This window comes from Salinimicrobium gaetbulicola (assembly GCF_042676025.1).
GTDB classification, from domain to species: Bacteria; Bacteroidota; Bacteroidia; order Flavobacteriales; family Flavobacteriaceae; genus Salinimicrobium; species Salinimicrobium gaetbulicola.
In genome coordinates, this window is sequence record NZ_JBHTJP010000035.1 from 688,241 (window position 1) to 745,911 (window position 57,671).

General features: G+C 41.1%; 47 protein-coding genes, 1 tRNA gene and 1 pseudogene (2 of these 49 running past the window's edge). 25 read left to right on the forward strand and 24 right to left on the reverse strand.

Features of this window, described 5'->3' with window-relative positions:
• Positions 1-401 carry the 5' portion of an SDR family oxidoreductase gene (locus ACFQ1G_RS12510; protein WP_380740048.1) on the reverse strand. The gene continues 454 nt to the left of window position 1, outside the view, so 401 of the gene's 855 nt are visible here — the first part of the coding sequence; it begins with the start codon at positions 399-401; its stop codon lies off the left edge, out of view.
• Between the two features lie 161 nt (positions 402-562).
• Between ACFQ1G_RS12510 and ACFQ1G_RS12515 the strand changes: the two genes are divergently transcribed.
• The 8 genes from ACFQ1G_RS12515 to ACFQ1G_RS12550 all read left to right on the forward strand — a co-directional run bounded on the left by ACFQ1G_RS12515 (position 563) and on the right by ACFQ1G_RS12550 (position 9,459).
• Positions 563-1,786 carry a BaiN/RdsA family NAD(P)/FAD-dependent oxidoreductase gene (locus ACFQ1G_RS12515; RefSeq protein ID WP_380740050.1) on the forward strand — a complete coding sequence of 408 codons (1,224 nt, stop codon included), beginning with the start codon at positions 563-565 and terminating at the stop codon, positions 1,784-1,786.
• 33 nt (positions 1,787-1,819) lie between these two features.
• A complete protein-coding gene (locus ACFQ1G_RS12520) occupies positions 1,820-2,902 on the forward strand; it encodes a diphosphomevalonate/mevalonate 3,5-bisphosphate decarboxylase family protein (RefSeq protein ID WP_380740051.1) in 1,083 nt (360 codons plus the stop codon).
• A gap of 109 nt (positions 2,903-3,011) precedes the next feature.
• On the forward strand, positions 3,012-3,950 hold the full coding sequence (locus ACFQ1G_RS12525) for a mevalonate kinase family protein (RefSeq protein WP_380740053.1): 939 nt from the start codon (positions 3,012-3,014) through the stop codon (positions 3,948-3,950).
• Positions 3,951-3,957: 7 nt separating this feature from the next.
• Positions 3,958-4,863, forward strand: a complete 906-nt coding sequence (locus tag ACFQ1G_RS12530) for a geranylgeranylglycerol-phosphate geranylgeranyltransferase (RefSeq protein WP_380740055.1) — start codon at positions 3,958-3,960, stop codon at positions 4,861-4,863.
• Between the two features lie 93 nt (positions 4,864-4,956).
• On the forward strand, positions 4,957-5,832 hold the full coding sequence (locus tag ACFQ1G_RS12535; RefSeq protein WP_380740057.1) for a pseudouridine synthase: 876 nt from the start codon (positions 4,957-4,959) through the stop codon (positions 5,830-5,832).
• A 319-nt stretch (positions 5,833-6,151) separates the two neighbouring features.
• Positions 6,152-7,546: an arginine decarboxylase gene (locus tag ACFQ1G_RS12540; RefSeq protein WP_380740059.1), complete on the forward strand. Its 1,395-nt coding sequence runs from the start codon at positions 6,152-6,154 to the stop codon at positions 7,544-7,546.
• A gap of 70 nt (positions 7,547-7,616) precedes the next feature.
• On the forward strand, positions 7,617-8,495 hold the full coding sequence (speB, locus tag ACFQ1G_RS12545) for an agmatinase (protein WP_380740061.1): 879 nt from the start codon (positions 7,617-7,619) through the stop codon (positions 8,493-8,495).
• A complete protein-coding gene (locus ACFQ1G_RS12550) occupies positions 8,488-9,459 on the forward strand; it encodes a deoxyhypusine synthase family protein (RefSeq protein WP_380740063.1) in 972 nt (323 codons plus the stop codon). Before speB ends, ACFQ1G_RS12550 begins: the two co-directional genes overlap by 8 nt.
• A 60-nt stretch (positions 9,460-9,519) precedes the next feature.
• Here the strand turns inward: ACFQ1G_RS12550 and mptB are convergent, their stop codons facing one another.
• The 12 genes from mptB to ACFQ1G_RS12610 all read right to left on the reverse strand — a co-directional run bounded on the left by mptB (position 9,520) and on the right by ACFQ1G_RS12610 (position 22,103).
• Positions 9,520-10,896, reverse strand: a complete 1,377-nt coding sequence (gene mptB, locus ACFQ1G_RS12555) for a polyprenol phosphomannose-dependent alpha 1,6 mannosyltransferase MptB (protein ID WP_380740065.1) — start codon at positions 10,894-10,896, stop codon at positions 9,520-9,522.
• Positions 10,893-12,401: a cellulose synthase family protein gene (locus ACFQ1G_RS12560; RefSeq protein WP_380740067.1), complete on the reverse strand. Its 1,509-nt coding sequence runs from the start codon at positions 12,399-12,401 to the stop codon at positions 10,893-10,895. Before ACFQ1G_RS12560 ends, mptB begins: the two co-directional genes overlap by 4 nt.
• On the reverse strand, positions 12,401-13,090 hold the full coding sequence (locus ACFQ1G_RS12565) for a glycosyltransferase family 2 protein (protein ID WP_380740069.1): 690 nt from the start codon (positions 13,088-13,090) through the stop codon (positions 12,401-12,403). The genes ACFQ1G_RS12560 and ACFQ1G_RS12565 overlap by 1 nt, the downstream gene beginning before the upstream one ends.
• Before the next feature lie 41 nt (positions 13,091-13,131).
• The gene (locus tag ACFQ1G_RS12570; RefSeq protein WP_380740071.1) at positions 13,132-14,709 is read right to left on the reverse strand and encodes a 4Fe-4S binding protein; all 1,578 of its coding nucleotides are present in this window, start codon (positions 14,707-14,709) and stop codon (positions 13,132-13,134) included.
• Between the two features lie 3 nt (positions 14,710-14,712).
• A complete protein-coding gene (locus ACFQ1G_RS12575; protein ID WP_380740073.1) occupies positions 14,713-15,999 on the reverse strand; it encodes an NAD(P)/FAD-dependent oxidoreductase in 1,287 nt (428 codons plus the stop codon).
• The gene (locus tag ACFQ1G_RS12580) at positions 15,999-16,829 is read right to left on the reverse strand and encodes a purine-nucleoside phosphorylase (RefSeq protein ID WP_380740075.1); all 831 of its coding nucleotides are present in this window, start codon (positions 16,827-16,829) and stop codon (positions 15,999-16,001) included. The genes ACFQ1G_RS12575 and ACFQ1G_RS12580 overlap by 1 nt, the downstream gene beginning before the upstream one ends.
• Positions 16,826-17,440, reverse strand: coding sequence for a TIGR04282 family arsenosugar biosynthesis glycosyltransferase (locus ACFQ1G_RS12585; protein WP_380740077.1), 615 nt, complete (start codon positions 17,438-17,440; stop codon positions 16,826-16,828). Before ACFQ1G_RS12585 ends, ACFQ1G_RS12580 begins: the two co-directional genes overlap by 4 nt.
• Before the next feature lie 10 nt (positions 17,441-17,450).
• Positions 17,451-18,506: an arsenosugar biosynthesis radical SAM (seleno)protein ArsS gene (arsS, locus tag ACFQ1G_RS12590; RefSeq protein WP_380740079.1), complete on the reverse strand. Its 1,056-nt coding sequence runs from the start codon at positions 18,504-18,506 to the stop codon at positions 17,451-17,453.
• Positions 18,507-18,654: 148 nt separating this feature from the next.
• A complete protein-coding gene (locus ACFQ1G_RS12595) occupies positions 18,655-18,990 on the reverse strand; it encodes an arsenosugar biosynthesis-associated peroxidase-like protein (RefSeq protein WP_380740082.1) in 336 nt (111 codons plus the stop codon).
• A gap of 90 nt (positions 18,991-19,080) precedes the next feature.
• Complete coding sequence (locus tag ACFQ1G_RS12600; RefSeq protein ID WP_380740084.1) at positions 19,081-20,181, reverse strand: histidine kinase; 1,101 nt, start codon at positions 20,179-20,181, stop codon at positions 19,081-19,083.
• 1 nt (position 20,182) lies between these two features.
• Positions 20,183-20,950 (reverse strand): LytR/AlgR family response regulator transcription factor, encoded by a 768-nt coding sequence (locus ACFQ1G_RS12605; protein ID WP_380740086.1) that lies wholly within the window; start codon positions 20,948-20,950, stop codon positions 20,183-20,185.
• On the reverse strand, positions 20,931-22,103 hold the full coding sequence (locus ACFQ1G_RS12610; RefSeq protein ID WP_380740088.1) for a sensor histidine kinase: 1,173 nt from the start codon (positions 22,101-22,103) through the stop codon (positions 20,931-20,933). The genes ACFQ1G_RS12605 and ACFQ1G_RS12610 overlap by 20 nt, the downstream gene beginning before the upstream one ends.
• 232 nt (positions 22,104-22,335) lie before the next feature.
• Here ACFQ1G_RS12610 and ACFQ1G_RS12615 point away from each other — a divergent pair, with 232 nt between their 5' ends.
• The 3 genes from ACFQ1G_RS12615 (at position 22,336) to ACFQ1G_RS12625 (ending at position 28,501) form a co-directional block, all read left to right on the forward strand.
• Positions 22,336-24,720 (forward strand): TonB-dependent receptor domain-containing protein, encoded by a 2,385-nt coding sequence (locus ACFQ1G_RS12615; RefSeq protein WP_380740090.1) that lies wholly within the window; start codon positions 22,336-22,338, stop codon positions 24,718-24,720.
• Positions 24,721-24,945: 225 nt separating this feature from the next.
• A complete protein-coding gene (locus ACFQ1G_RS12620; protein WP_380740092.1) occupies positions 24,946-27,366 on the forward strand; it encodes a TonB-dependent receptor domain-containing protein in 2,421 nt (806 codons plus the stop codon).
• A gap of 136 nt (positions 27,367-27,502) precedes the next feature.
• Positions 27,503-28,501, forward strand: coding sequence for an endonuclease/exonuclease/phosphatase family protein (locus ACFQ1G_RS12625; RefSeq protein ID WP_380740094.1), 999 nt, complete (start codon positions 27,503-27,505; stop codon positions 28,499-28,501).
• A gap of 2 nt (positions 28,502-28,503) precedes the next feature.
• On the opposite strand, the gene ACFQ1G_RS12630 is transcribed toward ACFQ1G_RS12625, so the two are convergent.
• Entirely contained in the window at positions 28,504-31,485 is a 2,982-nt protein-coding gene (locus ACFQ1G_RS12630; RefSeq protein ID WP_380740096.1) for a DNA polymerase III subunit alpha, read from the reverse strand.
• A gap of 36 nt (positions 31,486-31,521) precedes the next feature.
• Positions 31,522-32,739 carry a DNA polymerase IV gene (dinB, locus tag ACFQ1G_RS12635; protein WP_380740807.1) on the reverse strand — a complete coding sequence of 406 codons (1,218 nt, stop codon included), beginning with the start codon at positions 32,737-32,739 and terminating at the stop codon, positions 31,522-31,524.
• Between the two features lie 128 nt (positions 32,740-32,867).
• On the opposite strand from dinB, the pseudogene ACFQ1G_RS12640 reads away from it, so the two are divergent.
• A pseudogene (locus tag ACFQ1G_RS12640) lies at positions 32,868-33,147 on the forward strand (hypothetical protein); the annotation flags it as partial.
• Positions 33,148-33,289: 142 nt separating this feature from the next.
• Here ACFQ1G_RS12640 and ACFQ1G_RS12645 read toward each other — a convergent pair.
• On the reverse strand, positions 33,290-35,134 hold the full coding sequence (locus ACFQ1G_RS12645) for a cystathionine beta-synthase (RefSeq protein ID WP_380740098.1): 1,845 nt from the start codon (positions 35,132-35,134) through the stop codon (positions 33,290-33,292).
• 158 nt (positions 35,135-35,292) lie between these two features.
• Positions 35,293-35,368: transfer RNA gene (locus tag ACFQ1G_RS12650), tRNA-Phe, on the reverse strand.
• Positions 35,369-35,491: 123 nt separating this feature from the next.
• Between ACFQ1G_RS12650 and ACFQ1G_RS12655 the strand changes: the two genes are divergently transcribed.
• The 8 genes from ACFQ1G_RS12655 to ACFQ1G_RS12690 all read left to right on the forward strand — a co-directional run bounded on the left by ACFQ1G_RS12655 (position 35,492) and on the right by ACFQ1G_RS12690 (position 43,132).
• Positions 35,492-36,223, forward strand: a complete 732-nt coding sequence (locus ACFQ1G_RS12655) for a type III pantothenate kinase (protein ID WP_380740100.1) — start codon at positions 35,492-35,494, stop codon at positions 36,221-36,223.
• Positions 36,220-37,467: a hypothetical protein gene (locus ACFQ1G_RS12660; protein WP_380740102.1), complete on the forward strand. Its 1,248-nt coding sequence runs from the start codon at positions 36,220-36,222 to the stop codon at positions 37,465-37,467. The genes ACFQ1G_RS12655 and ACFQ1G_RS12660 overlap by 4 nt, the downstream gene beginning before the upstream one ends.
• Positions 37,468-37,496: 29 nt before the next feature.
• A complete protein-coding gene (locus tag ACFQ1G_RS12665; protein WP_380740104.1) occupies positions 37,497-38,453 on the forward strand; it encodes a hypothetical protein in 957 nt (318 codons plus the stop codon).
• A 9-nt stretch (positions 38,454-38,462) separates the two neighbouring features.
• A complete protein-coding gene (locus tag ACFQ1G_RS12670) occupies positions 38,463-38,867 on the forward strand; it encodes a tetratricopeptide repeat protein (RefSeq protein WP_380740106.1) in 405 nt (134 codons plus the stop codon).
• 1 nt (position 38,868) lies between these two features.
• Positions 38,869-39,435, forward strand: a complete 567-nt coding sequence (gene lptC / locus ACFQ1G_RS12675) for an LPS export ABC transporter periplasmic protein LptC (RefSeq protein WP_380740108.1) — start codon at positions 38,869-38,871, stop codon at positions 39,433-39,435.
• Positions 39,435-39,623, forward strand: coding sequence for a hypothetical protein (locus ACFQ1G_RS12680; protein WP_380740110.1), 189 nt, complete (start codon positions 39,435-39,437; stop codon positions 39,621-39,623). Before lptC ends, ACFQ1G_RS12680 begins: the two co-directional genes overlap by 1 nt.
• Before the next feature lie 3 nt (positions 39,624-39,626).
• Positions 39,627-40,913 (forward strand): hemolysin family protein, encoded by a 1,287-nt coding sequence (locus ACFQ1G_RS12685; protein ID WP_380740112.1) that lies wholly within the window; start codon positions 39,627-39,629, stop codon positions 40,911-40,913.
• 98 nt (positions 40,914-41,011) lie between these two features.
• Positions 41,012-43,132 (forward strand): peptidylprolyl isomerase, encoded by a 2,121-nt coding sequence (locus ACFQ1G_RS12690; RefSeq protein WP_380740114.1) that lies wholly within the window; start codon positions 41,012-41,014, stop codon positions 43,130-43,132.
• A gap of 72 nt (positions 43,133-43,204) precedes the next feature.
• On the opposite strand, the gene ACFQ1G_RS12695 is transcribed toward ACFQ1G_RS12690, so the two are convergent.
• Entirely contained in the window at positions 43,205-44,122 is a 918-nt protein-coding gene (locus ACFQ1G_RS12695) for a GYDIA family GHMP kinase (protein WP_380740115.1), read from the reverse strand.
• On the reverse strand, positions 44,122-45,435 hold the full coding sequence (locus ACFQ1G_RS12700; protein WP_380740117.1) for a hydroxymethylglutaryl-CoA reductase, degradative: 1,314 nt from the start codon (positions 45,433-45,435) through the stop codon (positions 44,122-44,124). Before ACFQ1G_RS12700 ends, ACFQ1G_RS12695 begins: the two co-directional genes overlap by 1 nt.
• Before the next feature lie 221 nt (positions 45,436-45,656).
• Between ACFQ1G_RS12700 and ACFQ1G_RS12705 the strand changes: the two genes are divergently transcribed.
• The 4 genes from ACFQ1G_RS12705 (at position 45,657) to ACFQ1G_RS12720 (ending at position 51,884) form a co-directional block, all read left to right on the forward strand.
• Positions 45,657-47,858, forward strand: coding sequence for a S9 family peptidase (locus ACFQ1G_RS12705; protein WP_380740809.1), 2,202 nt, complete (start codon positions 45,657-45,659; stop codon positions 47,856-47,858).
• Complete coding sequence (locus ACFQ1G_RS12710) at positions 47,858-49,456, forward strand: peptide MFS transporter (protein WP_380740119.1); 1,599 nt, start codon at positions 47,858-47,860, stop codon at positions 49,454-49,456. Before ACFQ1G_RS12705 ends, ACFQ1G_RS12710 begins: the two co-directional genes overlap by 1 nt.
• On the forward strand, positions 49,456-51,246 hold the full coding sequence (locus ACFQ1G_RS12715) for a peptide MFS transporter (protein ID WP_380740121.1): 1,791 nt from the start codon (positions 49,456-49,458) through the stop codon (positions 51,244-51,246). Before ACFQ1G_RS12710 ends, ACFQ1G_RS12715 begins: the two co-directional genes overlap by 1 nt.
• Positions 51,247-51,332: 86 nt before the next feature.
• On the forward strand, positions 51,333-51,884 hold the full coding sequence (locus tag ACFQ1G_RS12720) for a thioredoxin family protein (protein WP_380740123.1): 552 nt from the start codon (positions 51,333-51,335) through the stop codon (positions 51,882-51,884).
• Positions 51,885-51,892: 8 nt separating this feature from the next.
• Here ACFQ1G_RS12720 and ACFQ1G_RS12725 read toward each other — a convergent pair whose 3' ends face one another.
• The 5 genes from ACFQ1G_RS12725 to surE are packed head-to-tail and all read right to left on the reverse strand — an operon-like array spanning position 51,893 to position 56,693.
• Entirely contained in the window at positions 51,893-53,917 is a 2,025-nt protein-coding gene (locus ACFQ1G_RS12725; RefSeq protein WP_380740125.1) for a ComEC/Rec2 family competence protein, read from the reverse strand.
• A 29-nt stretch (positions 53,918-53,946) separates the two neighbouring features.
• Positions 53,947-54,510 (reverse strand): C40 family peptidase, encoded by a 564-nt coding sequence (locus ACFQ1G_RS12730; protein WP_380740127.1) that lies wholly within the window; start codon positions 54,508-54,510, stop codon positions 53,947-53,949.
• Positions 54,511-54,514: 4 nt separating this feature from the next.
• On the reverse strand, positions 54,515-55,636 hold the full coding sequence (lpxB, locus tag ACFQ1G_RS12735) for a lipid-A-disaccharide synthase (RefSeq protein WP_380740129.1): 1,122 nt from the start codon (positions 55,634-55,636) through the stop codon (positions 54,515-54,517).
• Complete coding sequence (locus tag ACFQ1G_RS12740) at positions 55,637-55,918, reverse strand: hypothetical protein (RefSeq protein WP_380740131.1); 282 nt, start codon at positions 55,916-55,918, stop codon at positions 55,637-55,639.
• A complete protein-coding gene (surE, locus tag ACFQ1G_RS12745; protein WP_380740133.1) occupies positions 55,911-56,693 on the reverse strand; it encodes a 5'/3'-nucleotidase SurE in 783 nt (260 codons plus the stop codon). Before surE ends, ACFQ1G_RS12740 begins: the two co-directional genes overlap by 8 nt.
• Before the next feature lie 144 nt (positions 56,694-56,837).
• Between surE and ACFQ1G_RS12750 the strand changes: the two genes are divergently transcribed.
• Positions 56,838-57,671: the beginning of a carboxy terminal-processing peptidase gene (locus ACFQ1G_RS12750; protein ID WP_380740135.1), read on the forward strand. 1,299 nt of this gene lie beyond the right edge of the window; only the first 834 of its 2,133 coding nucleotides appear in the window; its start codon is at positions 56,838-56,840; its stop codon lies beyond the right edge, outside the window.

Consider the following 57,671-nt stretch of genomic DNA (forward strand, 5'->3'; position numbering starts at 1 on the left):
TCTTCCTGTGGGAATTGTATGGCCGCATTGTTCACAAGGATGTTGAGTTTGCCAAATTTCTGAACGGTCTTCTGAATGGCCTCTACACAGAATTCTTCCTCCTTCAGGTCTCCTTCAATGATCAGGCACTCAGAGCCTGCTGCCTCGACCATTTTTTTGGTGTCCAGCGCATCTTTGTCTTCAGACAGGTAGACGATCGCGACCCGGGCTCCTTCTTTTGCGAAGTGAACGGCAATACTTCGGCCTATACCACTGTCTCCGCCGGTGATCAACGCGACCTTATCTTTCAATTTTTCACATCCTTTATAACTCTTTTTAATGATCTCAGGCTCCGGCTGCATTTTAAATTCTTTTCCGGGTTGGCTTTGCTGTTGCTTCGGAAAATCTTTTATCTCTTTCATGGCTCAACTTTTTTCAAAATTTAAAGTTATAGAAGAGGACGCGTCTGAAAATGCTGTTTAAGAGTAATTTAGCCTCGTGTTTACAAAAGATTAAGTAGATGAACACCTAAATGGTCGATAGGAAATTAAATACCTTTGCAGCTTAACTTAAAATTTGCCTTTTGGAGGACCAAAAAATCATTGATCAGGATATTATTATTGTTGGGGGAGGAGCCGCCGGATTTTTTACGGCTATCAATGCCGCGGAAATGGATCCCAATGCCAGGATCACTATCCTCGAAAGAGGCAAAGAGGTGCTGACCAAAGTAAGGATCTCGGGCGGCGGAAGGTGTAACGTTACCCACGCCGAATTTCTTCCGAAGGAGTTGACCCGAAATTATCCGAGGGGTGAGAAAGAACTTAGAGGTCCCTTTCATTCATTTATGACGGGTGATACCATCGAGTGGTTCGAAAGTCGGGGGGTGCCGCTAAAGATCGAGGAGGACGGGAGAATGTTCCCGGAATCTGATTCTTCTGAAAGTATCATAAATCTTTTTTTACAGGAAACCCGCAGGTTGGGCATCCAGGTTTTGACCAAAAGAGCGGTCCAGGATATTGAGCAAAAGGATGGAAGCTGGGAGATTATAACGTCTCAGGAAAAGTTCACGTCGAAAAAACTGCTGGTGGCCACAGGAAGCAATCCGAAAGTGTGGAATCTTCTTGAAAAACTGGGGCACAGTGTGGTTCCGGGGGTTCCATCGCTTTTCACTTTTAATATCACCGACAAACGAATTAAAGACCTGCCCGGGATTGCCACTTTTGCGACCGTAAAACTTCGGAAGGATAAACTCGAGACTGAAGGCCCGCTGCTTATCACTCACTGGGGCATGAGCGGCCCTGCCATCCTGAAACTTTCGGCCTGGGGTGCACGGGAATTGAGCACCAAAAAGAATTTTGAGATCGAAGTGAACTGGGTTCCGGGGAATACTTCCGATGATATCCTGGAAAAATTGAAAGAACTGAAGCATGAAAATGCCCGTCAGCATCCCATGAAGTATGCGCAGTTCAACCTTCCGAAGCGATTATGGCAAAGCCTGGTCGCTGCCGCGAATATTTCCGAAGGGGACAAATGGGCAGATCTTAACAAGAAACAGCTGGAAGACCTGAGTGAACAATTGACCCGCGGAATTTTCCAGGTGCATGGAAAAAGCACTTTTAAAGAAGAGTTCGTGACGGCAGGGGGAGTGGAGCTAAAAGAGGTAAATTTCAAGACCTTTGAAAGTAAGGTGTGTAAAAACCTGTATTTGGCAGGGGAAGTGCTGAATATTGATGCCATTACCGGCGGATTTAATTTTCAAAATGCCTGGACCGGTGGATATCTCGCCGCCAAAGCTATGACCCATTAAAAAGTAACATTTATCTTTGCTGAAATTTCAAGAATGACCGAACAAGATTTTATTCCGAAATCCTATACAAAAGAGGTGGGATCGGGGAAAGTGACCTGGCAGAGTCCCAGTAATATCGCATTGGTAAAATATTGGGGGAAAAGGGAGAACCAGATCCCGGCGAATCCTTCTATCAGTTTTACGCTTGATACCTGCAGGACCACGACCAGCCTGGATTTTCAAAAAAAGGAAAAAGGAACCGATTTTGATTTCGAGTTGTTCTTTGAAAATGAGAAAAAGGAGTCTTTTAAACCGAAGATCATTAAGTTTTTTGAAAGAGTTGAAGAGTATTTGCCTTTTTTGAAGGAATACAAGTTTACCATTCAAACTTCCAATTCCTTTCCTCACAGCAGCGGGATCGCATCATCGGCCAGCGGGATGAGTGCCCTGGCACTTTGTCTCATGAACCTTGAAAAGCAGTTGAATCCCGGAATGAGCGAGGAATATTTTAACCGGAAAGCTTCATTTTTGGCGAGGCTTGGTTCAGGAAGCGCTTGCAGGAGTATTAAAGGAAATTTGGTAGCCTGGGGAGAGCATAAAAATATAGCTGAAAGCAGCGATCTTTATGGTGTGGAGTTTCAGCATCCCGTACACGAGAATTTCAGAAACTACCAGGATACCATTCTGTTGGTTGATAAAGGAGAAAAGCAGGTGAGTAGTACCCTTGGTCATGACCTGATGAATGGTCATCCCTATGCGGAGAGACGTTTTCAACAGGCTCACGAAAATTTAGATCTTTTAAAAGGAATTTTTGAGAAGGGAGATCTTTCCGCATTCACAAAAGTAGTGGAAAGCGAGGCCCTGACCCTTCACGCAATGATGATGACGAGTCAGCCGTATTTTCTTCTTATGAAACCGAATACTTTGGAGATCATCAACAAAGTGTTTGATTTTAGGGAGAGAACGGGGCTTCACCTTTGCTTTACGCTTGACGCCGGTGCAAATGTGCATTTGCTTTATCCTGAAACTGAAAAAGAAGAGACTCTGGAGTTTATCAAGGCTAACCTGCTGCAATACTGCCAAAATGAGCAATACATAACAGATAGGGTAGGAAAAGGTGCCAAAAAACTGGCTTAAAAATTGAATTTATTACCTCTGACCGTTAGGAAGTTGTATATTTGCGATTCGATGTCAAACTAAGGGTGAGGGAAATTTATTACCTTTACTATGCCTAATGCAGATCGCTATGAAAGGACCTTTATTTTATTCTAAGATTTTACTCTTTGGAGAGTACGGGATCATCAAAGATTCCAAAGGTTTGTCCATTCCTTATAACTTTTATAACGGGGCTTTGAAGGTGGATGAAAATCCTTCTGAAGAAGCCATCGAATCGAACCGTCGTCTAAGGTTGTTTGCAGATTATTTGCAGACACTTCAAATAGAGAAGCCTTCTTTGGTGCAATTCGATATGGAAGATCTGTACAAGGACATCGACAGGGGTATGTATTTTGACTCCAGTATTCCGCAAGGGTATGGAGTAGGTAGCAGCGGGGCTTTGGTCGCGGCTATTTATGATGAATATGCTGTTGAAAAGATCACTGTTTTAGAAAATCTTACCCGTGAAAAACTGTTGAAGCTGAAGTCTATCTTTGGTGAAATGGAATCTTTCTTCCACGGAAAGTCTTCAGGATTGGATCCTTTAAATTCTTATTTGAGTATTCCGATCCTTATCAATTCAAAAGATAATATCGAGCCTGCCGGAATTCCTTCCCAGACGCAAAATGGAAAAGGTGCTGTTTTCTTACTGGACAGCGGATCTGTTGGAGAAACTGCTCCAATGGTAAATATTTTCATGGAGAACATGAAACAGGAACCTTTCAGAAAGATGCTGAAAGATCAATTTGTGAAGCATACAGATGCCTGTGTGGATGACTTTTTACAAGGTGATGTAAAATCCCTTTTCGGAAATATTAAAAAGTTATCTCACGTGGTACTTGATAATTTCAAACCTATGATCCCTGCGCAATTCCACAAATTGTGGCAAAAGGGTATCGAGACCAACGAATACTACCTTAAGCTTTGCGGCTCAGGTGGAGGTGGTTACATTTTAGGATTTACAGAAGATATTGATAAGGCAAGGAAATCGTTGAAGGATTATCGTCTGGAAGTGGTCTACAACTTCTAAGAACGCGATGGTTTCCATATCAAAAAAGCGTCTTTTACTCAAGATTGTAAGTTTCTTTTCGGTTATTAGAGGATATAACCTCTTAGTGCTGGTTATTGCCCAATACCTTACCTCCATGTTCATTCTCCAGCCTGAACATCGTTTAGGAAAGGTGCTTTTTGATCCTAATCTATTCTTCTTAGTGCTTTCTACGGCTACAGTCATTGCCGCAGGGTATATTATCAATAATTTTTACGACAGCGAAAAGGACCTTATAAACAGGCCTCAAAAGACCATGTTAGACAGGTTTGTAAGTCAGCGCACAAAACTGTCGGTCTACTTTATTCTCAATCTGGCAGGGATTTTCTTCGCCAGTTATGTTTCCTTCCGGGCGGTGGTGTTCTTTTCTATTTACATTTTCGTGATCTGGTTCTATTCACACAGGTTGAAAAAGATCTTGTTTTTAAACAACCTTGTAGCTTCAGTACTAACTATTACCCCATTTTTCGCTGTCTTTGTCTATTATAAGAATTTAGAAACCGTCATTTTTGTCCATGCCACATTTCTGTATTTAATGATCGTGATGAGGGAATTAGTGAAGGACCTTGAAAATATGAAAGGCGACCTGATTCAGGGGTACAGGACCATTCCAATCGTTTATGGAGAAAGGCTTAGTAAAGCCCTTTTATCGGGACTTTCGGTGATCTCATTTATTCCGGCTTATCTTCTGATTAATTATTTCGAGATCGGGAAAATGGATATCTTTTTTTACAGCGTTTTCGGGTTATTGATAATCTTTCTGCTTATTTTATATTTCAGCAAAGCCAAGTGGCAATACCTTCTTTTGCATAATTTGTTGAAGTTCATAATTGTATCAGGGGTATTCAGTATTCTTCTTATCGATATTGAAGCCTTGCTAAGCAGGGTGTTTTAACCTTTTTCCTTCGGAATTTTTCCGTTTTTAACTTACCTATTTTAAAAATTGTATTGTAATACAAACTCTTATCTTTGCACAAAATAATTTACTATGAGTAGAAATGAAAGGTCATCGGGTAAAAAGTACGGTGGAAGACAGGGCGGAGAGCGCAAAAAGTCGCATGCCCGCGGAAACGCACCGGTGAACCAAAATGAAAAGGATCCAAAAACCATGTCCAGAGGCAACGCTCCCGTAAAGAAAAAGCAGGGAGAAAAGTCTGATGGCATGCGTCTTAATAAATATGTTGCCAATTCTGGAATTTGTTCCAGAAGAGATGCAGATATCTACATTGCTGCAGGGAATGTTTCGGTGAATGGAGAAGTGATCACTGAAATGGGTTATAAAGTGAAACTTACCGATGAGGTTAAGTTTGACGGTCGAAAGATCAATCCAGAAAAACCGGAATACATTTTACTAAATAAGCCTAAAGGTTTTTACGTGACAGGAAGTCTTGAGAAAAAGAACCGTACGGTTATGGATCTTATTGCTAATGCATCAAAGGCTAAACTTGATCCCGTTGGGAAACTTGACACGCAGGCTACAGGATTGTTGCTTTTCACTAATGACGGTACCATGGCTAAGAAACTTGCCAATCCTAAAAATGGGATCAGGCAGATCTATCACCTGGAACTGGATAAAGAGCTTTCTTACGATGACCTTCAAAAGATCAAGGAAGGTGTGAATCTGGAAGACGGCACCGTAAAGGTAACAGAGATAAGCTATGTAGAGAATCGTCCAAAACGTGAGGTAGGACTGGAAATTAGAAGCACTAAAAGCCATATTGTACAGCGAATTTTTAAGAGTCTTAATTACGAGATCGTGAAACTTGACCGCGTGGTTTTCGGTGGATTGACCAAAAAAGACCTGCCAAGAGGACACTGGAGAGTATTGACAAAACAGGAGCTCATCAATCTTGGAAATATTTAAAGAATTCCTCCAAAAATATAGCGGGCTAAGTATTTGACCTGCAGGCACTGAGTCCGTGAAACGGGCTTCGAAATTATAGAGCCGAAAAATTGCAGTTTGATTAAAAAAAAACCGCAACGTTTCGGCTTTTTAAATACATTTGCTTTTGCTAAGCTAAAACAATGAAATATTACAAGAAGGCCTCAAACCTTCGATTATTGTCTTTCTTACTTTCCGGCACTGCTTTCCGCAGGAGCCTTAACAAAGTTTTATCACCTTATTTTTTTAGCATTGGCTGATAATTTCTACTTTTTGATTTTTAATTTTTACAACTTTTCAATTGAATACTAAATACAGCGATTTAATCGACCAGACCTACTATTTTCCTCAGGAGGAATTTAAGGTTGAAGGCAGTGAATTGCAGTTCCATGGAATCGACCTCATGGGGTTGGTGAAAGAATATGGAGCTCCCTTAAAGTTCACATACCTGCCAAAGATCTCAGAGAATATTAACAAAGCCAAGACCTGGTTTGCAGAGGCTCTCGAAAAGAACAATTACAAAGGGAGTTATAATTACTGCTATTGTACCAAAAGTTCACATTTTGAACACGTCCTGAACGAGGCTCTAAAGAATGATATTCATATCGAAACCTCTTCGGCGGTTGATATCAATATAGTGGAAGCCTTAAAAGAGAAGGGAAAGATCACAGATGACACGTATGTGATCTGTAACGGATTCAAGCGGGATCAATATATCTCGAACATTGCCCGTTTGATCAATGAAGGTCATAATAACTGTATCCCCATCATAGATAATTATGAGGAGATCGATCTTTTATCAAATTCTATAGACGGGAAGTATAAGATCGGGATCAGGATCGCTTCGGAAGAAGAGCCGAAATTCGAATTTTATACCTCCAGATTAGGGATAGGTTATAAGAACATCGTGCCTTTCTTCAATAAGCAGATTAAAGAAAACGAGCAGGTAGAGCTGAAGATGCTGCACTTCTTCATCAATACCGGGATTCGCGATACTGCTTATTACTGGAACGAATTGCTGAAATGTCTAAAGGTGTATATCAACCTGAAGCGGGTATGTCCTACGCTGGACAGCCTGAATATTGGAGGAGGTTTCCCGGTGAAAAATTCCCTGGCTTTTGATTATGACTATAAATACATGATCGACGAGATCGTGAACCAGATCAAACTTGCCTGTGACGAAGCAGAAGTAGAGGTGCCAAATATCTTTACTGAATTCGGATCTTTTACAGTAGGTGAAAGTGGAGGAGCCATTTATGAGATCCTTTATCAGAAGCAACAGAACGATCGTGAAAAATGGAATATGATAAACTCGTCATTCATTACCACGCTTCCTGATACCTGGGCTATCAGTAAAAAATTCGTGATGCTGGCAGTTAACAGGTGGAATGATGAATATGAGCGTGTGCTTTTAGGCGGATTGACCTGCGATAGCGATGATTATTACAACAGTGAACAACACACCAACGCCATCTATCTTCCGAAATATAAAAAGGAGAAGCCTTTATATATAGGATTTTTCAATACCGGGGCATATCAGGATACCATTGGTGGATTTGGTGGTTTGCAGCATTGTTTGATCCCGCAGCCAAAGCAATTGTTGATCAACAGGGATGAAAATGGGAATTTAGAAACAACCTTATACAGTGAACAGCAGGAGCCGAAAGACTTCCTGAAAATTCTGGGTTATAAATAATTAGGTGAATTTTTTTGTTATTTTTAAATAGTGAAGCAATTAATTTTAAAAGCAATAATTACTGCCAACCATGAGTAAAAAGAATTACGCCGGCATTCCGGACAAGTATGCACGCTTAGATGACGCGAAAGTAGTTTTAATCCCGGTACCCTATGATGGGACAAGTACCTGGCAAAAAGGAGCCGATAAAGGTCCTGATGCTTTCCTGGATGCGTCAGAAAACATGGAACTTTTTGACATAGAAACCCGAACTGAGGTTTATAAAAAGGGAGTTTACCTTGCTCCTCCGGTAACCGAAGATTCTTCTCCTGAGAAAATGGTGGAGGCAGTATACAAGACCACGAAAAATTACCTGAAACAGGAGAAATTCGTGACTTTATTCGGTGGGGAACACTCTATTTCTATTGGAACTATAAGAGCTTTCAATGAGACTTTTGAGGATCTTACCGTAGTGCAGCTTGATGCGCATGCCGATCTTAGACCCGAATATGAAGGTTCAACTTGCAACCATGCCTGTGCTGTTCACGAAGCGAGCAAGAATACAAACCTTATCCAGGTAGGTATTCGTTCTATGGACGTTTCCGAACTGGATCATATGGATGAGAACCAGGTTTATTTTGCTCACAACCTTTATGAGGACTGGATGGATGACGCGATAGGGCAAATGACTCCGAATGTTTTCATTACCATCGACCTTGATGTGTTTGATCCTTCGATCGCACCATCAACAGGTACACCTGAACCGGGTGGAATGTTCTGGTATGAAACCCTGGAGTTCATAAAAATGATGTTCAAGAAAAAGAATGTGGTTGGTTTTGATATCGTGGAACTTAATCCTAACGAAAAAGAAAAATCAACCGACTTTTTAGCGGCAAAACTGTATTACAAGATGCTTAGCTACAAATTCAAATATTTAAATTATAACGAAGAAGACGAAGAAGATGAGTAAAGGAGCGATTACAGAATTCCTGGAAAAATATTATAAGCACTTTAATGCGGCCGCTCTTGTAGATGCCTCTAAAGGCTATCAGGATCAGCTTGCGAGCGGTTCTAAAATGTTGGTTTCCCTTGCGGGAGCAATGAGTACTGCCGAACTAGGGAAGATCTTCGCCGAAGTGATCCGTCAGGATAAGGTGCACATCATTTCATGTACCGGTGCCAACCTTGAGGAGGATGTCATGAACCTGGTGGCTCATTCACATTACGAAAGAGTACCTCATTATCGTGACCTTACCGCGCAGGATGAGTGGGATCTTTTAGAAAGAGGTCTTAACAGAGTGACCGATACCTGTATTCCGGAAGAAGAGGCTTTCCGAAGAATTCAGAAGCATATCGTAAAGATCTGGAAAGATGCCGAAGCTAATGGAGAACGTTATTTTCCGCATGAATTCATGTACAAGCTTTTGCTTTCGGGAGCTTTGGAAGAGTATTACGAGATCGACCTGAAGGATTCGTGGATGTATGCTGCAGCTGAAAAGAACCTGCCGATGGTAGTTCCGGGATGGGAAGACAGTACCATGGGGAACATTTTTGCATCATATGTACTGAAAGGAGAACTGAAGGCCAGCACCGTGAAATCAGGAATCGAGTATATGACCTTCCTTGCCGACTGGTACACTGAGAATTCTAAGAACGGGATCGGTTTCTTCCAGATCGGAGGAGGTATTGCCGGCGATTTTCCAATTTGCGTAGTGCCTATGCTTTACCAGGATATGGAACGTACAGATACTCCTTTCTGGAGCTATTTCTGCCAGATCTCTGATTCTACCACCAGCTACGGAAGTTATTCCGGGGCGGTACCTAATGAAAAGATCACCTGGGGGAAACTGGACATTAATACTCCTAAATATATTATAGAAAGTGACGCTACGATCGTAGCGCCATTGGTTTTCGCTTATTTACTGGAAATGTAAAAGCGACTTTTTGAAATTTTAAAAACTCCGAAAGCTGAAAAGTTTTCGGAGTTTTTTGTTTTAAACCGAAGTGTATTCTTCCTTAGGTTTTATCCGGGTTCCTTTTAAGAGTCCTTTTTTTGAAAATTCCCATGCCATAAACCCAAAGACCAACAGATATTCCAAGCCTACTACCCAAAGGTTTTCATTAAAATCAGGATGAGAGTAGGCAAAATAGCTTAAGATCACTGTAAAGCTCCAAACCAACATATACCTGTAGGGCGTAAAAATGGAGAGGATCAAAGGAGTCGCGAGGTACCACGGGTGGACCGTGGTCGCCAGGAACAGGTACAGGCTCATCGCAAAAAGCATGGAAGTGCTGAGGTTTTTCAGATCTGTATTTTTTCTGGAAAAAGCTAATATTAGGACCCCACAGAAAACCAGAAATCCAAGTAGAGGTCCGGCTATTTGAATGATGTTATAGCCTTCCATCAGGAATCCAATTTCACGAACCAGGTAGTAGATACTGGCGTTGAATTCAAATTTTTGGAACCACAGGTTGATACTCGCGAAGTAGTTTTCGAAAAACCGTGACGAAATAAATGGTAGAAAAAAGAGGAGAATCAAAAATGCCACTACCAGGTAGTATTGGAATGCCTTTTTAGATCCAAGTCGTTTAAAGAAAAGAGGCAGGAAAAGCAGGGGTATCAATTTGACAGAAACTGAGCAGGCAAGAAATACCGCGCTCCATACCCATTTCTTCTGCGTGAGGAAATAAAGTGCCGCGAGTAGGAAAAAGATCATTACTCCTTCAAAATGGAGGTTTCCGGTTAGTTCGATAATTACAAAAGGATTCAATAAAAACCAGAAAATGCGGTTTTCGGGAAGATTTATTGATCGAAGCAGCTTTCTTCCGAAATACAGAATTCCTATGTCTGCCGCAATAATGATAGTTCTTAGCGTCACTACAGATACTAAAATGCTTTTTCCACCGATAAAAGCTGACAGGGCAAATAATACCTGGTTCAAAGGCGGATAATTAGTGGGATTTCCGGCACTTAAACTACCCATTCCTGTGATCAGTTCATTTGCGCCTGGGAATGGAAGGTCACCCGTGGGAAGGTATTCTGCCGGGATGCTGAGATAAGGATTCAAGCCCTGCAAAAAAATCTTTCCATCCCATAGAAACCGGTAAAAATCCTGTGACAGGTTTGGGATGGAAAAAAGGAAGACCAACCTGAATAATATCGTGGCAGCCACCAGGAAATTAAAGTTGAGTCTTTCCATCTGGAAGAACTTCCAGCTCGCGAAAAAGAGGGCGGCATAGAGAGAAAACAGCTTAATGAAATCTGTCCGGTCCAGATCATATCCGAAAGACCAGTAAAATCCGCAGATAGATATAAAAAAGAGTAAAGGAAACTTATGAAGGCTTAACTGTTCTTTCAAATTCGAGATCATAAACGGTCACTATTTAGGTCTGTCCGGGGTTTTCTCCATCTCGTAAATCCTGCCGGAAAAAGAGAAGTTAAAACCACGTATGCGAATCCGAAGAACAACATGAAGTGGAACAGGATCAATCTGTAATTCTCGATCTTAAAAGCCGAATAGATCGCAAAGGCGAACAGGCATATCAGAAGAATCTCTAGAATTAGCTGTCCGGTAATTTGTATTCTTCCAACTTCTTTAAAATTACTTTTTCCGGCGATATTGAATTTTGGTGTCCGGATGAAAGCGCTCTTTTTTCCGAAATGTCCTTCAAGAACCGCTCTGGAATTATGCAGGGAGAAGCCCATTGCTATGGAGAAAAATGTAAAGAACATCCAGCAGTATTTGAAAAAGCTTCGCAGGCCGCTCCCTTCAGTTTTAGAAAAAGATACCCAGTAGGATAAAAAGAAGATCAGGGTACTAATGCTGAAAAAGGTAAGTATCCCTCCAAAAATACTGTCCAGTGATCCTTGTGTAGTGAATAAAAGTGGTACACTGATCAATGAGAGCACGAATACCAGAAGAAAAAGACTGCTGTTCAAAAGATGAAAGAAGCTATGGATCTTGGTGCCCAAAGGTATGCCTGACTTCCGGAGCATTTTGCTGAAGTTCTTTTGAAAATTTTCGGCAGCGCCTTTGTTCCAGCGAAACTGTTGTGATTTTGCAGCATTTATGGTGATGGGCAGTTCGGCGGGAGTCTCAACTTCTTCCAGATATTTGAATTTCCAGCCTTTCAACTGCGCGCGGTAACTGAGGTCAAGATCTTCTGTAAGGGTATCTCCCGACCAATTTCCTGCGTCCATGATACAGGATTTTCTCCAGATCCCGGCGGTACCATTAAAATTTATAAAATGATGGCCGGCGTTACGGCCGTTCTGTTCCAGGATGAAATGGAAATCCAGTAGAAATGCCTGTAACTTTGTTAATAAGGAATAATTTCTGTTCAGATGACCCCAGCGGGTTTGGACCACTCCAATTTTGTCATTTTTGAAATAAGGAAGCGTCTTTTTTAACCAGTCAGGCTTCGGAAGGAAATCGGAATCAAAGATGGCTATGAATTCCCCTTTTGCTGATTTGAGACCTTCTTTTAAGGCTCCTGCTTTGAATCCCGTGCGTTTGGTACGGTGAAGGAGCCGCATATCAATTCCGGTGGATTGGATTTCCCTGACGAGCCTCCGGGTTATTTCCAGGGAGTCATCAGTTGAGTCATCAAGCACCTGGATCTCCAGTTTATTCTTTGGGTAATCGATTCGGGCAATATTCTTCAGCAGCCTTTCCACAACAGGCTTTTCATTGTAAAGCGGGAGCTGAATTGTTACATTCGGAAACCGGGAAATATCTTTAAAATCCCATTTTTCAGCATCTGGTTTATTCTTGAGATTTTTGCGATAATTCAGCAGTAAATTAAGCTGGACGAGACTGTACAGGAAGATGATGAACAAGAGAAAAGTAAAGATCGCCAGGATTGCTGTTTCCATCACTTAAAGCTGTATTTAAAGATCCAACCCAGGATTTTTACACCTGCCATGACCGCGCCTTTCACCGTTCCCGACACTTTTGATTCTCCTATGCGGTTCCTGTAATGTACAGGCACTTCTTCATAAGAATAATCTTTTTTGAGCGCCTTCAACTGCATTTCTACGGTCCAGCCATAGGTCTTGTCTTCCATGTTCAGGGCCAAAAGTTTATCATACTTGACCGCCCTGAAAGGTCCCAGATCTGTAAATCTCGCATTAAAGAACAATTTCATAAGATTCGTGGCAAGCCAGTTTCCGAAGATCTGAGGACCGGTCATAGCTCCTTTTTCACGAAGATCTTTTCTTCTTGCTCCAATGACAAGATCCATATTTCTTTCAGTAATAGGAGATATGATCTTATCCATTTCTTCGGGATAATCACTGTAATCGCCATCTAAAAATACGATAATTTCGGGTTTATCCGGTTGTGAGGCAATATGTTCCATTCCCTTTAAACATGCGTGGCCATATCCTTTTCGGGTTTCGGAAAGAACAGTTGCCCCTGCCTTACGGGCGTTTTCCTCGGTGGCATCGGTTGAATTATTGCTCACCACGATCACCTCATCCACATATTCCGGAATATCATTGACCACCAGGCCTATGGAAGCTGCTTCATTATAGGCCGGAATAATAACTTTTATAATTGGCATATTACAAAGAAAAGCATTGCAGGAAAAAGCTCCTTAAAAAATCAATTTTTTCGGGCGTCGTGTTTCTGTTGTTTGATAAGGTCCAGTAGATCCACATCATTGCCCAATAATACCGCATCTCCGTTTATTCTTCCTTCTTTAGAACCATTTTCAAGTTTAAGCACCCCGCGCGGACACACAGCTGCACAAATTCCGCAACCCACACAACTGGAACGCACAATATTTTCCCCTTTCTGAGCATAAGCCCGTACATCAATTCCCATTTCGCAGTAGGTAGAACAATTTCCGCAGGAGATACACTGACCTCCATTGGTAGTTATCCTGAATTTGGAAAACAAACGCTGTTGCATTCCCAGAATGGCGGCCATGGGGCAACCATAACGACACCAAACCCGGTTTCCGAAAATGGGGTAAAAACCTACACCTATCACTCCTGAAAAAGCGGCTCCTATCAAGAATCCGTACCACTCCCTAAGTTTATGTCCATAGCTGATCCCGGTGGAATAATACAAAGCGATAATTAACAGCAGAATCACAAAGAAGCCTACCGCACCATATTTGGCGTCTTTAGCCAGTTCTTTCCTTTTAAAGAGCATAATGCCTGAGAAAAGAACGGTGAAAAATATACCACAACTAATAAGGAAGGTGTCTTTTGATAACCAAAACCGTCCCTGGTTCTCATTTAAAAAAGTGTACACCACCGCTATGGTCATTATTACTACGAAGACCAGTACCGTATGGATCAGCCAGCGCTCAAAGATCCAGTTGCTTCGGCTTTTATCTGATAAATGACGAAAAGGATCTCCGGCTGTTTCCGCCATTCCTCCACACCCGCAAACCCAGGAACAATACCATCTTTTCCCGTAGAAATAGGTGAGGATAGGAGTTATTACAAATATGGAAGCTACCCCGAAGCCCAGCATGATCAATCCCACATTTCCGGCAGAAAAGAACTTGTCTAAATTATAGCCCGCGAACAGATCATAATTCAGGGGCCAGATCACATTCGGGTTGAAATATGGCTGATTGAGGCGAATTAGTATTTCAGGAATGATAAATGCGAAACCTAACTGGAAGAACATGACCGAAATGGTTCGTAGGATTTCATATTTGTTATGTCGATATTTAAGAATGAACTTATAGCCGAAGGTCAGGATCGCGATAGTATAAAGAACGCCATAGACGAACCATTGACTGGCTGCATGCCCGTTTATCAATCTGCTCAAAGGATCAAAAAAACCAATGACGCCGGTGTTCTCTCCCTCCGGATTAAAACCCAGATATTCCGGGTACCAATAAAGAATGATATAGAACCAGGTTAGCAGGAGCCCTGCGCCCCAGGCGAGCGATCCCCTGGAAGTTAAGTTTTTGAACCAGACCCCATCGTTTTTAATGCCTGCGGGCTTTCCGAGGTATTGATCGTTCGCATATAATACAACTCCCGTAACTATTAGGCCCAGGGCGATCCAGACAAAATAAAACGGAAGGTCAACATTAAAAATGCTCAGCGTCAATATAAACAGCCCCGTCCATCCCAGTCCGGTAGCGATCTTTTGTACCGTGGAAAGGTGTTTAGGTGGTTCTCCGGTAAGGGACATGTTATGATGGACGGTTGACATAGGTTATAATGTTGTTGTAAGGTTTTGTTTAAATGTTTTGAAAATCTCGCGTTCGTACCTGTCGTAAAATTCAGGATCGAAATTAGCGGCGCGCAAATGACCTAATACAAATTCGACCGATCTTTTTTCATTTAGCCACTTGTCAAAGACCTCGTGACGCATCCTGATCCCAAAGGTGTTGATGCCCAGGAATTCACCATTTTCAAGATCGTATGCTATCGTAATTGACTTTTTTCCATTCTGATGTTCCCAGTGGAAATGTTGTTCGTTGGTTTCCGGATTTGCAGCTACCTGGCCATAGGTCTGGTATTCTATCTCAAAAAATTTGGCGCTGTTGAACCAGTTTCCGGGCTGGTACTTGAACTCATTTCCACAAATGGTCTGGGCTACAGTTTCGCCCATCATTCTGGCAGTGTACCACACGGCCTCAATAGGTTTTCTGCCTTCTGCGGGTTCCTTGTGCTGCGCACAGTCTCCTATGGCATAAACGTTATCAACATTGGTTTTGAAGTAAGGATCTACCAGTATTCCCTGGTCGGTCTCAATGCCCGAATCTTTTAAAAACGAAACATTTGGTTGCACACCAACAGTAAGCCCTACGAGATCTGTTTGGATCTCTTGATTGTCTCGGGTCTTAACTGCCTGCACTCTTTGATCTCCTTTTATATATTCCAGTTCGGTCTGGAAGCGAAGGTCGATCCCATGGCTCGCAATATGTCTTGAAATGAATTCGGCATCCTGTTGCGGCAAAACATTGGCCCAAAAGGCTTTTTCCCTGATGAGCATGGTGACCGGAATATTTCGGGTATGCAGCATTTCTGCCAGTTCCACCCCAATTAATCCACCTCCTACAATTACAGCCTGTCGGCAGTTTTTCGTGTTTTCTTCCAGCAGCATGAGGTCCTGTTTGGTGACTAGTCCCTGCACCCCTTTGAGATCCTGACCTTCCCAGCCTAATTTCCTTGGAAGGGAACCGGTGGCAAGGATAAGTTTGTCATAATGTATTTTTTCGCCATGTGCCAAAAACAAGCTTTTGGAAACGGGTTCTATCTTTTCAACATGATCTTCTATCAGATCTATTCGGTTCTTTTCCCAGAACCATGGCTCATAAGGCTCCAGGTTTTCCCATTTCATGTGGCCCATGTAAACATACATAAGTGCAGTCCTGGAGAAGAAATACTTATTTTCCGAAGAGATGACCGTGATCTTTTTATCGGAAATACGACGGATGTGCCTCGCGGCAGTAATACCGGCGATACCATTTCCTATGATGACCACATGTTCCTGCATTAGGCTATAGATTTTAGTTTTATTCGTTTGATAAGTTCCCGGAATAAAGTGATCATTTGTGGTTCAGCCTGACCGGCTGCTTCAATGATATCCTGGATGTCCACCGGCTGTAAATTATCAGGGTCGCCTTCATCTGTCAATACAGAAACAGCTGCGATAGGAATACCCAGGTGATTGGCAACGATCACTTCGGGTACCGTGCTCATTCCAACGGCATCTGCCCCAATGATCCTTAAATAACGATATTCGGCGCGGGTTTCTAGCTGAGGGCCCGTAACCGCCACATAAACTCCTTTTCTAAGATTGATATTATTTTCTTTAGCGATCTCCTGTAATATCCTTCCACTTTCCTGGTCATAAGGTGCACTCATATCTGTAAACCTGGTGCCAAGATGCTCTACTCCTTTAAAGGCAAGAGGGGAACCTCCCTGTAAATTGATATGATCGTCTATAAGCATGATCTCACCCTTTTTGAATTCCGGATTTATAGATCCGGCCGCATTGGAGATCAGTAATTTTTTAATTCCCAGTCTCTTCATTACCCGTACCGGATAGGTTACATCCCAAAGGGAATAACCTTCGTAAATATGAAAACGGCCCTGCATGACCACCACTTTTTTTCCGTCTAACTTCCCAAAAATCAGCTTCCCTTTATGAAATTCAACGGTTGCCGTTGGGAACCCCGGAATGTGATTATAACTGACTTCGGAAATTATTTCTAACTCGTCTATTAATTTCCCCAGGCCGGTGCCCAGGATTATCCCGATTTCGGGTTTATCAAATCCACGTGCTTCTAAAAATTCGGTAGTTTCCTCTAATGCTTTGATCATTTGTTTTTAATGAAATGCTGCAGTTCAGGATGGGCCTCAAGATCTTTTAAGGTATCAATGTCATTCCTTTCTTCCAGCAAAATTATATGTTCGTTAGTTAAATCTTTTAAGGTTTCCTGAAGTACAGAATCACTGCCCCAGGTCTTGTTTTTAAATAATGTTGAATTTAAGGATTTCTTGCCAATTAGATAATATCCCCCGTCCTGAGCCGGTCCTATCACATACTCATGCTGCTCCAGTTCCAAAAAGGCCTTTTCAAGTTCCTCTTTTTGAAGGTCGTACAGATCGCTTCCAATTATTACAATGTTCGAATACCCTTTTTGAAATCCGTCAATAAAAGCATTTTTCATACGTTCTCCCAAATCAGTTCCCTTCTGGATCGCTTTACTGTAAGTAGATTTGTCCCAAATGTCGCCGGTTTGGATTGCTTCTGAATAATAAACGACCTTATCTACCAGAAGATCGCTGGTCACCTGAAATGTATGTTCCAGAAGAAAATTATACAGCTCTAATGCAGCTTTATCACCAATATCAGCGGCCAGTCTTTTTTTTACCTTCCCTAGCTCAGGGTTCCTGGTGAAGATCATTAACAGGTTTTTATTTTTGGGCATCTTTTTATAATTAAGTTACACTTCCCTGGCAACTGCTGCCTGCACCGGCGGTGCAGCCGTAGCAATGTTGAGAAACAATAATGTCCCGGTCCTGTAATTTTTCCTTCTGGAAATCTTTAATGTGCTTTACTTCTGAATTTACTTTCAGCTCCAGCATCTGGTTAAAGTCACAGTCGTAGAGCCACCCGTCCCAACTAACAGACAGCGTATTGGTGCACATCACATTTTTCACTGCGGAAGGATTAAAAGCTTCCACAAGGGCGTACATGTAATCTTCGTAGTTTTCTGAAGCGATCAAATATTCCAGGAAACGACTTATAGGCAAATTGGTAATGCTGAAAAGCTGGTTGAAAGTGATGCCGAAGTCTTCTTTCAGGGCTTTTTTAAAATCCCGCTCAAGAGCTTCCTGTGAAGCCGGTAAAAATGCGCCGGAGGGATTATACACCAGGTCAAGCTTCAATCCGCTGCCTTCAACTCCATAGCCTGCTGCGTTCAGCATTTTTAAAGCTTCGATAGATCTACCAAAAACTCCGTTCCCGCGCTGTCTGTCGGTTTTTTCTTTTTTGTAGAATGGAAGAGAAGAAACTACGTGTACATTGTGTTTTTTGAAGAACTCAGGTAGATCATGGTATTTTTTATTAGCCACAATGATGGTGAGATTTGACCTTACAATGAAATCTTTAATTCCGGCTTTGGCTGCTTCCTCAACAAACCACCTGAAATTTGGGTTCATTTCGGGAGCTCCCCCAGTAAGATCCAGGGTGTGCGCACCTGAACTTTTGATCACCTCCAAACACTGCTGCATGGTCTCCCGGGTCATAATCTCTTTTCGGTCGGGCCCGGCATCAACATGGCAGTGGGAACAAACCTGGTTGCACATATAGCCCAGGTTGAGTTGTAAAATCTCCAACTCTTTTGGTTTTAGGGGAGCACAACCTGATTTTTCAAGCTTCTCCTTGAATTTGGGTAATTCGCCGTCTTCGAAAATTCCTGAATTCAGAATTTCCAATTGTTTATCAGGATTGGCAAGACTGTTCTTTCTTGCTGAAAGTGATTTTAAAGGCATAAATGTCGATGGGTTATATATTTTCCCGAAAAGGGGAAATCATTTCCTCATTTTAAGATGGCTCTCTGTGCTTCCCTGGATCTGAGATCCCTCGTTCTCTCGAGTTGAACGTCTCCTTCGTCAGCACTCTGTGCTTCCCTGGATCTGCTCACATTGATAATTTTTCGTATTTGTTCATCATCTGCACCCCGTGTACCAGGGTTGCACCCCCTTTTATGGAAGCACCTACGTGAATGGCTTCCATCATTTCCTCTTTTTCGATTCCTCTTTCCAGCCCGTCTTTGGTGTAAGCATCAATACAATATGGACACTGGACCACATGTGAGACAGCTAGCGCGATCAATGATTTTTCCCGTGCGGTAAGCGCACCTTCCTCAAAAACCTTGGAATAATAATCGAAGAACTTGTTTCCCAGTTCCTCATTCCATTCAGTGATATTTCCGAATTTTCTCAGATCTGCCGGATCATAATACGTTTTAGCCATGGGTCTTTTTTTTTGAACCCCTAATATACGGCTTTACCGACTATTTTATCCGGATTGTAATTTCTTCTGATATGGAACAATAATGAAATTTCATTTCCTTTCAGGGACTTCATTTTCAATCTGAAGCAGCGGGAGATGCACCTTGAACTCATTTTCTGTCTGAATGACCTCAATGCTTTCCACGGAAAGAATACGGTACTTTTCCTTGATAACGGTCAAGGCATCTTCAGAAAAAAGCCCGGTTTTAGTAGTCCAAATGATCAAAATTCCTGAACTGGTTTCAATATGAATATCCAACGATTTATCAGCTGCATTTGAAGAGATCATCCTGTCAAGGACAAAGTAGAGGGAACCCGGTGGGATCTGGTAGTTTAAAAAACCATTGGAAATGTCAAATTGCATGCTAATTCTATCCCTGTAATGTGATTTTAGCAACCCGCAATAAGCCTTTGCGACATTTACTTCTTCTTTCAGAGTAATCAATTGTTCTTTTTGGTTCAGGAAAGAACGGTACAGGAACGAAAGATCGTTGAGGTAATTTGTGGCTTCTTGTTCGTTCTTTTTTATAAGTTCTTCCAGGGTTTCAAGACTGCGAAAAAGGAAGCCGGGGTTGACCTGGTCTTCAAGGTTTTTCAACTGTCCTCGAAATTCCTCTCGTTGAAGCTGTGCGTAATGCAGTTGCTCTGCGTGGATCTGTTTTTTGATCCTTTCACGTTCCACGAAATAATAGAAGAAAAGTCCAAGTATGGCGTGCAATACAACATTACGACGTACCGCCTCCTCATCAAAGTATGCGTTGATGCCGTATATCTCATTAAGGACGAGCAAGATGAGCCAAATTGGTAGTAATTTGGTGGCCAGGGTCAATAATAAAGTTGCCAGAACGACACTTACTCCTTCAATAACATTTATAAATTTTGTTTTTAACCTGTATACCTTTTCAGATTGGATAAAAGCCGAAATATGTGGGTAGATCCATACAAGAGAAACGAAATAGGCATAAGAGAAGAGCAATTCCAGTCCCAAGTCCCAAGTGAGAGGGCGAAATATTTCACCGAATTTAAGATAAATGAAGATCCACTCTATGGCCACCGTTAAAATCGCTGCAAAAAACAGTTTTTTAGGCCAAGAAAGAGAAGTGATTTTTAGGACTCTTTTCTGTTTGAGTTTATTTTGATCGAGGGTCTGCATATTATAGGTCCAGCCATTCTTTAAAAGCAGAAGCTTTATTACTACTTACTATCTGGTCAGTTTTTAATTCCGGGTTCAGAGAAAGGTGCAATCTACCTTTAAAATAGGGGCTCACTTCCTTGATCGCATCTATTCGGGTAATAAGTTGGCGGTTAGCCCTAAAAAAGTTTTTTGGGTCCAGGAGATCTTCAAGTTGATCAAGGGTGTAGTTCACGACAAAGCGTTTTCCTTCAGGCGTTACTAATAGAACGACCCCTTCTTCAGCCAAAAAATACGCGATCTCCTCACTGGAAATGGTCCTGATAGTTTGCCCTGATTTTACCATAAACCTGGATTTGGAAGTCTTCCCGCTGTCTGAAACCGTATTTCTCAGAAGGTTTGATAAATTTTCCAGTTCCCGCGAAATATGGTCCTTATTTAGTTCTTCATATTTCTTAACTGCTTTTTCTAATTCATGCTTATCAATAGGTTTCAGTAAATAATCGATGCTATTCACTTTAAATGCTTCCAGGGCATATTCATTATAGGCGGTTGTGAAAATGACAGGGCTCTTTACTTCTACCTGCCTGAAGATCTCAAAACTACTGCCATCAGAAAGATGAATATCACAAAAGATGAGATCGGGGAAAGAATGAGTGTTGAACCATTCCACCGCTTCCTCGACAGATTCGATTTTGTCCAGGATCTGGGTTTGTGGCCGTAGATCAGAGATCATTTTTTCAATCGCATTAGCCGCGAATGCTTCATCTTCAATTATCAAGATCTTCATGAGAATTGGTATTTAATAATGGGAGTTTAGTAATAAATTCTTTTTCGGTCTTATTAATAATTACTCTTTCTTCTGAAAGATATCGATAACGACTTTTAATATTATTAAGACCGGTATGGGTGGATTCAAATTGTTCCAGCCTGGGCTGCAGGTTATTTTTTACAGCCACATGATCATTTTCGGTATAAATATAGATCCTGAGCGGTCTTTTTTTAGTAGAACCGTTGTGTTTAATGGCATTTTCGACAAGCATTTGAAGACAACCCGTGGGAAGTTTAAGGTTTAACTTTTCAGAATCGATTTGAATATCAAATTGAACAGCGGAACCAAAGCGCGTTTCCAAAAGGTAGATATAGGACCGGGTAACATCCAGTTCCTTTTTCAGAGAAACTAGGTGGTTTTGGCTATTTTCCATGAATGACCTGTAAATTTCACCCAGGCGACGGGTGAATTCAATGGCCTTCAATTTATCCTGGTGAATCAGTGAGCTTAGAACGTTTAAGCTGTTGAATAAGAAATGCGGATTCACCTGATTTTTTAATCCTTCCAATTGAGCCTGGAAATTCTCCTTTTGAAGCCTGGCCGTTCTTAACATATCTTCCTGCAAATGTTTTTTACTTTTTTCCCGTTCCACGAAAAAATAAAAGAATAGGGAGAATATTCCACTTACCAGGTAAGCTGTCCTTATGCGGCCAGGGAGAGGTTCCAGGTCCGGAGCTAAAAGAAGCAGTGGTGCCAGGTTAAAAAGAGAGAGTAAAACTGCATTTGCAACCAATACAAGGCTAAGTTCAATAGCTCCTCTTATAAATGGATTATTATGCTGGATTCTTTCAAAAGCAAATTTCGAAATTAAGGGGAAGAACAGGAAGATCGAAAAGATATATAGAAAGTTGGTCAGGATCTCCAGCTGTAAAAATCTTTCCCGGGAAAGTTCTGAAACGCCTAAAAGCCCTCCCGTGTGTAGAAAAGCAAACAGCTCGTAAAGTAATAAGCTTACCAAGGCTGCCTGTCCCGCTTTTCGAAAAACCCAGAACAGACCTTTCGTATCTTTTTTTCTTTCGGTTAAATCCTTTTTTAAAACCTGCTTTTCGATCTTTTTGATTTTTGACTGGAAGTAAAAATAGAAAAAATAACCTGTTTTACTGAACTTCATAACTCACTCCATTTAAGCAAAGCCAAGGTCCTGATTCTTTCAAAAAGCCTTAACCATTTCATGGTCTCAAAATCCGTTTTCAGCCATCAATTATCCTGCTTCACTGTTTTACAGATTTCATTTGCAGTTAGTTAGGCTAATATTTGTTCCGGTTACTAACCAAAATGAAGTCTAACCAAAAACTAATATGATGAAGTTGTATAAAAATTTTTTGTTTGTTTTAGCCCTTTTAATGAGCCAGATTCTTCTTGCCCAGGCGGGCGGTCTAAGCGGAAGCCTGATAGACCAGAAAGAAGAAACTATTCCTTTTGCTACCGTAGCGGTAATGAAATTACCTGATTCAACGGTAGTAACTGGAACTACCACCGAAATGGACGGAAGCTTTATAATGGAGGCTCCCGAAAAAGGGGAATTTCTGTTGAGGTTCAGTGCGATTGGCTTTGAGTCAACTTTTACCGAGCCTTTTAACGTCGGCGGAAAAGATTTCCGAAGAAATTTTGGGGTCATTACCATGAACGAAGAGGTCACTATGCTTAACGAGGTCATGGTACAGGCCTGGAAACCGCGTATTGAAATGGAAGCCGGTAAAATGGTGGTGAAAATTGAAGGAACGGCTATGGCTGCCGGAAGCACTGCCTTCGAAGTGGTCTCTAAATCCCCCGGAGTTTCAGCAGATCAGAACGGGAATCTGTTGTTAAATGGTAAAAGTGGTGCTAAGGTCATGATCAATGGGCGACTCACTTACCTTTCAGCTGACCAGTTAAAGACTCTTTTGGAATCTATGCCTGCTGAGAATATCAAGAATATCGAATTGATCCACAACCCTTCTGCAAAATATGATGCTGAAGGATCTTCAGGGATCATAAATATCGAGCTTCGAGACGGGGTGGCACTTGGGTTTAACGGAAGTGTATATGGTGGAATGGAATTTAACAGGGAAAACTGGTATAATGCCGGAACAAACTTAAACTATAACGTAGGCAGATGGAATACCTTCTTTAGTGCAGATATTTCAAAGAGAGGGTTTACCAGAAAAAATGAAATTACAAGAGTGTATACATATGACTTTGACTACGATTATTTTCACCAAACTGGAGATCAACTGGAGACAAAATGGGTTCCTACTTTCCAGGCAGGAGCTGACTATAAAATAAATGAAGATCATAGTATAGGATTCAGAGCGAACTATTCCTTCTATAATGAAGATGGGAAGTGGGACACCGAGACCGAACTTGGAGATTTTGGAAGTGGGGACCTCCAAACTATTTCTGCCAGAAACAGATCAAATGAAGATTATAGCAATGGCCGTTTGAACGTTCATTATGAAGGAAAACTTGATACTGTTGGCACCACGATTTCAGCTAATTTGGATTATGTGCAGCTTTCAAAGGATCTTGATTCCCGCTTTACGAATAACTATTATTTTGTGCCGGAGGACAGGTCTGACCGGGAAGACCTTTTTAACCGAAGTATCTCAGACTATGAGATCTTTGCAGCGCAGGCAGATCTTACTCTTCCATTGAATCAAAGATCAAGTCTAAGTATGGGAGTGAAAGGAAGTAAAGTAGTTTCAGAAAGTGATCTTAAATTCTATTTGGGCCAAAATGAGTCCGGACAACTGGATGACACCAGGAGCAATGCATTTACTTATGAAGAAGAGATCTATGCGGCATACGCGAGTTATTCCAATAAGTTAAGTGATACCTGGGATCTTCAGCTTGGATTGAGGGCAGAAAAAACGGTTGGAAAGGGTATCTCTCCAACTATGGGTGAAATAAATGAAAAAGATTACCTGGATTTTTTCCCAAACGTGCAATTAAGCCAGAAGGTAAGTAAGAACTATCAGATCCAGTATTCTTATAGTAAAAGGATCAACAGGCCGAACTACAGCACATTAAATCCTTTCCTGTTCTATCTGGATCCTTACACATATATCGTAGGAAATCCTGATCTGGATGCTGAGATCACCTCTTCCTTCGGAATTTCTCAAAGTTTCTTTAAGAAGTATATCCTAATGTTGAATTATAGTAAAACTAATGGTGCTACAGCCGAATATCCACAAACAGACTTGGAAACCGGGCAAGCTATTCTAACCACTGCTAATATGGATCAAAGGGAATCGTTTTCAGCGACTTTATTGGTGCCGGTTAAGCTCGCTTCTTTCTGGAATGTAGAAAATACTATTGTTTTTAACCAGACAAATTTTGATATTCCATATGAAGAGGGACTTATTGAGAATGACAATTTATTCTATTCATTCCAGTCTAATAACCGTATCAAGCTGCCCTGGGATGTGAACATGGAACTTAACGCAAATTATATGGGGCCTGTTGCTTCTGGAGTATATTCCATAGGTGAAAGATGGTTCCTGGATGCGGGCCTTAAAAAAACATTTTTGAATGATCGTCTAGATGTTACTTTAAAAGCTACAGATATATTCAAAGGAATGGAGATCGATGTGGAGGCTGAATATCCGGGGAGTACCTTTGAACTGAACCAGTATTTATATAACCGTGGTTTCAGTATTAATTTAAGATACAGGTTTAAAAATTCTAAATCGCAGGAAACTGCCCGTCAAAATAAACTGGAAGAATTGAGCAGGGCGGGCGGTCAATAGTTCAATTCTTCATTTAAACTTCATCATGAAATCCCGGATTCATTTCCGGGATTTTTTGTTTTTATAGATTTGAGTGATACACTTAGAAGAGGTTCCAAATATTTTCATCCAGTTTATTTCCTGATTCACTCTCTTATAATCCCACTTCAACTTTTTCATGTTTTAAAAGTTGCACATCAACAGCATATTTGCCCGAACGATCAATCAATCAAAAAATTTACAGTGATGAAGTGGTACAGACAATTTTTATTTGGATTAGCCTCTATAATAAGTCCGTTACTTTGGTCCCAGGAAGGCAGCCTTAACGGCAGCCTTCAGGATCAAAATAAAGAGACGATCCCTTATGCGACAGTAGCGATCATGAAGGTGCAGGACTCTACCATTGTAACAGGAGGTACCACTAATGAAACGGGAAACTTCAGTATGAAGTCCCCAAAAGATGGGGAATATTTTTTAAGGTTCAGCGCCATCGGATTTAAACCCACTTTTTCAGAACCATTTATTGTAAAAGGAGAAAATTATGGGCACTCCTTCGGAATGGTAACTATGGCCGAAGAAGTGACAATGCTGAACGAGGTGATGGTAAAATCCTGGAGACCCAGGGTAGAGTTCAATGCCGGGAATATGGTGGTATCTGTGGAAGGAACGGCTCTGGCAGCGGGCAGTTCTGCTTTTGAGATCCTTTCCCGCTCCCCCGGAGTTTCCTTAGACCAGGAAGGTAATTTTCTTCTGAACGGGAAAAGCGGGGTTACCGTGATGATCGACGGACGAAGGAGCTACCTGTCTTCGAAAGAACTTCAGACTATGTTGGAAGGAATGTCAGCCGAAAATATTAAGAATATTGAAGTCATTAATAATCCCACTGCCAAATATGATGCAGAAGGGACGGCAGGTATTCTCAATATTAACCTGAAAAGCAATAGCCTTAGCGGATTAAACGGGAGCATATACGCAGGATATGAAATTCGCGAAAAACATTGGTATAACGCGGGTTTGGCTTTGAATTATAAAAAGGTTAAATGGAACTCTTTTTTAAACCTGGATATGGCTAAGGAAGGTACAATAAGAGACCAGGAGTTTGACCGGGTCATACAGGCTGAAGGCGAAAATGCCATTTTCAGACAGGAAGGAAAAGATACCCGCGTAAAATATATCCCTTCTTTGCGGGTGGGATCAGATTATTCAATAAACCCGAAACATTCTGTGGGGGTGATGCTTAATTTTACTAACCAGATAAGAGATAATATCTGGCATACCTGGGGAACTCTTCAAAATATAAATGTGGGGGAGACCACGCAGATCGACGCGAAAAATTTCCTGGATGAATCATTCGAGAATACCGGGATCAATGTCCATTACCAGGGGGTTCTTGATAGTGTGGGGACATCACTCTCTGTAGATCTTGATTATGTAAAATTAAGAAAAGATGGAAATTCAAAATTCGTTAATAACTATTCTTATAATGACGGATCACATTTTAAGGAGGTGCTTTACAGCGACAATCTTAGCGACTTCGATATTTATTCGGCAAAGACAGATCTGTCAGTACCTTTTACAAAGACCTCAAATTTGGACCTGGGCGTTAAGGTGAGCAAAGTGATTTCAGATAGTAAACTGCGTTTTTCGATAGATGAGGGTGGTTCGCTTCAGCCCGATCCCTCGAGAAGTAATGATTTCCGATATGAGGAGGATATTTTTGCGGGGTACCTCAGTTACAGAAACAGGATCAATGATACCTGGAACTTTCAGTTAGGATTGCGTGCCGAACAGACCTTTTCTGAAGGCAGGTCTATAGAAGGTGACGCTTTGATAGATCGTGGTTACCTGGAGTTCTTTCCGAATGTGAACATTGAACAGACTTTAAGCGAGAATTATAAGCTGAACTATTCCTTTAGCCGAAGGATTTCCCGTCCTGCATACAAACAATTGAATCCCTTTATTTTTTATTTAGACCCATATACGTACATAGATGGAAATCCCGGTTTGAAGCCTCAATTCATGAATTCCTTTCAGCTTTCGCAGACCTTCCTAAAAAAATATAATCTTTTGCTCAGCTATGATCATTCAAGGGATTACATAGGGGAGATCCCCCTTCAGAATCCTGAGACCAAAGAAATGATCTTTTCGATCCAGAACATGAATGACTTTAGAAGTTATGGAGCCACACTGGTCGCACCCTTTAAGATTCTGCCGGACTGGCATATGAACAATAATTTTGTTTTGGTAAAACAGGAATATGACATCGTGATCGGGGAACAGGAACTTGAGAATGACCAGTTGTATTTTACGGCAAGAAGTACTCAAAGGATCAACCTGCCTTTAAATTTAAAACTGGAATTATTTGCCTCTTATGAAGGACCTGTGGCTTATGGTCTATATAAATTTGAAGATCAATGGTGGTTAGATGCAGGACTTAAAAGGTCTTTTTGGAATGATAAGTTAGATCTGACCTTTAAAGCTACCGACATCTTCAAAACCATGCGATCTCGTGCTACCACTACTTTCAATAATAATTCCACAAAGATCAATCAATACTGGGGGAATAGGGGAGTTAGTCTCAACCTTCGCTATAAGATCAGTAACGGGCAGTCAGAAAGTGCTTCCCGCTCAAAATCCTTAGAAGAACTGCAAAGGGCCGGAGGTTAAATTTTCACCTAATGAGTTATAAAAAATCCCGGATTCACTTCCGGGATCTTTCCTGGTTTCTTAAGGTTCTAACAAATTTTGTGTAAACAGCGGTATTTTAACTATTTTATAAAGAATTCAAAAATCCGCTGTTATTATGAGTTTCAGGAAAATATTTTACTATTTCGTAATCATTATTAGTTCCTTGGTGATAATAGCCAGCCTATTGTCCTTATTTTACGACCTCCCTTACTGGTATTCTAAAGTGCTTGATTTTCCGCGACTTCAATACTGGATCCTGGGATTGATCTGTTTAATTCTTTTCCTCGGACTTAACAAAAAGTGGGATCTTCCTTCAGTATTATTGATTCTTGGATTGTTGTCTTCGGTAAGTATTCATTCCATTAGAATCTTTCCTTATTGGTTTGGTGAAAAGTCAGTTCCTGATGCCGTGGCAGAATATGATCAGGAAGATTCAGTAGGAATAATGGTAGCCAATGTTCTGATCAAAAATCGTAAGAGTGATAAATTTTTGGAACTGGTGGCGGCCAGAAAGCCGGATATGTTACTGGTGATGGAGGTAAACGATTGGTGGTTATTGCAATTAGAGTCCTTGAATGAAAACTACCCTTATGTAATGAAGCAGCCTAATGAGGAAGCGTACGGGATGGCGCTGTATTCAAAATTCCCTTTGAGAGATAAGCAGATAAAATATCTGAAGCATAAGAATGTTCCTTCTTTTCATACCATGGTGGAATTGCCTTCGGGTAAAAATTTTATGTTTCATGGAGTACACCCTGTTGCTCCCATGCCAAGTGATAAATATCCGGATAATGTAGGAGAGGCTGAAGTATCGCTGCTTAGAGTAGGAGAAATGGTTTCTCAAGAAAAACTACCGGCAATAGTAGCGGGAGATTTCAATGATGTTTCGTGGTCACATACAGCCCGTCTTTTTGGGAATGACGGGAATTTAAAGAATGTGCGTATAGGTCGCGGTCTTTACAATAGTTTTGATGCCCAGTCTAAAATAATGCGCTGGCCTTTGGATCATTATTTTGTAACTGAAGAGTTTGCGCTGGTAGAACTTGAAAAATTACCTGAATTCAGTTCAGATCATTTTCCTATGTACGCTGAATTCGTGTTACGGGATTTTTAAATTTAAGCTCCAATTCTTTTTACATTTCCTTCCAGTCTTGGATCACCCGCAGTTTTTTGCCGCGCGACCCATTTTATGCTTATGGAGAGGTAGCCCAGTTCTTCTGCTACTGTTCCGTAACACAAATAGATGCCTTTGCTCCACATAGGGTATTTTTTAGCGACATTGGGAAAGTGAACCGTGTCGAAGATGGTCCCCTCGTCATCGTAAAAAGTGGAGAAATACATATAATCGTTGTGTTTGGTGGCGGTGCGCTTGGTGGTGATAAGATTGCCGTAGATCTCCACGTCTTGACCGATATATTTATTTAAATCCCGGGCTTTTACTGCAGGTTTTATCTCATTTTGCAGCAGGCTGAAGTGGCTGTGGAGCGAGAATCCCAGTAGTTCTATTTGGTCATAGGCATCGATCAGTAAGGAGTGTTCAAATTCGGGCAGGTCGAAATCCCGGTGTTTGGGTTTGAACAGGACTGCCTGTTTTGATCTCGATCTACTTTTACTGAGCTTAAAATATGCTTTCCACAGTAAATGATGCTTGTCAAGACCGGTAAATCGGAAGGCTTCGATCTTCAGCAACAGGCTTAACTGTTCAATGGAAATATCGAGCCGATCTATAAAATCATCCAGGGACTTGAATTCCCCGAAGAATTGCCTGTTTTCAAGAATACGCTGAATGACCTTTGTTTCTAGTTCCTTGATATAACCCAGTCCCAGGTAGACATCCTTTCCGCAAATGACAATGGGGTGATCGCTTTTGTTGATGCAGGGAGGATGCACTTTTCCGCCATACCGTCTTATTTCCTGAAGATAGGTCTCCAGGTCATAAAAGCCACCGCCGTTATTGATCGCGGCCACCATATATTCCAAAGGGAAGTAATACTTGAGGTAGAGTCCCTGGTAACTTTCTACGGCATACGAAGCTGAATGACCTTTTGGGAAGGCATAGCCCGCGAAGGAAGAGATCTGGTTCCAGACCTCGTCGATCAGGCTTTCGGGATATCCTTTTACCCTGCAATTATCCCTGAATTTGCGCTCTATTTTCTCGATCTGGCCTTTTGAAGTTTTCTTCCCGCTCATTCCTCTGCGCAGTACATCTGCCTCTTCCAGGGAAAGACCTGCAAAGAAGTGCGCGACCTTCAGTACATCTTCCTGGTATACCATTACGCCGTAGGTTTCCTCCAGGATCTTATACAACACGGGGTGCGCCTGTTTTCTCCTTTTTGGGTCACGGTGCCGTTTGATATATTCTTCTTTCATTCCCCCGTTTGAAACTCCCGGGCGTATGATGGAACTCGCCGCTACCAGTTCCAGGTAGTTCTTTGTTTGCAGTTTTATGAACAAGCCTCTCATAGCGGGCGATTCTACATAGAATACCCCCATACAATCCCCGGTGCTCAGCAGGTGGTTGAGGTTCGGGTCATTTTTGAACAAATTGATGTCTTCCATGTCGGGAAGTTGGGCATCGGGCCGATTTTGATGTATGATCTCGACCGTGTCGGTTATCTTAGAGAGGCCGCGTTGTCCTAAAATGTCAAATTTGAAGATGCCTACATCTTCGCTAATGTTCATGTCTATTTGCAAGGTAGGGAAGCCTTTTGGCGGAAGAAATGTTCCGGCGTAATGATAAACAGACTTTTCCAGGATCATGATCCCGCCTGCGTGTATGCCTAAATAGTTTGGCAGACCTTCAATTAAATTGCTGTACTGCAGTACCAATTTTTCAATTTTGTCCAGGTCTTTCAGTTGAAAATATCCCGCCGAAAGCTTGTCTATGTTCTCTTTCGGTAAACCGAACACTTTCCCCAGTTCCCTCGCCACAGCCCTGCGTTTAAAGGTTACGTAAGCTGCTAAAAGAGCCGTGTTCTTATGCTTTTTGAAGATGTAGGCCGTGACATCTTCCCGGTGTTTCCAGGAAAAATCAATATCAAAATCGGGAGGAGAGTTGCGATTGGCGTTTATGAAGCGTTCAAAATAGAGGTCAAGTTCTATGGGATCAACATTGGTGATGCCAATGATATAAGCCACTACCGAATTTGCTCCGCTCCCCCGGCCTATAAAAGGATAATTTTTTGATTTTGCATACTGAATGATATCGTAATTGATCAAAAAATAAGATACATAACCCAGGCTGATGATCGCGTGCAATTCTTTTTGTACCCGGGTATATACCTCTTCGGAAGCATTTGGATATCGTTTTGGCAGATTTTTGAAACATAGTTTTTTCAATTCCTCTGCATCTTCTTCCCTGCTTTTGCCAAAGACCTGCAGGTTTTGATTGGTCCTGTCTTTTCCAAACTTGAAGTGTACTTCGCAATTTTCAATGATAGCCTGTGTGTTCTCCAGGATATAGGGATAATCTCTAAATTCTTCGGAAATGCGTTCAGGAGAAACCATTTTTTGTTCCGGGTTTCCTTGTTCCTCTTCCGGAAGTTTGCTTAAAAGAGTGTTGTTGTCAATGGCTCTTAATAACCGGTGCGCGTTATAATCTCTTTTATTCCGGAAGCTTACCGTTTGCAGTACCACCAGCTGGTTTTTGAACTCCAGGTACTTTGAAAACTTCAATTTCCGAAGACTTTCAATAGATACACCTATGAACTCATTGTCCCTGAAATGGGTTTTCTTCTCGGCCATGACCTTTTCCAAAGGGTAAATGATATAACATTTTTCCAGTGAGGGGGCATCGCTCTGAAAAGGTTTTTTTGGATGAAGATGAGCCGACAAATGTTCGTTCAGGATCCTGAAACCTTCATTGCTTTTAGCGAGTCCTACATATTCCTGTTTTACCCCATTTCTAAAATCGATGCCTATGAGAGGTTTAATATTGAAATCTGCCGCGATCTTTACCAGGCTTAAACAGGCTGAGGTGTTATTGATATCGGTTACTGCCAGGCTGTGTACTCCGGTGGCTTTTGCAAGCTGGCAAAGATCCTCTACCGAAAAGGTGCCGTAGCGCAGGGAATAATATGTATGACAGTTCAAAAACATCGTTCTGGTATCTTCTTTCTAAAAGGCGTTTTTTGCTTATTGTTGCCTGTGGGCCAGTAACACCGGGGGCTCTCCGTTAAATGGATTATGCATCCTGCCTACATGAGTCCCTCCCAAAGTAGAGGCCCGGGTAATGCTGTTGTCGCCAAACCGGTTTCGCATCTTATCTATAGAATTGTAGAGATTCAGCATCTTTTCAGAATCGTCGAAGAGATTGATCTGGTAATTTCCGCCTACCAGCCCCGAGAATTTCACTCCAATGAGCCTTATCAAAAGCCGCCTGTTGTAGAGTTGCCTGAAGAGTTCTTCTATCTTGGGGATTAGAATATGATCTGCGCTGGTGTAGGGAACTTTGGCTTGCTTGGTATAGGTGCTGAAATCTGAATATCTGATCTTCACGCTGACATTGGTGGTGAGTTTATTCCCCTGTCGAAGTTGGAAAGCGAGATTTTCACCCATCGCTGTGAGGGTGGCATGTAGTACCATCATGTCAATGGTGTCTTTGTGAAAGGTACGTTCGGCAGAGATCGATTTGCGTTCGTGAAAGGGAATGATAGGACTGTCATCTATACCGTTCGCCCTTTTCCAGATCGTTCTTCCGTTCTTGCCCAACACGCTTTCGAGCATTTCGACCGGCATTTCCTGGATAGTATAGATCTTATTTACTCCCAGTTGCAATAACTTCTGAAAGGTCTTACTCCCAATCATGGGTATCTTACGAACTGAGAGCGGCGCCAAAAAGGACTTTTCTTCCCCGTTGTGAATGAATAGCTCATTATTGGGTTTGGCTTCTCCCGTAGCGATCTTTGACACCACTTTGTTCTGTGAGAGTCCAAAGGAGATGGGCAGGCCGCTTTCTTTTATAATTAGATGCCTTAATTCATGAGCGAACTTATAAGTACCAAAGAATTTGTCCATTCCGCTGAGGTCGGCATAGAATTCATCGACACTCGCTTTTTCAAAAGTGGGCACCTTGCTTTTGATGATATCGGTTACCTGGTGAGAGTATTTAGTGTAAGTGCCGGAATCTCCTTTTATTACGGTCGCTTCAGGGCAAAGTTGCCGCGCCATTTTCATGCTCATGCCTGAATGGACACCAAAGCTTCGGGTCTCATAACTGCAGGCCGCTACAACCCCGCGATCTCCCAATCCTCCAACCAGTAACGGTTTGTGCTGCAATTTTGAATCGAGCAAACGTTCCACCGACACAAAAAATGTATCCAGATCCAGGTGTATAATAGACTTCTCTTTCATTAAAAATGGAATAATTCCTAATAATTGGAAATATTCCAAAATTATGAATATTTTTTAGTGTGGAGGTAAAAATGAGAGTTAAAAATTCGATCCCAAGAGTTGTAGGAAAAATGAGATTAACAGTAGGTATGATCGATGGCCTGGAGATAAAAAATGTGGAAAGGATCACTTCTACCGGAAATCACCACGAATACAGAGGAAAGCCTCTCCCGGCTTATGTGATTTCAGACACCACTCCTGAAGTTATCAGGGCTTATGTTTCTGAAGCTGATGGTTGATTTCCTTTGGATGACGCATACCATGGATTATGAAGGAAGAGATGATTTCAATAATATGATCTTGGGAGGATTTTCTCTTTTAGGCCTTATTACAGTATTAAGTGGATTTCTTTTATGGTATACATCTTAACCCACGGTAAGAAAATTTGGGAAACAGTCTAAAAAGAAGAAAAAGAAAGTTAGAGCTTGATATTAAACACGAGCAGTAATGTAAAAAGCCACCTTTTGAGGTGACTTTTATTTTTAATTCTTCCCTTACTTTTTTGCTAGATTCAAATTTGTTCGACAAACTCTAAAAAGACCTTTTTATGGAGTTCAAGATCTAAATTTGGAGATAGTGATACCCGGGCAATATAATCTTTGTCATCTTCTTTAGTCGTTCCTTGAGTTGATGTTGCCGGAATCGTCCAATAACATCCTTTCAACTGCCCATAACTCACACAGTATTTACTCTCATTAGGGATCTCTGTGATCATTAAATTGATCAATTTTTTATTCAGTTCTCTCTTATAGGCTTCCCTTTCTTCAGCAGTATTTCCTTTAGTGGGAAGATCTAATGAAAACACAGATGGGGTAAATCCTTGCTGAGCCAGTTCTTCTGAAACAAAATTGATCTTCGCCTCCGGGAGCGTATCATGGATAAAGTTTACAAAGTCACGTGTATTCTTATAAGCATCTGCGATCCTTTGATTCATTGAAGGTAGTTGGTTCGCTAAAATATCAACCTGAAGCTCTGTGGCTTCATTATCGCAAAGTCTTAGATGCTTGTCTATTTTTTTCAATAGATCTTCAGCTTTTTCATTTGCTACACAGTAGCCGGCCGTACATTTACCTCCACTTGGAAATTTTGATCCGCTAACATAAGAAATGGTCCTGACCGTTGAGAGTATTCCATCTTTACTTAGAAACTGTACATTAGGACAAAATGTTTGATCTAAAATAAAAACCGGATCTATAGCAACGTCCCCGCTTGCAGTTTTACGCTCCTTACTTAAAACCTCTTTTAAGTTTTTAAGGTTGGGAACTTCGACTCTTGGATTTGTGGGAATTTCAGCGATAATGTAAGGGACAGCATCTTCGCTAGCGATCTTATCCAGGACCGTATCGATACTTTGCACCATGTCGTTATCACCATCAACCGGTAAATCTACCACTTCAACGTTATCAATACAGGCGGCTACGCGTCTTGCCTGGTCATTTGTGCCACCATAACAATTTGGAGGAACAATAAATCTGATGTCTTTTCCTTTATGTTTTTCTAGGGCATTGTCAATAAGTCCCATCATAATGGCATATTGAGTAGATAGTCCGGAAGATCCAAGAAGCGCTTCTGCCTTAGTACCGGTAATCTCCTTAATTGATTCTAATACCCTTGCTTTGGTTGTTGCACCATCACTTTTCTCATTATTAAATGCAGGCTTGTTTACTAGCAGCTGCAGGGCGGTAAAACAATTGGCAGGTGTCATGGCGATCGTCTCTCTTCTTCTTACATGCTGAATTTCGGATATGTACGAGTCATTTTTTTCGCCATTTACTAATAGTATACTTCCCAGCTTAGAATGCACACTGATATAAAAATCAATATGCGGAGTGAGATCTGCATGACCAATTTCATCATCCTGGGATACTAAAATTGTGCTGCCATCAAAATCAGAAATCTTTTCTGATCTCTTGACTTGCTTCATTTCAAAATTATAGTTGTAAACATGCTTTATTACTTCAGCATCAAAATAATCTGGCAATTCACCTTTATACAGTATTCGGGTATTCTTATTATCCAATAAGTTTTTTCTAAGAACTGCTAATACAGGGATCGTCCGGGATGAAAAACTTATTACGTTCTCCGGGTTGAGGTCATTTAAATGGGCAATTGTCCATTCCAGTATAGAAGATAGTGGATGGCCTAATCGAATATAATCGAAAGCAGTGGGTAGTTCACTAAGCGCGGGTGTTTCTGAATTATTTTCTTGAAATAAGATCTCAAACTGCTTCAGGAACTCTGTTTTTGCTAATTCTTCATTATAAATATCCAGCCGGTGGGTGGTGAGCCTCAACCAGTCATTTGGCATGTTTTCTAGTACATTTTCAATATATCTGAGCACCTTATTGTCTTTCATAAATTCTTCTTTTTGATAGGCCGGTAATATAGATGGCTTAAATGTATTTTAAAAGTCTTACGGAAAATTTCTTGCCCGGCTACGCCAACATTTTTGGAGAGTATAATGGGCCGGAAAATAAAAAAACCCCTCCTGAAAAGAAGGGGTTTTTGCTTTGATGGTGGTGCCTCCAGGAATCGAACCAGGGACACAAGGATTTTCAGTCCTTTGCTCTACCAACTGAGCTAAGGCACCAGTGCTTAAAGCATGCTTACCTTGTTGTAGTAAGCGGGTGCAAATATAGATTCAAATTTAATATCACGCAAAGGAATTTTAAAAAAAATGCTTTTGTACCTTCGCTTTCACAACTTCATAACAATGAATTTAATTATTGATGTAGGTAACACCCTTGCAAAAGTTGCTGTTTTTCAGAATGATGAACTGGGGAAAAAGGAGGTGGTCCAGAAAGAGTCACTCGAAAAAAAAATAAAAGAAATTTTTAAGGAGTTCCCCGAAATCCATGCGGTAGTGACCTCAAATGTGTCAAAAACTACTTTTTCCTGGCCTTCTGGTCTTCAGAAAAAGGCAAGAATTTTGAATCTTGACGCCAATACCTTGCTTCCTTTTGAAAATCTCTACGGCACTCCCGCAACTTTAGGAAACGACCGTAAAGCACTTGCTGCCGCCGCGGTCAAAAAGTATCCCGGGCGTAACGTTCTAGTGATCGATGCCGGGACCTGTATTACGTACGACTTTAAAAATGCTGAAAATCAATATCTAGGGGGAGGGATTTCTCCGGGGTTAAAAATGCGTTTTAAAGCCCTTAATTCTTTTACGGCAAATCTGCCATTAGTGACACCGCAAGAAGACCTCAAATTGATAGGAGACAGTACTTTGAGTTCCATTAATTCGGGAGTGATTTTTGGGTTTTTGAAAGAAATTGACGGGATTATTGAGGAATATGCATCTCAATATGATGAAATGCTTACAATTATTACAGGTGGAGACGCACAATTCTTGTCTATAAACTTAAAAAATAGCATATTTGCGAACTCCAATATCTTGTTGGAGGGATTAAATTATATTCTCGAATTTAATATCAGTCAATGACAAAACGATTAATACTAATCGTATTCATTTTATTTTCAGTGATTACGACCGCTCAGGAGCGAACTTCCTCTCCATATTCTTTCTACGGAATTGGAATGACTACTTTTAAAGGAACCGTAGAGAACCAGTCTATGGGTGGTCTGAGTTTTCTTTCTGACAGTATCCATTTGAATCTTCGCAATCCGGCATCTTACGGCAAGCTGGGACTTACAACTTATACTTTGGGAGGGAGTCATAAAGTTTCTGAAGTGATGACCGACGAAGAGAGCGGAACAACCAATACTACTTCTTTAGATTATTTGGCCATAGGAATTCCAACCGGGAAATTCGGTTTTGGGTTTGGGCTTATTCCATATACAGCTGTCGGGTATGACATTCTTGAGGCCAATGAGTCGGCAGGAACGGTTACCAGGTTTTCAGGAAAAGGTGGTATCACCAAAGTATTCCTTTCAGGAGGATATGAGGTCAACGATAATATCTCCCTCGGGGTTAATGTGGATTATAACTTCGGAAACATTCAGAATAAGAACATTTTCATTCGGGAAGGACTTGAATTTGGAAGTCGCGAGATCAATAGATCAGACGTCAGCGGATTCACTTTTACCTTTGGCCTGGAGTACGAAAGAATGCTGAAGGAAGGCCTGCAATTCAACTTTGGGGCTTATTATTCTCCTGAAGCTGACCTGAAATCACAAAACGAAAGAGAGCTTGCAACGATTATTTTTTCTAACACGGGGCTTGACTTGCCGGTTGATGCTCGTCAAATCGATCTTGAAAATGGTGATCTAACCGTTCCTTCCAGTTTTACGGTAGGATCTGGAATTGGAAAATCAAAGAAATGGTTCTTAGGAGTTGAATATACTGGTTCTGAAGCCAGCGATTTTAGTAATAGATCTTTTGCTCTTCAAGGGGCGACTTACAATAAATCTAATAGTTATAAAGCAGGAGGGTATTACATACCTAATTATAATTCTTTAACCAGCTACTTCAGTAGAATCGTTTATCGCGGTGGACTAAGGTTTGATGAAACCGGTCTAAACCTTGATGGTGAAGATATAAATGAGTTTGGCATATCTTTTGGAGTAGGACTACCGGCAGGACGAACGTTCTCTAATATTAACCTGGGATTTGAGTATGGACAGCGCGGTACCAAAGACTCAGGACTTGTTTTAGAAGACTTCTTTAATGCCAGAATAAGCCTCTCTCTTAATGACAGATGGTTTGTAAAAAGAAAATTTGAATAAATCAACTAAACTGGAATAAACCTTACACTATGAAATCTAAAGTAATATTATTTCTTTCCGGGGTACTTTTAGGTACAGGAGCTTTGCAGGCGCAGGCAAACCAGGAGTGTGCGACTACTGCATCTCTTGCTTACAGTGATGCTAAAGCCAAGAATTATGAAGCTGCTTACCCTAGAATTCAAACCCTAAGGAAAGATTGTCCTTCATATAGCGTAGTAACCTATCAATATGGAGAGAGAGTCTTAAAAGATAAACTTGAAAAAGCTCCTGATGCTGAGAAAAATGCCGTAGCGCAAGATCTTATCAAATTATACGAGGAGCGTTTACAGCACTTCCCTGGTAAAACTAAGGCTGGTGAAGTATATGCTGATATAGCCCAGGTGATGTATGATTACAAAATGGGTACTCCTGAGGAGCAATATGCTGCTTTTGATAAGGCGTTTAAAGAAGATAAAGATGCTCTTAATGCTAAATCTCTTTATACTTACTTTTCTCTGTTAGTTGACTTGCAGGATGCAGGTAAGAAAGAACTTCAGGATGTTTTCAACCAGTATGATATTGTTATCGCTAAGGTTGAGGAAGATGAAAATAAAATGGCTGAAGGTCTTGCTACACTTATCGAGAAGCAGGAAGCTGGTGAGCAATTGACTTCTAAAGATGAAAAGAGACTGAATGCTTATGAGATCAACCTTAAAGCATATAGTACCATTAGAGGAAGTATTAATGCTAAGTTAGGTCAGCGTGCAGATTGTGATAACCTTGTTCCTTTATACAGTAAAGATTTTGAAGCTAATAAAAGTAATGTTGATTGGTTGAAAAGAGCTGCAGGAAGACTATCTGGTAAAGATTGTACTGAAGATCCTTTGTTCTTCAAGTTAGTGGAAGCCTTACACAAAGCTGAGCCATCTGCAAAATCTGCTCTTTACTTAGGTCAGTTAGCTGATGCTGAAGGAAAAGCCGGAAAAGCTCTTGAGTATTATAACTAGTCAGCTGAATTGGAAAAAAATCCTTCAGACAAGGCAAGAGTATACTACAAGATCGCTGATGAATACAAGAAAAAGGGTCAGTTTGGTCAGGCTAGAAATTACTATAGAAAGACTCTTAACGCGAAGCCATCATTTGGTAGAGCTTACTTGCAGATCGCTAACATGGTCGCCCAGAGTGCTAACAACTGTGGTAACACTGCATTCGAGAAGAGAGCTGTGTACTGGTTAGCTGCCGATTATGCTGCTAAAGCTGGTAGAGTTGATCCATCGATCAGTTCTAACGCTAATGAGACTGCCGCTGCCTATAGAGGTAGAGCACCACAGCGTTCAGACATTTTTCAGTCTGATATGCAGGGGAAAACTATCAACATTGGATGTTGGATAGGAGAAAGCGTACGTGTACCTAACTTGTAATATGAAGTTAACATACCGGAATACTTATATAAGCATTGTCACAATTCTTTTTGTGGCAATGCTTTTTTCATGTGAGGGTAACCTTAAAGGGGTGCGCGACATGGAGATGCCCGAAGATGCCCCGCAGGCTGTCGGGATGGGTATTAACTTGAAATACATAGATTCCGGAAAAGTGGTCGCTACTCTAAAAAGCGACAAAATGATGGATTTTTCGAACAAGAACTTTCCTTATCGTGAATTTCCGGAAGGGCTGGAAGTTGAATTCTACGATGAAAATCGGGAAAAGAATACGGTTACCGCCAATTACGGGGTGATCTATGATCAAACTGGCCTGATAGATCTTCAGGGAGATGTTGTGGTTATTACCAGTGATAGCACCCGCCTTATGGCAGATCAATTGTATTGGGATCAGGCGAGCAACTGGGTTTTTACAGACAGGCCCAACACTATCCGCTTCAAGAATGGCGCTCGTAATGAGGGGCAGGGCTTTGATAGTAATCAGGAATTCAGTAATTTTCGTTCCAGGTCCAATGTTGGCGTCCAAATTATAGAAGAAGAAACTAAATGATGAAACTTTCCAAATTTTTTGAATTTGCATACCTGGCCGCAGCGGCCTTTTTCCTTTATGAAGCATTTATTGTTTGGGATACCCAGCGTGAAAGAGCTTATTTGTTCCTCTTTTTCGTAGTGCTTGCCATCTTTATGTTTTTCTTCCGAAGGCACTTCAGGAATAAGTACGGTAATCGTAAGAAGTAATAGATGGGCTATGATATATTCATAATTGTCTGCTCCCTTCTCCTATCTGCTTTTTTCTCAGGGATGGAGATCGCTTATGTCTCAGCCAATAAGATACATGTTGAGATCGAGAAAAAGCAAAATGACTTTCTTGCCAAGGTACTTACTCGCTTAACCCGGAAACCGTCCAAGTTTATTGCCTCCATGCTGGTGGGTAATAATATAGCATTGGTGGTATATGGGTTCTTTATGGGGGATCTGCTCATGGAATGGCTTGGAACTTTAGATGTTCAAAATGAGTTTTTGAGGTATGTGATCATGGATCTTAGCCTGCTGACTCAAACTGTTATTTCCACACTTATAATCCTTCTCACTGCGGAATTTTTACCCAAAGTGTTCTTTCAGATCTATGCCAACTTTCTGCTGAAGTTCTTCGCGGTTCCGGCTTATTTGTTTTATATCCTGTTTAGTTTCATTTCCTCATTTGTGATCTGGATCTCAGATTTTGTGCTGAAGCGTTTCTTTAAGACTGAAGGGGACGAAGTGCAACTTGCCTTTACAAAAGTAGAGTTGGGGAATTACATTAATGAGCAGATGGAAAAAGTGGAGGAGGACCAGGAAATAGATACTGAAATTCAGATCTTTCAAAATGCCCTGGAATTTTCCGAAGTGAAATCAAGGGAAGTGATGATTCCCCGCACCGAAATTGTGGCGGTCGATCTCAATACAGAGCCTAAAGACCTCGTAGAAACCTTTACCGAAACCGGTCTTTCCAAGATACTTGTATATAAAGAAAATATCGACGATATCATTGGATACATTCACTCCTTTGAATTGTTTAGAAAACCTCCGACCTTAAAATCTATCTTATTGCCGGTAATGTTCGTACCTGAAACCATGCTTGTAAAAGATGTATTGAACATACTTATCAAAAAACGGAAAAGTATCGCCGTGGTGATCGATGAATACGGTGGTACCAGCGGGATGATGACAGTGGAGGATATTGTTGAGGAGTTGTTCGGGGAGATCGAGGATGAACATGATCCGGTGGTCTTGATCGAAGAAAAGTTGGGGGAGAACCATTTCCTTTTTTCAGCGAGGCTGGAAGTTGATTACCTGAATGAAACTTTTAAGCTCAACATCCCAATTGGTGAAAATTACGAGACCCTGGGAGGCTATATTGTGAATCATACAGAGGAGATTCCTCCAAAGGACGGCATTGTCCAGATCGATGAATTCACCTTCCATATCAAGGAAGTTTCAAACACCAAAATTGAACTGGTAGAGGTAAGAGTTAAACCGCAGGATTAATTTTAAGATTTTCCTCACATTTTGCGGATTTATAGTTTTTTAATAATCCTAAAAACGTTATTTTCGCCCCCTATATTTTAGAATAAACACAATTAAAAATGGCAGTATTAAATAAAATAAGGCAACGTTCGGTTTTCCTGATCGTAATTATCGCTTTAGCGCTTTTCTCTTTTGTTTTGGCTGATGTGATCCGAAATGGAGGCATGGTTTCTCAAAAATCACAAAATACCATTGCGAGTATTAATGGTGAAGATATTGAAAGAGAGCAATTTGCGCGTCAGGTTGAAGCATACCAACGTAATTTAGGTCCTAATGCTTCTACTGCTCAGGCGGTGAACATGGTATGGGACATGAATGTGCGCCAAAAAGTTCTTGAACAGCAGTTCGAAGAATTAGGTATTCGTGTGGAGGAAGCTCAGGTGAAGGAATTACTTCGCCAGGAAATGGGGAATAACCCAAACTTCACTAATGAAGCCGGGATGTTTGATGAGAACAAACTACGTGAATATGTTGCCACTTTAAAATCTACTTCTCCTGAGGCTTACCAGCAATGGTTGGATTATGAGACTTCAGTTGGTAAATCTGCTCGTGAGCAAATTTACTTCAACCTTATTAGAGCTGGAGTAGGTGCTACTCTTGCTGAAGGGGAGCAGGCTTATAGATTTGCAAATGATAATGTTGACTTTGAATTCGTGCAGGTGCCATATTCTTCTGTTCCTGATTCTGAAGTAGAAGTTTCAAAATCTGAGATCAAAAATTATATCAAAGAAAATTCTGAAAGATTCCAGACTGAAGCTACCAGAGACATTCAGTATGTTCACTACAACGAGACTTCTTCTGTAGAGGATGAAAATGAAGTAAAGGTTCAGGTTGAAGGGCTTTTGGATAACAAAGTTGAATACAACGCCGTAACCAAAGCGAATGATACTTTGCCAGGTTTCAAGACTACAAAAGATCTTGAAACTTTCGTAAATGAAAATTCAGATTATAAATATTCAGGAAGATTCCTTTTCAAAAGTAACCTTCCAAAGGAGCATGCAGATGCTATCTTTAACCTTAACGAAGGTGAAACTTACGGGCCATATAAGTTCGGAGGAGCATGGAACGTTTCGAGATTGGAAGCTGTAAAACAAATTCCTGATTCAGCTAAAGCACGTCATATTCTAGTTGCTTTCCAGGGATCACCTGCAGGACAGGGAGTGACCAGATCTAAATCTGAAGCTAAGAAGTTAGCCGATAGTATTGGGAGCGTTGTGAAAAAAGATATTTCCAAGTTTGGGGAATTGGCTTCAGCTTTCTCTGCCGATGCTTCTAATAAAGATAAAGAGGGTGATCTTGGATGGTTCACTCCGGGAGCTATGGTTCCTGCTTTTAATGATTTTGTGTTTGAGAACAATGAAGGTGCTGTTGGAGTTGTGGAAACTCAATTCGGGTACCATGTGATCGATATTCAGGAGCAGACAGAAAAAGAAAAAGCTGTTAAAGTGGCCACTATTTCTCGTGCTATTGAGCCTTCAGAAAAAACAATGAATGACCTGTTCGCGGAAGTGACTAAATTCGAGCTTGCCGCAAAAGATGGTGATTTCGTAAGTCTTGCTAAAGAAAACAACAAGGAGGTGAAGCCGGTGAAGGAAATTCGTCCGCTTGAGGAGAATATTCCTGGTATCGGAGCTCAGCGTCGTATTGTGCAGTGGGCTTTTGAAGAAGAAACTGAAGTTGGTGACATCAGAAGATTTGATGTAAAAGACGGATATGTGGTTGCTCAGGTAACTGCTGTAAACAAAGAAGGAACAAGATCTGTTGAAGCTGCTTCAGCTACAGTGATCCCGATCCTTCAGAAGCAAAAGAAAGCTGAGATCATCAAAAATAAGATCAGCGGCAGCACTTTGCAGGAGATAGCAAGTAACCAAGGTGTATCAGTAAATACTGCTAATGCTGTTAACCGTAACAGCCCAACCCTTCCGGGAGTTGGTAGCGAGCCAAAGGTTGTAGGTGCTGCATTTGCGTTAGAGCAGGGTACAGTTAGCCAGCCTTTGAGCGGTGAAAAAGGTGTTTTTGTGATCAATGTTTTGAAGAAGACCGATGCGCCTAAACTAGAGTCTTATCGTCCTTACGCTGCAAGAGAAGCTTCGGCAAGAAGAACAACTATCAATAACGATGTTTTTGAAGCGTTGAAGAACTCAGCTGAGATCGAAGATAACAGAGCCAGATTCTACTAGTAGATACGGTTTATATATAAAATAAAAGCCCTTCTTTCGAAGGGCTTTTTTATTGCTTTAAAAAATGGAAGATTAAAGTATCATTTCAGAATACGGAATGATGGTGTCATAGCCTTTGCTTCGGAAGTATTCTTTCTCCTTTTCGCCACCCGTGGCCATAACGAAATCACCTCCCCAGCCTCCAAGACTCTTTACCGTGCCCTGGTAATCCTGAAATAACTGTGTTTTTATCTTCGGCAGATTTATTAACTGTGAAATTACGTTTTCATGGATCTCCAGTAGTAAATTGAATTCCGATATATCTGTACAAGTGATCACCTGGTGAGTGATCGAACTTATCTTTTCTACTGCCTTTAAAAGAGTTTGTTTGTCCTGCTTTTTATAATGTGCAATTGACTCCCGGCTGTTCTGCTTTTGATTAAGGTAAACAAAGAAAATTTTGTCCTTAAATGTCGGGTTGAATGAAGTGGCCAATACGCTACGGTGCTCCCCTGAAAGTTCATAAGTTATAGGGTGGTCTTGCATGGCTACGGCAACATCATATCCGCTGCCTCCAAAAGTTTTCTCAAGTAGCTTATACGCATCTATATTGAACCATTTTGCAACGTTGGCGATCAAAGTGGAGGAAGTTCCTAATCCCCAATCTAACGGAAAATCTGTTTCGGTAGTGACTTTGTAACCCTCTTCCTTTGAAAGCATATCAGGGTTAGCTATAATGGCTATTCTTAATACCGAAAGCAACCTTTTTTCGATCTTCCCGACTTCCTGGTCAATTGCCTCGGAAGAAGTCAGTTCTGCCTTTGAAAATGTCTTTTCAAACCAGGTCTTTCCTTCATGATCAATACTGGTCCAGGAGATCCCTGGTTTATCTGCTAATTCAACTTTGAGGGTTTGACCATACTTTGTTGGCAAAGCCAAGGCTGTAGCTCCGTCTAAAACCACATATTCACCCGTTATCAATAATTTACCGTGGCTGTGGAAAGTTTGCATTAGCTTCTTAAGTTTTTCAAGGCTTCTTCAACGGCGCTGTGAGAGACATTATGCTTTTTGAAATGTTCCACCATTTTCTCCTTTTCTTCCGGGGTAGCATTCAGCTGATTCAGGATGTTCATTAAATGCATTTTCATATGGCCTTGCTGAATTCCGGTAGTGATAAGAGATTTTACCGCCGCGAAATTCTGTGCCAGTCCGGCGACAGCAACGATCTTCATTAGATCTTCGGCTGTAGGATTCTGAAGCATTTCCAAAGCGATCTTTGAGAGTGGGTGTAATCCTGTGAGCCCGCCTACAGTTCCAAGGGCCAACGGAATTTCCATCCAGAATTTGAATTCCCCGTTGCGTACCTCGGCATGAGTTAAGCTGGAGTAAGAGCCATCTTTACACGCGTAAGCATGAACCCCGGCTTCTACGGCTCTAAAATCATTTCCTGTGGCCAGAACTACGGCATCTATCCCGTTCATGATCCCTTTGTTGTGGGTTACCGCTCTAAACGGTTCGGTTTCTGCTATTTTTAAAGCGCGTACAAACTTTCCGGCGAAAGCTTCCCCGGTCATATCATGATCAGCCAACTGTTCTACCGGGCAAGAAACTTCAGCACGTACAATACACTCCGGAACGTAATTCGACAAAATGCTCATTACGATCTCAATATCCTTTTCTGAAGCCGTGAAAGTCTCATATTGATGAGCTTGTTCTTTGAAAGTTTCAGCAAACCTCTCCAGGCAGGAATTGATGAAATTGGCACCCATAGAATCTTTGGTCTCGAAGGTGCAGTGCAGCTGGTGGTAATCGTTCAGAGATTCGGTTTTATCTCGAAGTTCGATGTTCAGGATCCCGCCACCTCGTTTTTTCATATTTCGGGTAAGCGGTTCTGCGGCTTCTAAAAGAACTGGTTTTACCTGCCTGAAGAATTCCTTCAGTTTGTCTTTATCTCCGGAAAACATGAAATGAACCTGGCCAACTTTTTTGGTGCCAAGAACTTCAGCCTTAAAACCACCCCTTTTACCCCAGAATTTTGCTGCTTTACTTGCTGCGGCAATTACCGAGCTTTCTTCGATGGCCATTGGGATGGCGTAGCGAAAGTCATTGATGAGGAAATTTGGGGCTATCCCAAATGGTAAATAGTAATTGGATAACGTATTTTCTGTGAATTCTTCGTGCAACTGCTGCAGGTTGGAATTTGGGTTCCAGTATTGCCTCAAAATTTCAGGAGCGTTCTCCACTCCCTTAAGGTAAGTTTTGCTTAACCAGGTAATTTTCTCTTCTTTCTCTAATTTCGAAAATCCTGAAATTGGGTCGATCATTGGTACAAATTTGAAAGACCAAAGATACAATTACTGGATTTATTGAGCCATTTTCTTCTGTTCTGTATGCTGTTGATTTTCAATCGGATGAAATTCTCGACATTTTTGAGTATTTAGGATTATTAATTTCTTTAACATCTTGTTAGGATTTAACAGCTAAATCCGTGGTTTTTCGGGTATTTTTTATTAAACTTGGCAGTCAAATTTTTTTAATCTCCATGATGAAATTAGTTTACGGGCTTTTAGCCTTATTTCTTACGGCAAGTTCAGTACTTACAGCACAGCAAAAAGAACTCACCCTTGAAGATATCTGGAACGGCACCTTTAGACAGGAGCGCTTGGAGTCTTTACAATCCCTGAACAACGGGAAGGAATATGTGGTTCTTAATTTTGACAGGGAGAGCCGTACTTCCTCTATCGACGTTTTTTCCTATAAAACAGGAAAGAAAACCAAAACTCTTCTGAGCAGTGGAGACCTTGAAGAAATTAAATATTTCCAGGACTTTACCTTTAGCGATAATGAAAGCAAGATCATCCTGGTGACCGACCTTGAATATATTTTCCGTAGATCTACCCGCGGAATTTTTTATGTATATGATGTTAATACGAAATCGCTTCAGAAGATAAGTGATCAGAAAATTCAGGAGCCTACTTTATCTCCAAATGGGGAAAAGGTGGCTTATGTGCATGAAAATAATATTTATGTAAAAGATCTTTCTTCCGAAGAGATCACTCAGGTTACCGAAGATGGGGAAGAAAACAAGATCATTAATGGGGTTACAGACTGGGTGTATGAAGAGGAGTTCTCCTTCGTGAAAGCTTTTGAATGGAATAAAACCGGCGAGAAGATCGCATTTTTGAAGTTTGATGAAACCGAAGTTCCTGAATTTTCAATGGATGTTTACGGTACAGAACTTTACCCTTCCAAGCACACTTTTAAGTATCCGAAGGCCGGAGAAAAGAACTCTGAAGTTTCTCTTCACCTGTATGACGTTTCCGAAAATGAGATCTCAGATGTGGAGTTAGGAGATTATAATGATTTTTATATTCCCAGGATCGAATGGACTAACGATGCTAATGTTTTAAGTGCACAGGTGTTGAACCGTCATCAAAACGTTCTCGATCTTATTTTTGTAGATGCTGAGACGAATGAGGCTGAAGTGGTTTTAAATGAAACTGATGAAGCCTATGTTGATGTTACCGATAATCTTACGTTTTTACAGGATAACAGTTTTATCTGGACCAGTGAAAAAGATGGCTGGAACCATATTTACCATTACAGTAAAACCGGAAAGCTTATTAATCAGGTGACCGAAGGAAACTGGGAAGTGACCAATTACTACGGATTCGATCCCAAAACAAAGAAAATATTTTACCAAAGTACCGAAAACGGTAGTATTAACCGTGATGTTTTCTCTATTGGAGCTAACGGTAAGAACAAGAAACGCCTGACCGATAACACCGGGCAGAACAGTGCAGATTTCAGTGCTGATTATACTTATTTCATCAACACTTTCACCAGCGCGACCACTCCTTCTGAGTTTACATTGCATTTAGCGAAAAATGGAAAACTGGTTAGAAAGATCCAGGACAATAAAGCGCTTTTAGAAAAGATCGCTGAATATAAGTTCACGCCAAAAGAGTTCACTACTCTTCCTGTTAACGGAAACGATCTGAACATGTGGATGATGAAACCGCCTAATTTTGATGAATCTCTTGAATATCCGCTATTTATTGTTCAGTATTCGGGACCGGGTTCACAACAGGTTTCAAACTCTTTTTACAGCACCAATGACTACTGGTTCCAGATGTTGGCTAACAAAGGTTATGTAGTGGTTGCTATTGATCCTCGTGGAACAGGATTCAAAGGTTCAGACTTCAAAAAAGTGACGCAAAATGAACTTGGAAAATATGAAGTTGAAGATATCATTCAGGCTGCAAAACAATTAGGAGCCAGAGAATATATTGACGAAGAAAATATTGGTATTTGGGGATGGAGCTATGGAGGCTTCATGTCTTCAAATGCGCTCCTTAAAGGAAATGACACTTTTAAAATGGCGATCGCGGTGGCTCCTGTGACCAGCTGGAGATTTTATGACTCTATCTATACAGAGCGTTATATGACCACCCCTCAGGAAAATCCTTCAGGGTACGATGAAAATTCACCTTTGAACCACGTGGAAAAATTAAAAGGAGATTACCTGATCATTCACGGAAGCGGTGATGATAATGTACATGTGCAAAATACCATGAGAATGGTAGAGGCCTTGATACAGGCAAACAAGCAATTCGACTGGGCCATCTACCCTGATGGTAACCACGGAATTTATGGAGGGAACACCCGTTTCCACTTATTCACTCTCATGACAAACTTTATTGAAGAACATTTAATTATTAACCCTAATACTAAATCATCCCTATAATGGCAAATTCAGCGACAGCTCCGGCACAAAAAGAGCTTTTTGGACATCCGGTAGGATTATTCATTTTATTTTTCACAGAGATGTGGGAGCGTTTTTCTTACTATGGAATGCGCGCGATCCTTGTTCTCTATCTTGTAAGTGCAACCCAGGATGGGAATGCAGGTCTTGGCTGGACACAAGAAAACGCTTTAATTCTTTATGGATGGTATACAATGTTAGTTTATGTAGTATCCATACCGGGAGGTATTTTGGCAGATAAGGTCTTTGGCCAGAAAAAAGCTGTTCTAATTGGAGGAATTATCCTTGTCGCCGGGCATGGTATTCTGGCAGTGGAAGAAATGTGGGCTTTTTATACAGGTCTTGGGTTAATTATTGCCGGCGTTGGACTTTTAAAACCTAATATTTCCACTATGGTGGGTGGTCTTTATAAGGAAGGTGATATTCGTAGAGATAAAGGATTCACGATTTTTTATATCGGGATCAATCTTGGAGCTTTCCTTGCGAGTTTGATCGTAGGAACTGTTGGTGAAGTTTATGGCTGGCATTACGGATTCGGACTTGCCGGTATTGCTATGGCTTTTGGCTTGATAGTGTATCTATGGGGACAAAAATATCTTACAGAAGTAGGTAACCTTCTTTCTAAAGCTGAAAGAGATGAAGGAGCTTCTTTAGGTGGATTGTTCGCCGATCTTTTTAAATCACCGAGAGAATTGATAATAACTGTAGTTTTATTCGCTCTTTCCATTTATGGAATGTATGAATTAGGAGTAGGTTATGGGTTATTGTTCATCTTCCTTACTCTGGTTGTGGCAATGATGTTAATGGTCTATAAAGATCTTACAAGCCAGGTGATGAAAGATCGTTACGTAGTAATGTTGCTTTCTTTTATTTTGGTGATCGTCTTCTGGGGTGCTTTTGAACAGGCCGGAGGTTTAATGAATATTTATGCTTTTGAAAAAACTGACAGGTCTATACCTTTTGAACTGCCATGGGGAATTGGAGCTGAAGTTCCTGCTTCCTGGTTCCAGTCGTTAAATGCCTTGTTCATTATCATTTTTGGGGTGATCGTTGCGAATTTCTGGGCTAAGAGAAAATTAAAGAGCAAAGAAGCCTCATCCATTTTTAAAATGGCAATTGGGGTGATCATTATGGGATTAGGTTTTATTTTTATGGTTTTCGCTTCTCTTCAGTTTGAGGCTCAGGGAGAATCAGCTATGTATTGGCTGGTATTTGCTTATCTGTTACATACAATTGGGGAACTATGTACCTCTCCTGTAGCTTTATCCTTCATAACCAAATTATCACCTGTGAAATATGCATCCTTAATGATGGGGGTTTATTTTGCCGCAACCGGTTTAGGTAATAAAGTGGCCGGGGAAGTTGGTGCCTTTGCTGCTGAAGCAGGGGATATTGCAACCTTTACCGGAATAACCATATTCACAGTGACCTTTGCGGGTATCGTATTACTAATGTTGAAGCCTCTTAAAAGACTTACTCATGGTGCCGAAGATAATGAGAGAGAGATTCCTCAACAGGAAAACTATGAATTAGGTGACGAAAATATTATTGATAAAGAGGAACTTAAACGTAAAAAATAATGGCAGCAGCTGCAGTTACCTCAGATAATCCGGACTTTTTTAAGACCAAAGTATTAGGTCATCCGGCAGGACTTTTTGTATTGTTTTTTACTGAAATGTGGGAGCGTTTTTCCTTTTATGGAATGCGTGTACTTCTGGTTAACTTCCTTACCATGGCGATCGTGGGTGTTGATAACCCTGGATGGGGTTGGTCAATGGAAAATGCCGGAGCCCTTTTTGGTACCTACGCAGGTCTTCTTTATCTCACGCCTATTGCAGGTGGAATTATTGCCGATAAATTCATTGGTTATCGCTGGGCAGTGGTCCTGGGAGCAGCTATCATGACCCTGGGTCACGCTTCCATGGCTTTTGAAACTGAATTCTCTCTATACTTCGGACTTGCTTTACTGGTAATAGGTACAGGTTTCTTTAAACCAAATATTACCTCTATCATTTCTGAAATGTATGAAGGTAAGCCCGACAAAAAAGATGGTGCTTATACCATTTTCTATATGGGGGTGAACGCCGGTGCCTTCTTCGGAATGATGCTGTGTGGATACCTTGCCGAAAGAATCGGTTGGAGCTGGGGATTTGGATTAGCGGGAATTTTCATGTTCCTGGGAACCCTTCAATTCTGGTTGGCTAAACCACTTTTTGGAAATATAGGTGGAGTGCCTGATAAAGAAAGAGAAGCGAAAGAACTTGAGGAGGAAGAAAAATCTGGGATCAAAGATCACAAACACAATCCTTTTACGCTGTTTGATAAGATCCTGGTAGTTGCTACTTCTGTAATTGGTTTCCTTTATTTAATTAACGATCCGGCTTCCAAGATCGCAGATCTTAATCTGTTGCCGGCAGTCATGCCTTTCGACTTCCAGGGAGAGCCTTTTTCAGGACCACTTGGAATGGCCATCATAGGGTTGATCCTATTTCTTGTCCTTGTGATATCGCGAATTTCAAGGTATGCACCGATCGTACGGGATAGAATGATAGCCGTGATCATATTCGCTTTTTTCACGGTCTTCTTCTGGATGTCTTTCGAACAGGGAGCGAGTTCCTTGATCGTATTTGCAAGAGATTCTGTAGACCGGGAATTAATAGGAGCTTCAGCTACCGTTTTCAATGTTGTGAACGCACTTCTAACGGTAGTTCCGCTTGCGATCATCACATATGTGTTGTACTTGCTTTGGAAACAAACCTTTAAAACCGTACTTGGGTCGAACATCGTATTAGTGATCTGTTTCGGGTTAGTTTGGTCGATCGTGATCTGGATGCTTTTCAGAGAATTTTCAGGAGACAAAACAGAGATCACTGTATCGTGGTTCAGTATCCTTAACTCGTTCTTCATTATCGTGTTCGCATCTATGTTCTCAAAATGGTGGGAAAGTAAATACAATCCTTCCGCAGCTTGGAAATATAGCTTTGGGCTTATTTTACTGGGATTAGGATTCGGTTTGCTTGCATTCGGTTCTAATAATATAGTGGAAGGTGCGAAAGTAAGTATGATCTGGTTGATCCTGGCTTATCTGTTCCACACGCTTGGAGAACTGTGTCTGTCGCCACTGGGGCTTTCTTATGTTAGTAAGCTGGTGCCTGCCAGGATGATCGCATTCATGTTTGGAATGTGGTATCTGGCAATCGCGATAGGGAATAAACTGGCAGGTTCTTTTGGTGGTATGATAGACGAGATCACTCAAAAATATGATCTTTCTACATTCTTCCTTATCTTTACGATCATCCCGATTGGAGCAGGAATTTTAGTAGCCATGTTGAATCCGCTATTGAAAAAGCTGATGCACGGGATCAAATAAGAAATTTTTAAAATATATTTAATGCGCCCTTCCCTCGAAGGGCGTATTTTTTTAAATTCGGAATGATTGTTGAAAAGCAGAAGGCCATGGGAAAATCATTATTCAGTTTTATATTATTTATAGCTTTAGGAGCTGGTGTGACGGCGCAGGAGGTCAAATGGATGACCATGAACGAAGCTTTAGAGGCTCAAAAGAAGGAGCCTAAGAAAATATTTATGGACGCGTACACGGTTTGGTGCGGGCCGTGTAAAATGCTTGATAAGAATACCTTTTCCAATAAGGATGTGGCCGATTTCATAAATAAGAACTATTATCCTGTAAAATTCAATGCCGAAGGAACCGAAAAGATCGCTTATAGGGAGATGACTTTTGAAAATCCGAATCATGACCCCAACAGGAAAGGTCGAAACAGCCAGCATGAGTTTGCACGTGCCATGAAGATAAATGCCTATCCCAGTTTGGTGTTCTTTGATGAAAAAGGGGAATTGATAGGCCCTATTCCCGGTTACAGAACCCCCCATCAACTGGAAGTTTTTTTGAAATTATTTCTGAAAGAAGATTATAAAAAGATCACAACTCCCGAAGCTTTCCAGGAATACACTCAAAATTTTGAAAATGAATTCGAGGTCGCTCAATAATTGAGAGATCATTCAAGAATAAAAGCTCCCTTTTCACCTGTATAGTGGAAAGGGATTTCTTTTTCCAGACAGGTTTCTTTCCACGCAGCAACCGTAGAAGGATAATTACTGCCATCTGCGATCACCATTTTAGGGGATAGATCGTTTAAGCACCTTTCCAAATTGATCTTTGGTGAACCGGTTAATAACAGGTAATCCATTTTCTTTTTCGGAAAGATTCCTGTGCTATCCATTAAAAATAGGATTTCACCTTTTGTTTCTATTGCATTCTTCAAAGGTGCGGTTTGGACTTTTTCAATTTCTTCTGCAATCAGATAATTTCGAATATACTGCGGAATTTCTTCGGAAGAAGAAGCCCTCAAAAATGTCATTTCTGAACCCGCTACTTTTCCTAGCCCGGTCTTTCGGGATTGATGAAAAATGACCAGTTTCTCTTCCGAAGGATTGAAGGCTTTTACAATGTAGAATGATTGAATGAGGATGGTCAATGTCAAAGTGGCTATAAGTTTCCTAAAAGAAAAAGAAACAGCTAAAGCAAACAGAAATCCCAGCATCACATAAAAAGCGAGAACATCTGTAAACCCGAAACTTACATCTTTAAAAAGAAAACTTTCCTTTCCGGCTATATAGCTTACAAAGGTGTTCAGGATCTCTATGACCTGGCTATAGAATTTTGAAAGCCATGAAGGCAGTAGATTGATCCCGGATAATATGATCACCAGAAATCCTAATCCTAAAATGAAAGCGAGAAAGGGCAGGATCACCAGGTTGGAAACAAAGAAAAGTCCGGGGAATTGATGGAAATAAAATAAGCCTAGAGGTAAGACTCCAATTTGAGCAGCGATGGTGGTGGTTAAAAGTCCCCAAAAATACCTTAGAGCTCTGTTTGGAGGCCACCACAGTCCATAAATTAATGGCTGGATCAACAGGATGGAAAGCACGGCCATATAACTTAGCTGAAAGCCGACTTCAAAGATCCATAGGGGATTTATTAAGATCAGAACTAAGAGGGAAAGAAACATGGAATTTATAGTGCCGGTCCTTCGGTTAAGTGAGATCCCAACGGCTAAGAAACTGAACATGGTCACGGCTCTCACTACAGAAGGGGAGAGTCCTGCCAGCAAAGCAAATGACCAAAGGAAAATGATCACTAAAATGGTTTTTAAGGTTCTCCCGTTTTTCAATTTTTCAAGGGGAGAAAAGAGGAAATTCAGTATCAATAATATGATCCCTACATGTAATCCCGAAACAGCCAGGATATGAATGGCACCTGCAGCTGCATAATTATTATAGGTCTCTTTAGAGATGTCCTGCTTTTGGCCAAGCAACAGCGCCTGGATGATAGCCAGTTCATCTTGTTTAAAACCATTTTCCTTTAAATCGTCTATGATCTTATTGCGCAGGTAATAAGCACCGGCAAAAAGGCCATTTTTAGAAGCTAAGCCGGCAGTACTTCCGGTCAACGGACTAGTTTGCTTCAGAATGCCTTTGATTCTCATGAAGCGACTGTAATCAAATTGATGGGGGTTCAATGGCTTCGGAATGTCCCGAAGTTCACTTACCACAAGTAAACGGTCTCCCACAGCCCATTTTTGAAAGGTGGAATCCTTCGGGAGCAATACCAGTATCTTTCCATGGGTGGGGGCCGAATTTACCGACTCGACGGTCGCTATATATTTTGCATTATAGAGATCTGGTTTTAGGACTTCCCGTATTTTAATTTTCAAAGCAGGTGCCTGCGATGATTTTTCCGAAGATATCTGGTTTATATAATGGCCATTTTGATTTTCGGGAAGGTGAATGGTGGCGGTAAATATTCCGATTGAAAAGAAGAGGAGGTAGGTTGTCGCTCCAAAGAACACATCTTTAAAAAGTAATTCTCGAGCCCTGAGAAATCCTCCAATAAACAGGACAATACTTATCAGAATAATAAAAACGGATATTTCCGCAGATAAATTCAAGAAAAATCCTGCGATAACGCCCAGTAAGAGAACCAGGCTGAGTTTAACGATGCTAGTGTTTAGAGGCTTCATTATCAGGGAGGGAGATCCAAGATAATGATTTATTGAATACGCCGGGCCATTACAAAGTTTTCCTGCCAGTAGTTTTCTTTCAGGGAAGAAATGATGACGCCTCTTGAAGTCGTGGAGTGAATGAATTGAATTTCGCCGGCTTCAGTTTCAACCACCAAACCCACGTGGTTTATGACCTTTCGCCTACTATTGGTCTGGAAGAACAAGAGGTCGCCCCGAACCACTTCATCGAGGTTGATCCTTTCGCCCTGCAGGGAAATGTCTCGTGAGGTTCTGGGAAGGCTGATGTCCTCCTTTAAAAATGCTGTGGTAACAAGGCCCGAGCAATCCATTCCTTCACTCGTGTTTCCACCGTATTTGTAACGCGTTCCAAGGAATTCCATGGCATAATCTGGGATCCTGGAAATAGCGTTCAATATGGATGTTTCTTCTTTGGGTTTTTCAATAATGGTCTCTTCGGAAGTTTCTTCAAAATGAGAAATTTCGTCTTTCTGAACAGGTTCCTGAGTTTCCCGGGAAACATTTTTGTGAGCTCCGCAGGAGGTGAGGAAAACTGAAATTACACCAAAAATAACAATGTTTAGAAGCCTCATAGATCTACTTTTCCGAAGTTAATTTGGAATAGATAAGCTGAGCTGTTTTCTCACTGGCACCGGCGCCACCCAGTTTTTTCTCCAGTTCGTAGTAGTCGGCAAACATTTTTTCGCGGGCTTCTCCCTGAAGGATCTTTGAAAGCTCCTTTTTGAGATTCTTCTTATTAAAGTCAGATTGGATCAATTCTTTTACCACTTCTCGATCCATGATAAGGTTCACCAGAGAGATATAATCCAGGTTGATCACTCTTTTAGCGATTTGGTAAGAAATGAAATTGCCTTTATAGCAAACCACTTCAGGAACTTTGAAAAGAGCGGTTTCCAACGTGGCTGTTCCCGAAGTTACCAGCGCGGCTGTTGAGATCCCAAGGATATCATATGTTTTGTTCATCACCAGGTTCACATTCTTCTTTTTTATAAAACCTGAATAGAATTCCCTTTCCTGGCTGGGTGCACCCGCGATCACGAATTGATACTCTTTGAAATCTTCAGTAATGCTCACCATGATCTGGAGCATTTTTTCGATCTCCTGCTTGCGGCTTCCGGGAAGTACTGCAATTACCGGTCTTTCATCAAGGCCGTTCTCTTTTTTGAATTTTTCAATATCTACAGGAGGCCTGTGGGCGATGGCATCTATTAGTGGGTGCCCTACAAAATGAACTTTGTAGTCGTGTTTTTGTTCGTAGAATTCCTTTTCGAACGGCAGGATGACATACAATTCATCAATATCCCTTTTTATGTCTTTGATCCTGTTTTCCTTCCAGGCCCAGATCTGCGGAGATACGTAAAAATGTGTTTTATAACCCTCTTTTCGTGCCCACTTTGCGATCCTAAGGTTGAAGCCCGGGTAATCTACAAAGATGATCGCATCGGGATCATAAGTTTTAATATCTTCTTTACAGAATGAAATATTGCTTAGAATGGTCTTCAGGTTCATGATCACTTCAGCAAAGCCCATGAACGCGAGATCCCGGTAATGCTTCACCGGTTCTCCACCTTCCTGTTCCATAAGATCCCCGCCCCAGAATCTAAAGGAAGCTTCGGGGTCAGTCTTCTTAAGAGCTTTCATTAAGTTGGCCGCATGTAGATCTCCAGATGCTTCTCCTGCGATTATATAATACTTCATCTATAAAAGCTTTAAAATGGCAATTATGAGGGCGGCAAGTATAGATGCCATTAACACTCCTCTTGCCCTGTAAGTTTGCTCTTTCTTCAGAAATACGAAGAACGGAAGAAAATTAAGTATGGCTCCCGCAGTGATAAGCGTGCCTAAAAACCCGGTTTCAGCCGATTCCTTTATTGTATCCCGAATACCTAGTTCTGAAAAAAGCAGAATATAGATCAACATTCCAATAATGTTGGAAAGAAGCCCGGTAATAAATCCTGTAAAAATCTCTTTTTTAATCATTAAGCTCCCAGGTTTGTAAGTCCTTTAGAAAATGATGGGCGGTAAGGTCAAATTGTACCGGTACAACCGATACATAACCTTGAGCAAGTGCGTGTTCGTCACTATCCTCTCCTTCATCATCATTCACAAACTTACCCGTAAGCCAGTAATAATCTCTTCCCTGCGGATTCGTTCTCTTATCGAATTCCTCTTCCCAGCGGGCGTTCGCCTGTCTGCAAACTTTTATTCCTTTGATCTCCGATTCTTTTAGCTTCGGAAGGTTTACGTTTAAAACCACTCCTTTTGGAAGCCCGTGTTTCAAAACTGATTTTGTGATCTTCTTTACGAACTTCTTGGTAGGTTCAAAATCGGCATTCAGTGAGTAATCCAGTAAAGAAAAACCGATCGCCGGGATCCCTTCAATTCCGGCTTCCACAGCAGCGCTCATAGTACCTGAATAGATCACGTTTATAGAAGAATTAGACCCGTGATTGATTCCGCTAACACACAAATCTGGTTTGCGGTGCAGAATCTCCTGGGTGGCGATCTTTACACAATCGGCAGGCGTTCCTGAGCAGCTGTATTCTTTGTGTTTATAAGTTTCTTTCACAGTCACCTGGTCGCAATACAAGGTGTCGCTAATTGTTATGGCATGACCCATTCCGCTTTGAGGACTATCTGGTGCTACTACTATTACCTCGCCTATTTGCTTCATTACATCTATTAAGGCTCTTATTCCCGGAGCCGTAATTCCGTCGTCGTTGGTTACTAAAATGAGGGGTTTTTCCTGTGACATTATGAAAATTTTATGGCTGCTAAATTAAAGTAATTTCCTGAGGAAAACATTATATTCGTAGTTTAACAAATTTGAAAGCCAGGCAAAGGTTGGCATAGTTTTTACTGTATTTAAGACGTACTAATGATGAAAATACGTAGCATAATGAAAAGGAATTATAAATTACTCGTGCTGGTGTTGTTATTTGCTGCGGCATCCTGCAGTTTTACAACAAAGACTTTCAACGACCCAAATAAAGACAAGACCTTAATCGAATTGATCGCTTATGTGCTTGAAAACGGGCATTACGATGCCAAAGATCTAAATGATTCTTTTTCAAAAGAGGTTTATAGTGACTATTTAGAAGCAATAGATCCTCTTAAGCGATATTTATACGCGAGTGATATTGAAGAGTTTCAAACTTATGAAACCCTGATAGATGATCAAATCAAGAACAGCGATATCAGTTTCTTTGACCTTACCCATACAAGACTTGTTGAGCGTATGGTCGAAGCTGAAGCAATTTATAAAGAGATCCTTTCTGAACCTTTTGACTATTCTAAAAAAGAGGTGTTCACTACAGATTATGAGAAACAGCCTTATGCTACCTCAAAAGAAGAAATGAAAGAACGCTGGAGAAAACAATTGAAGTTTTCTGCAATTGCCAATTTCTATGATCTGAAAAAAGAACAGGAGAGAGAACTTGAAAACAATCCTGACCATAAAATAAAGTCTGACGCTGAACTAGAGAAAGAAGCGAGAGAACTTACCAAAACCTCATTAAAAGAATATTTCGACTTTAATGATGACCTTGAACGTAAGGATTGGTTTTCATTATACGTGAACTCTATTGTAGAGGAGTTTGATCCTCATACCTTCTATTTTGCTCCACAGGATAAAGACCGTTTTGATCAGGCAATGAGCGGTAAACTGGAAGGTATTGGCGCGAGATTACAAAAGAAGAACGATAATGTAAAGATCGTGGAAATTATTTCTGGA

Coding starts and splice junctions, on each gene's coding strand:
- ACFQ1G_RS12705 (WP_380740809.1), top strand. CDS start 45,657: ATGAAATTAGTTTACGGGCTTTTAGCCTTATTTCTTACGGCAAGTTCA.
- ACFQ1G_RS12660 (WP_380740102.1), top strand. CDS start 36,220: ATGACAAAACGATTAATACTAATCGTATTCATTTTATTTTCAGTGATT.
- ACFQ1G_RS12580 (WP_380740075.1), bottom strand. CDS start 16,829: ATGATCAAAGCATTAGAGGAAACTACCGAATTTTTAGAAGCACGTGGA.
- ACFQ1G_RS12570 (WP_380740071.1), bottom strand. CDS start 14,709: ATGTCAACCGTCCATCATAACATGTCCCTTACCGGAGAACCACCTAAA.
- dinB (WP_380740807.1), bottom strand. CDS start 32,739: ATGAAAGAGAAGTCTATTATACACCTGGATCTGGATACATTTTTTGTG.
- ACFQ1G_RS12740 (WP_380740131.1), bottom strand. CDS start 55,918: ATGATTAAAAAAGAGATTTTTACAGGATTTATTACCGGGCTTCTTTCC.
- ACFQ1G_RS12575 (WP_380740073.1), bottom strand. CDS start 15,999: ATGCAGGAACATGTGGTCATCATAGGAAATGGTATCGCCGGTATTACT.
- ACFQ1G_RS12565 (WP_380740069.1), bottom strand. CDS start 13,090: ATGCCAATTATAAAAGTTATTATTCCGGCCTATAATGAAGCAGCTTCC.
- mptB (WP_380740065.1), bottom strand. CDS start 10,896: ATGATCTCGAATTTGAAAGAACAGTTAAGCCTTCATAAGTTTCCTTTA.
- ACFQ1G_RS12715 (WP_380740121.1), top strand. CDS start 49,456: ATGGCAGCAGCTGCAGTTACCTCAGATAATCCGGACTTTTTTAAGACC.
- ACFQ1G_RS12605 (WP_380740086.1), bottom strand. CDS start 20,950: ATGAAGATCTTGATAATTGAAGATGAAGCATTCGCGGCTAATGCGATT.
- ACFQ1G_RS12700 (WP_380740117.1), bottom strand. CDS start 45,435: ATGATCGACCCAATTTCAGGATTTTCGAAATTAGAGAAAGAAGAGAAA.
- ACFQ1G_RS12560 (WP_380740067.1), bottom strand. CDS start 12,401: ATGGAAACAGCAATCCTGGCGATCTTTACTTTTCTCTTGTTCATCATC.
- ACFQ1G_RS12535 (WP_380740057.1), top strand. CDS start 4,957: ATGAGTAGAAATGAAAGGTCATCGGGTAAAAAGTACGGTGGAAGACAG.
- ACFQ1G_RS12585 (WP_380740077.1), bottom strand. CDS start 17,440: ATGCCCAAAAATAAAAACCTGTTAATGATCTTCACCAGGAACCCTGAG.
- ACFQ1G_RS12610 (WP_380740088.1), bottom strand. CDS start 22,103: ATGAAGTTCAGTAAAACAGGTTATTTTTTCTATTTTTACTTCCAGTCA.
- ACFQ1G_RS12530 (WP_380740055.1), top strand. CDS start 3,958: ATGGTTTCCATATCAAAAAAGCGTCTTTTACTCAAGATTGTAAGTTTC.
- ACFQ1G_RS12655 (WP_380740100.1), top strand. CDS start 35,492: ATGAATTTAATTATTGATGTAGGTAACACCCTTGCAAAAGTTGCTGTT.
- ACFQ1G_RS12725 (WP_380740125.1), bottom strand. CDS start 53,917: ATGAAGCCTCTAAACACTAGCATCGTTAAACTCAGCCTGGTTCTCTTA.
- ACFQ1G_RS12595 (WP_380740082.1), bottom strand. CDS start 18,990: ATGGCTAAAACGTATTATGATCCGGCAGATCTGAGAAAATTCGGAAAT.
- ACFQ1G_RS12680 (WP_380740110.1), top strand. CDS start 39,435: ATGAAACTTTCCAAATTTTTTGAATTTGCATACCTGGCCGCAGCGGCC.
- arsS (WP_380740079.1), bottom strand. CDS start 18,506: ATGCCTTTAAAATCACTTTCAGCAAGAAAGAACAGTCTTGCCAATCCT.
- ACFQ1G_RS12730 (WP_380740127.1), bottom strand. CDS start 54,510: ATGAGGCTTCTAAACATTGTTATTTTTGGTGTAATTTCAGTTTTCCTC.
- speB (WP_380740061.1), top strand. CDS start 7,617: ATGAGTAAAAAGAATTACGCCGGCATTCCGGACAAGTATGCACGCTTA.
- ACFQ1G_RS12710 (WP_380740119.1), top strand. CDS start 47,858: ATGGCAAATTCAGCGACAGCTCCGGCACAAAAAGAGCTTTTTGGACAT.
- ACFQ1G_RS12615 (WP_380740090.1), top strand. CDS start 22,336: ATGAGCCAGATTCTTCTTGCCCAGGCGGGCGGTCTAAGCGGAAGCCTG.
- ACFQ1G_RS12665 (WP_380740104.1), top strand. CDS start 37,497: ATGAAATCTAAAGTAATATTATTTCTTTCCGGGGTACTTTTAGGTACA.
- ACFQ1G_RS12695 (WP_380740115.1), bottom strand. CDS start 44,122: ATGCAAACTTTCCACAGCCACGGTAAATTATTGATAACGGGTGAATAT.
- ACFQ1G_RS12525 (WP_380740053.1), top strand. CDS start 3,012: ATGAAAGGACCTTTATTTTATTCTAAGATTTTACTCTTTGGAGAGTAC.
- surE (WP_380740133.1), bottom strand. CDS start 56,693: ATGTCACAGGAAAAACCCCTCATTTTAGTAACCAACGACGACGGAATT.
- ACFQ1G_RS12685 (WP_380740112.1), top strand. CDS start 39,627: ATGGGCTATGATATATTCATAATTGTCTGCTCCCTTCTCCTATCTGCT.
- ACFQ1G_RS12550 (WP_380740063.1), top strand. CDS start 8,488: ATGAGTAAAGGAGCGATTACAGAATTCCTGGAAAAATATTATAAGCAC.
- lptC (WP_380740108.1), top strand. CDS start 38,869: ATGAAGTTAACATACCGGAATACTTATATAAGCATTGTCACAATTCTT.
- ACFQ1G_RS12620 (WP_380740092.1), top strand. CDS start 24,946: ATGAAGTGGTACAGACAATTTTTATTTGGATTAGCCTCTATAATAAGT.
- lpxB (WP_380740129.1), bottom strand. CDS start 55,636: ATGAAGTATTATATAATCGCAGGAGAAGCATCTGGAGATCTACATGCG.
- ACFQ1G_RS12630 (WP_380740096.1), bottom strand. CDS start 31,485: ATGTTTTTGAACTGTCATACATATTATTCCCTGCGCTACGGCACCTTT.
- ACFQ1G_RS12720 (WP_380740123.1), top strand. CDS start 51,333: ATGGGAAAATCATTATTCAGTTTTATATTATTTATAGCTTTAGGAGCT.
- ACFQ1G_RS12645 (WP_380740098.1), bottom strand. CDS start 35,134: ATGAAAGACAATAAGGTGCTCAGATATATTGAAAATGTACTAGAAAAC.
- ACFQ1G_RS12690 (WP_380740114.1), top strand. CDS start 41,012: ATGGCAGTATTAAATAAAATAAGGCAACGTTCGGTTTTCCTGATCGTA.
- ACFQ1G_RS12625 (WP_380740094.1), top strand. CDS start 27,503: ATGAGTTTCAGGAAAATATTTTACTATTTCGTAATCATTATTAGTTCC.
- ACFQ1G_RS12600 (WP_380740084.1), bottom strand. CDS start 20,181: ATGCAGACCCTCGATCAAAATAAACTCAAACAGAAAAGAGTCCTAAAA.
- ACFQ1G_RS12520 (WP_380740051.1), top strand. CDS start 1,820: ATGACCGAACAAGATTTTATTCCGAAATCCTATACAAAAGAGGTGGGA.